At 42.5% G+C, this 57,671-nt stretch carries 47 protein-coding genes (1 of these 47 running past the window's edge); 33 read left to right on the plus strand and 14 right to left on the minus strand.

What is annotated here, in order from left to right:
• Positions 1-366: 366 nt before the first annotated feature.
• From AC04NP_RS24500 to cysC, 5 genes are all read right to left on the minus strand, one after another.
• Positions 367-804 carry a hypothetical protein gene (locus tag AC04NP_RS24500; protein WP_482862653.1) on the minus strand — a complete coding sequence of 146 codons (438 nt, stop codon included), beginning with the start codon at positions 802-804 and terminating at the stop codon, positions 367-369.
• A gap of 9 nt (positions 805-813) precedes the next feature.
• Entirely contained in the window at positions 814-1,845 is a 1,032-nt protein-coding gene (gene pheS, locus AC04NP_RS24505; protein WP_482862654.1) for a phenylalanine--tRNA ligase subunit alpha, read from the minus strand.
• A 91-nt stretch (positions 1,846-1,936) separates the two neighbouring features.
• Positions 1,937-3,214: a sulfate adenylyltransferase subunit CysN gene (gene cysN, locus AC04NP_RS24510; RefSeq protein WP_482862655.1), complete on the minus strand. Its 1,278-nt coding sequence runs from the start codon at positions 3,212-3,214 to the stop codon at positions 1,937-1,939.
• A 21-nt stretch (positions 3,215-3,235) separates the two neighbouring features.
• Positions 3,236-4,141 carry a sulfate adenylyltransferase subunit CysD gene (cysD, locus tag AC04NP_RS24515; RefSeq protein WP_482862656.1) on the minus strand — a complete coding sequence of 302 codons (906 nt, stop codon included), beginning with the start codon at positions 4,139-4,141 and terminating at the stop codon, positions 3,236-3,238.
• A 22-nt stretch (positions 4,142-4,163) separates the two neighbouring features.
• A complete protein-coding gene (gene cysC / locus AC04NP_RS24520; RefSeq protein WP_482862657.1) occupies positions 4,164-4,751 on the minus strand; it encodes an adenylyl-sulfate kinase in 588 nt (195 codons plus the stop codon).
• A 113-nt stretch (positions 4,752-4,864) separates the two neighbouring features.
• On the opposite strand from cysC, the gene cysQ reads away from it, so the two are divergent.
• A complete protein-coding gene (gene cysQ / locus AC04NP_RS24525; protein ID WP_482862658.1) occupies positions 4,865-5,629 on the plus strand; it encodes a 3'(2'),5'-bisphosphate nucleotidase CysQ in 765 nt (254 codons plus the stop codon).
• A 15-nt stretch (positions 5,630-5,644) separates the two neighbouring features.
• On the opposite strand, the gene AC04NP_RS24530 is transcribed toward cysQ, so the two are convergent.
• Entirely contained in the window at positions 5,645-7,066 is a 1,422-nt protein-coding gene (locus AC04NP_RS24530) for an undecaprenyl-phosphate glucose phosphotransferase (protein WP_482862659.1), read from the minus strand.
• A gap of 851 nt (positions 7,067-7,917) precedes the next feature.
• On the opposite strand from AC04NP_RS24530, the gene AC04NP_RS24535 reads away from it, so the two are divergent.
• The 6 genes from AC04NP_RS24535 (at position 7,918) to AC04NP_RS24560 (ending at position 18,626) form a co-directional block, all read left to right on the plus strand.
• A complete protein-coding gene (locus tag AC04NP_RS24535) occupies positions 7,918-9,558 on the plus strand; it encodes a glutamate synthase-related protein (protein ID WP_482862660.1) in 1,641 nt (546 codons plus the stop codon).
• A 42-nt stretch (positions 9,559-9,600) separates the two neighbouring features.
• On the plus strand, positions 9,601-11,556 hold the full coding sequence (locus AC04NP_RS24540) for a thiamine pyrophosphate-dependent enzyme (RefSeq protein ID WP_482862661.1): 1,956 nt from the start codon (positions 9,601-9,603) through the stop codon (positions 11,554-11,556).
• Between the two features lie 5 nt (positions 11,557-11,561).
• Positions 11,562-12,794, plus strand: a complete 1,233-nt coding sequence (locus tag AC04NP_RS24545; RefSeq protein ID WP_482862662.1) for a cation:proton antiporter — start codon at positions 11,562-11,564, stop codon at positions 12,792-12,794.
• Positions 12,795-12,805: 11 nt separating this feature from the next.
• Positions 12,806-13,693 (plus strand): DUF5996 family protein, encoded by an 888-nt coding sequence (locus AC04NP_RS24550; RefSeq protein ID WP_482862663.1) that lies wholly within the window; start codon positions 12,806-12,808, stop codon positions 13,691-13,693.
• A 395-nt stretch (positions 13,694-14,088) separates the two neighbouring features.
• Positions 14,089-16,869, plus strand: a complete 2,781-nt coding sequence (locus AC04NP_RS24555; RefSeq protein WP_482862664.1) for a S8 family serine peptidase — start codon at positions 14,089-14,091, stop codon at positions 16,867-16,869.
• A 137-nt stretch (positions 16,870-17,006) separates the two neighbouring features.
• Positions 17,007-18,626 (plus strand): sodium:solute symporter, encoded by a 1,620-nt coding sequence (locus AC04NP_RS24560; RefSeq protein WP_482862665.1) that lies wholly within the window; start codon positions 17,007-17,009, stop codon positions 18,624-18,626.
• A gap of 128 nt (positions 18,627-18,754) precedes the next feature.
• Here AC04NP_RS24560 and AC04NP_RS24565 read toward each other — a convergent pair whose 3' ends face one another.
• Positions 18,755-21,454, minus strand: a complete 2,700-nt coding sequence (locus AC04NP_RS24565) for a putative LPS assembly protein LptD (RefSeq protein WP_482862666.1) — start codon at positions 21,452-21,454, stop codon at positions 18,755-18,757.
• Between the two features lie 76 nt (positions 21,455-21,530).
• Here AC04NP_RS24565 and AC04NP_RS24570 point away from each other — a divergent pair, with 76 nt between their 5' ends.
• From AC04NP_RS24570 to AC04NP_RS24590, 5 genes are all read left to right on the plus strand, one after another.
• Entirely contained in the window at positions 21,531-22,325 is a 795-nt protein-coding gene (locus AC04NP_RS24570; RefSeq protein ID WP_482862667.1) for an N-acetylmuramoyl-L-alanine amidase family protein, read from the plus strand.
• A 62-nt stretch (positions 22,326-22,387) separates the two neighbouring features.
• Positions 22,388-23,299: an MlaD family protein gene (locus AC04NP_RS24575; protein ID WP_482862668.1), complete on the plus strand. Its 912-nt coding sequence runs from the start codon at positions 22,388-22,390 to the stop codon at positions 23,297-23,299.
• Between the two features lie 16 nt (positions 23,300-23,315).
• Positions 23,316-24,941 (plus strand): acyl-CoA carboxylase subunit beta, encoded by a 1,626-nt coding sequence (locus AC04NP_RS24580; RefSeq protein WP_482862720.1) that lies wholly within the window; start codon positions 23,316-23,318, stop codon positions 24,939-24,941.
• Positions 24,942-24,996: 55 nt separating this feature from the next.
• Positions 24,997-25,836 carry a transglutaminase-like domain-containing protein gene (locus tag AC04NP_RS24585; protein WP_482862669.1) on the plus strand — a complete coding sequence of 280 codons (840 nt, stop codon included), beginning with the start codon at positions 24,997-24,999 and terminating at the stop codon, positions 25,834-25,836.
• A gap of 550 nt (positions 25,837-26,386) precedes the next feature.
• Entirely contained in the window at positions 26,387-29,413 is a 3,027-nt protein-coding gene (locus AC04NP_RS24590; protein ID WP_482862671.1) for a sensor histidine kinase, read from the plus strand.
• 11 nt (positions 29,414-29,424) lie between these two features.
• Here AC04NP_RS24590 and AC04NP_RS24595 read toward each other — a convergent pair whose 3' ends face one another.
• Entirely contained in the window at positions 29,425-30,018 is a 594-nt protein-coding gene (locus AC04NP_RS24595; protein WP_482862672.1) for a thioredoxin family protein, read from the minus strand.
• Positions 30,019-30,118: 100 nt separating this feature from the next.
• Positions 30,119-30,757, minus strand: coding sequence for a 4'-phosphopantetheinyl transferase family protein (locus tag AC04NP_RS24600; RefSeq protein ID WP_482862673.1), 639 nt, complete (start codon positions 30,755-30,757; stop codon positions 30,119-30,121).
• A gap of 82 nt (positions 30,758-30,839) precedes the next feature.
• On the opposite strand from AC04NP_RS24600, the gene AC04NP_RS24605 reads away from it, so the two are divergent.
• Genes AC04NP_RS24605 through folB form a run of 3 tightly spaced genes read left to right on the plus strand, consistent with a single transcriptional unit; the run spans position 30,840 to position 32,842 of the window.
• The gene (locus AC04NP_RS24605; protein ID WP_482862674.1) at positions 30,840-31,757 is read left to right on the plus strand and encodes a WD40 repeat domain-containing protein; all 918 of its coding nucleotides are present in this window, start codon (positions 30,840-30,842) and stop codon (positions 31,755-31,757) included.
• A gap of 3 nt (positions 31,758-31,760) precedes the next feature.
• A complete protein-coding gene (locus AC04NP_RS24610; RefSeq protein ID WP_482862675.1) occupies positions 31,761-32,462 on the plus strand; it encodes a DivIVA domain-containing protein in 702 nt (233 codons plus the stop codon).
• A 5-nt stretch (positions 32,463-32,467) separates the two neighbouring features.
• Entirely contained in the window at positions 32,468-32,842 is a 375-nt protein-coding gene (gene folB, locus AC04NP_RS24615) for a dihydroneopterin aldolase (RefSeq protein WP_482862676.1), read from the plus strand.
• Between the two features lie 8 nt (positions 32,843-32,850).
• Here folB and AC04NP_RS24620 read toward each other — a convergent pair whose 3' ends face one another.
• Complete coding sequence (locus tag AC04NP_RS24620; protein WP_482862677.1) at positions 32,851-33,156, minus strand: HesB/IscA family protein; 306 nt, start codon at positions 33,154-33,156, stop codon at positions 32,851-32,853.
• Between the two features lie 100 nt (positions 33,157-33,256).
• Between AC04NP_RS24620 and AC04NP_RS24625 the strand changes: the two genes are divergently transcribed.
• The 6 genes from AC04NP_RS24625 to AC04NP_RS24650 all read left to right on the plus strand — a co-directional run bounded on the left by AC04NP_RS24625 (position 33,257) and on the right by AC04NP_RS24650 (position 36,712).
• Positions 33,257-33,778 (plus strand): DUF7935 family protein, encoded by a 522-nt coding sequence (locus tag AC04NP_RS24625; protein ID WP_482862678.1) that lies wholly within the window; start codon positions 33,257-33,259, stop codon positions 33,776-33,778.
• 179 nt (positions 33,779-33,957) lie between these two features.
• Entirely contained in the window at positions 33,958-34,359 is a 402-nt protein-coding gene (locus AC04NP_RS24630; RefSeq protein ID WP_482862679.1) for a YkvA family protein, read from the plus strand.
• A 73-nt stretch (positions 34,360-34,432) separates the two neighbouring features.
• The gene (locus AC04NP_RS24635) at positions 34,433-35,032 is read left to right on the plus strand and encodes a thioredoxin family protein (RefSeq protein WP_482862680.1); all 600 of its coding nucleotides are present in this window, start codon (positions 34,433-34,435) and stop codon (positions 35,030-35,032) included.
• Between the two features lie 25 nt (positions 35,033-35,057).
• Positions 35,058-35,771: an NAD-dependent epimerase/dehydratase family protein gene (locus tag AC04NP_RS24640; protein WP_482862681.1), complete on the plus strand. Its 714-nt coding sequence runs from the start codon at positions 35,058-35,060 to the stop codon at positions 35,769-35,771.
• Complete coding sequence (gene dtd / locus AC04NP_RS24645; RefSeq protein WP_482862682.1) at positions 35,772-36,224, plus strand: D-aminoacyl-tRNA deacylase; 453 nt, start codon at positions 35,772-35,774, stop codon at positions 36,222-36,224. It begins immediately after the preceding gene.
• Between the two features lie 143 nt (positions 36,225-36,367).
• The gene (locus AC04NP_RS24650; RefSeq protein WP_482862683.1) at positions 36,368-36,712 is read left to right on the plus strand and encodes a nucleotide pyrophosphohydrolase; all 345 of its coding nucleotides are present in this window, start codon (positions 36,368-36,370) and stop codon (positions 36,710-36,712) included.
• 117 nt (positions 36,713-36,829) lie between these two features.
• Here AC04NP_RS24650 and AC04NP_RS24655 read toward each other — a convergent pair whose 3' ends face one another.
• The gene (locus tag AC04NP_RS24655; protein WP_482862684.1) at positions 36,830-37,537 is read right to left on the minus strand and encodes a 2-phosphosulfolactate phosphatase; all 708 of its coding nucleotides are present in this window, start codon (positions 37,535-37,537) and stop codon (positions 36,830-36,832) included.
• A 336-nt stretch (positions 37,538-37,873) separates the two neighbouring features.
• Here AC04NP_RS24655 and AC04NP_RS24660 point away from each other — a divergent pair, with 336 nt between their 5' ends.
• Positions 37,874-38,890, plus strand: coding sequence for a DUF3500 domain-containing protein (locus AC04NP_RS24660; protein WP_482862685.1), 1,017 nt, complete (start codon positions 37,874-37,876; stop codon positions 38,888-38,890).
• Positions 38,891-39,451: 561 nt separating this feature from the next.
• Here the strand turns inward: AC04NP_RS24660 and gcvT are convergent.
• On the minus strand, positions 39,452-40,537 hold the full coding sequence (gcvT, locus tag AC04NP_RS24665; RefSeq protein WP_482862686.1) for a glycine cleavage system aminomethyltransferase GcvT: 1,086 nt from the start codon (positions 40,535-40,537) through the stop codon (positions 39,452-39,454).
• Positions 40,538-40,945: 408 nt separating this feature from the next.
• On the opposite strand from gcvT, the gene AC04NP_RS24670 reads away from it, so the two are divergent.
• Positions 40,946-41,221, plus strand: a complete 276-nt coding sequence (locus AC04NP_RS24670; protein ID WP_482862687.1) for a proline and serine-rich protein 1 family protein — start codon at positions 40,946-40,948, stop codon at positions 41,219-41,221.
• Positions 41,222-41,358: 137 nt separating this feature from the next.
• On the opposite strand, the gene AC04NP_RS24675 is transcribed toward AC04NP_RS24670, so the two are convergent.
• Positions 41,359-41,940 carry a ribonuclease HII gene (locus tag AC04NP_RS24675; RefSeq protein ID WP_482862688.1) on the minus strand — a complete coding sequence of 194 codons (582 nt, stop codon included), beginning with the start codon at positions 41,938-41,940 and terminating at the stop codon, positions 41,359-41,361.
• A 118-nt stretch (positions 41,941-42,058) separates the two neighbouring features.
• Between AC04NP_RS24675 and AC04NP_RS24680 the strand changes: the two genes are divergently transcribed.
• From AC04NP_RS24680 to AC04NP_RS24700, 5 genes are all read left to right on the plus strand, one after another.
• Positions 42,059-42,610 (plus strand): NUDIX domain-containing protein, encoded by a 552-nt coding sequence (locus AC04NP_RS24680; RefSeq protein WP_482862689.1) that lies wholly within the window; start codon positions 42,059-42,061, stop codon positions 42,608-42,610.
• Positions 42,611-42,640: 30 nt separating this feature from the next.
• Positions 42,641-43,987, plus strand: a complete 1,347-nt coding sequence (locus AC04NP_RS24685) for an MATE family efflux transporter (RefSeq protein WP_482862690.1) — start codon at positions 42,641-42,643, stop codon at positions 43,985-43,987.
• 66 nt (positions 43,988-44,053) lie between these two features.
• Positions 44,054-44,797, plus strand: coding sequence for a lysophospholipid acyltransferase family protein (locus AC04NP_RS24690; protein WP_482862691.1), 744 nt, complete (start codon positions 44,054-44,056; stop codon positions 44,795-44,797).
• A complete protein-coding gene (gene gatC, locus AC04NP_RS24695; RefSeq protein WP_482862692.1) occupies positions 44,784-45,071 on the plus strand; it encodes an Asp-tRNA(Asn)/Glu-tRNA(Gln) amidotransferase subunit GatC in 288 nt (95 codons plus the stop codon). The genes AC04NP_RS24690 and gatC overlap by 14 nt, the downstream gene beginning before the upstream one ends.
• A 67-nt stretch (positions 45,072-45,138) precedes the next feature.
• Positions 45,139-48,111 carry a hypothetical protein gene (locus AC04NP_RS24700; RefSeq protein ID WP_482862693.1) on the plus strand — a complete coding sequence of 991 codons (2,973 nt, stop codon included), beginning with the start codon at positions 45,139-45,141 and terminating at the stop codon, positions 48,109-48,111.
• Positions 48,112-48,303: 192 nt separating this feature from the next.
• Here the strand turns inward: AC04NP_RS24700 and AC04NP_RS24705 are convergent, their stop codons facing one another.
• Positions 48,304-48,471 carry a hypothetical protein gene (locus AC04NP_RS24705; RefSeq protein ID WP_482862694.1) on the minus strand — a complete coding sequence of 56 codons (168 nt, stop codon included), beginning with the start codon at positions 48,469-48,471 and terminating at the stop codon, positions 48,304-48,306.
• 729 nt (positions 48,472-49,200) lie between these two features.
• Between AC04NP_RS24705 and AC04NP_RS24710 the strand changes: the two genes are divergently transcribed.
• The 5 genes from AC04NP_RS24710 to AC04NP_RS24730 all read left to right on the plus strand — a co-directional run.
• On the plus strand, positions 49,201-52,374 hold the full coding sequence (locus tag AC04NP_RS24710) for a SusC/RagA family TonB-linked outer membrane protein (RefSeq protein WP_482862695.1): 3,174 nt from the start codon (positions 49,201-49,203) through the stop codon (positions 52,372-52,374).
• A gap of 17 nt (positions 52,375-52,391) precedes the next feature.
• Entirely contained in the window at positions 52,392-53,876 is a 1,485-nt protein-coding gene (locus AC04NP_RS24715; protein ID WP_482862696.1) for a SusD/RagB family nutrient-binding outer membrane lipoprotein, read from the plus strand.
• 126 nt (positions 53,877-54,002) lie between these two features.
• Positions 54,003-56,210: a TonB-dependent receptor gene (locus AC04NP_RS24720; protein WP_482862697.1), complete on the plus strand. Its 2,208-nt coding sequence runs from the start codon at positions 54,003-54,005 to the stop codon at positions 56,208-56,210.
• Positions 56,180-56,695 (plus strand): hypothetical protein, encoded by a 516-nt coding sequence (locus AC04NP_RS24725; RefSeq protein WP_482862698.1) that lies wholly within the window; start codon positions 56,180-56,182, stop codon positions 56,693-56,695. The genes AC04NP_RS24720 and AC04NP_RS24725 overlap by 31 nt, the downstream gene beginning before the upstream one ends.
• 2 nt (positions 56,696-56,697) lie before the next feature.
• Positions 56,698-57,671 carry the 5' portion of a DUF4249 domain-containing protein gene (locus AC04NP_RS24730; protein ID WP_482862699.1) on the plus strand. It continues 142 nt past the right edge of the window, so the window shows 974 of its 1,116 coding nt (coding positions 1-974); its start codon is at positions 56,698-56,700; its stop codon lies off the right edge, out of view.

A 57,671-nucleotide genomic window follows, 5' to 3' on the forward strand; every position in this document is an offset into this window, starting at 1 on the left:
TATTTTATAAACGAAAACCTCCGTATCTCTTTGTGTCTTAGTGCCGTGGTGAAAAATGGTGAACCGCGGAGGCACCAAGACACTAAGAAATTTGTACAAAGCCCACGAGCCGCTTGTGCCTTTCGACGCCAGAGGAGCTCAACCGAGCCACTTGCCCTATCCGATAGCCTTTATGATGAGAGGATGCGATGATTTCATAATCCAGGCCCCAAAGGTGTATCCCCCCAACTAATTGTCCATTTTCCATTGTCAACTGTCAATTACCAATTGCGTTTAGGTGTTAAAAAAATTGTACTTATCTGTTGCCATTTGTCTTAGAATACGGGCTGCAGTCTTACCAAACCTGAACAGACAGACAATCAGAAACTACAATCCATTACCAATCCTTAAAGTATTTCCTGATAAACTCGACTGATATTCGAGCAGAGGTCGTGTTGCAGGTCCTTTTATGGGAAAACCCTCGAAGTTAAACCTGGATGTGCAGCAGGGATCGACCAGAAACAACCCGGACTGATCTACCTCTACATCCGCACATGAGTTCCGGGGCTGGTATGAGCAGTTTCTTTCAAAAGCCCTGTAGACTGAATTGCTTTCCCGGTAGATAATGATTCCCCGAACCCCCGCATCGATGGTAACGAACCCGCCCAGTGTTTTTAAAGGTAGAAATTCAAAATTATTCAGATTAATAATTTCGTCTACAATAACAAAGGGAATTTGATTACTATCATCATCAGAGTCGTTACAACCGCCCGTGACTGTCGTCAGTAGCCCAAAAGTCAATAACCTGATCAGCCTGTTCATCATCGGGTGATCTTAAATCAGGTAAACATTAAATTGCCTCAAAAACCTGACATCATTTTCGAAAAATAACCGCAAATCGTTAATGCCGTACTTGAGCATGGTGATCCTTTCTATGCCCATACCAAAAGCATAACCTGTATATACTTCAGCGTCGATTCCGCAGTTTTCCAAAACGTTCGGATCCACCATGCCACATCCTAATATTTCTACCCAACCGGTTCCCTTGCAAACTTTGCATCCCTTTCCTTTACATATAAAACATGTAATATCCATTTCAGCGCTGGGCTCGGTGAATGGAAAATATGAGGGGCGAAACCTGATCTGTGTTTCTTTTCCAAACATTTCCCTGGCGAAGTGAAACAAGGTCTGTTTCAGATCCATGAACCCGACGTTGGTGTCGATATATAAAACTTCGACCTGATGAAAAAAACAATGAGCTCTTGCAGATATAGCTTCATTTCTGTATACCCGGCCAGGCATAATCGATCTGATGGGCGGTTTTTGCGATTCCATCAGTCTGATTTGCACATTGGAGGTGTGCGTTCTCAATACCTTGTCGGGATTTTTCTCAATGAAAAAAGTATCCTGCATGTCCCGGGCAGGGTGGTTTTCCTCAAAATTAAGGGCGGTAAAATTATGCCAGTCGTCTTCCACCTCAGGGCCGTCGACCACGTTGAAACCAATTCGCTCGAATATTTCAACGATTCTTTTGCGCACAATCGTCAACGGGTGTAAAGAACCCATGTGCGTTGTAGCCGGTGGCAGGGTTAAATCAAGATCAACTGCCTTGTTGTTGGAAGAGGTCGCCGTATTTACATCCGCAATTAAAGCCTGAAATTTTTGTTGGGCACTATTTTTAAGATCATTTAAAGCAACGCCCATGTGCTTTTTTTCTTCAACAGCCACATGCTTCAAATCAGCAAAAAGATCCCCTATCACGCTTTTCCGGCTGATATACTTCATTCGGAACTCCTCAAGTTCTTCCTGGGTTTTTGCTTCAAATTTTGCAATTTGTTCTTTTAGCTCCCGGACCTTTTCTATCATGCGTAATTCTGTCAATATTGTTAGCTGTACTAAGATACAAATTGATCGCTAATCACAACTAACATCACTGCGTTCATTAAAATAAATCCTCTTAAATAATCATGCCGGCACCTACAGTCTCATTCGTAAATTCGTCAATCAATACCAGGCTACCGGAGGCCCTGTTTTTTCGATAGCTGTCAAAAAACAGGGGACTGGTGGTTCTAACCAATATTCTGCCTATATCATTTAATCCTATTTCTTTATCATCTTCAATTTTGTGAAGCGTATTAATATCGACCTTGTATCGAACATCTTTAATGATACACCGCATTTCCTTACTGGTATGTTTCAACGCATATTTTCCGGTAGGGTTTAGGGGTTTTTCATTTAACCAGCAAAGCATCATATCGATATCCTGACCGACCTGCGATTGATTATTTGGTTTGACGATTATGTCGCCTCTGCTGATGTCCAAATCATCTTCCAGGGTTATTACCACCGACATCGGAGGGAAAGCCTCCTCCAGTTTTCCATCCATAGTTTCAATAGACTTGATTTTCGAAGTAAAACCTGATGGAAATGTCATTATGTCGTCACCGGGTTTGAAGATACCTCCTTCGATTCTTCCGGCATATCCCCTGAAATCATGATATTTGTCCGATTGGGGTCTGATGACACGTTGTACAGGAAATCTGCTGTCTACCAAATTGAAATCACTGGCAATATGCACATTCTCCATGACATACAATAGTGTGCCTCCCTTATACCAATCCATTTCTACAGATCTGTCTACCACATTATCGCCTTTTAAGGCACTTATAGGTATATAATGGATGTCCTTTATATCCAGCTTGGAGCTAAAAGCTTCAAAGTCATCTTTGATTTTGTTGAATACCTCTTCCTTATAATCTACCAGATCCATTTTGTTGACACACAATACCAGGTGTTTGATTTGTAATAAAGAGGCTATGAAGGCATGCCTGCAGGTTTGCTCGACAATACCATTTCTTGCATCTACCAATACAATGGCAAGGTTGGCTGTCGATGCGCCGGTGACCATGTTTCTTGTATATTGAATATGTCCCGGCGTATCGGCAATGATGAATTTTCTTTTTGGCGTGGCAAAATACCTGTAGGCAACGTCAATGGTTATGCCCTGCTCTCTTTCCGCCCTTAAGCCATCGGTTAACAATGCCAGATTCACATGTTCATCACCACTTTGGGCACTGGTTCTTTCGATGGCTTCCATCTGATCCTCAAAAATTGCCTTACTGTCATGTAACAACCGGCCGATTAAAGTGCTTTTGCCATCGTCCACGCTACCAGCCGTGGTGAATCGCAGCAGATCCATGTTTAAATATTCCTGAGATGTTTGAAAGGTGTTCATTCAATAATAAATTCAATATTTCTAAAAGTATCCCTGCTTTTTTCGATCTTCCATAGCCGCCTCTGACCTTCGGTCATCAGCCCTGGCACCCCTCTCTGTTATCCTGGCCGAAGCCACTTCCTGAATGATATCTTCCAGCGTGCCGGCATCAGATTCCACGGCCCCGGTACAGGTCATATCCCCAACCGTTCTGAAACGTACGGTTTTTTCTTCATAAACTTCCCCCTCCAGCAAGGTGATAAACGCAGACTGAGCCAGCAATACATCATTTCTATTGACGATGGTCCTTTTATGCGAAAAGTAAATAGAAGGAATACGCAACTTTTCCGAAGCAATATATTGCCAAACATCCATTTCTGTCCAGTTACTCAATGGAAACACCCTGAAGTGTTCGCCCATATGTTTTTTACCATTAAATATATTCCAAAGTTCCGGACGCTGGTTTTTGGGATCCCATTGCCCGAATTCATCACGATGAGAAAAAAAACGTTCTTTCGCCCTGGCCTTCTCCTCATCCCGCCTGGCTCCGCCAAAAGCGGCATCGAACCGGAACTCCTCTATGGCATCTAACAAGGTTATGGTTTGCAACCCGTTTCTGCTGGGATTGAGCCCCTTTTCTTCCACTGCCCTGCCGCTTTTAATAGAGTCCTCCACATACCGTACAATTAGTTTTGCGCCGACATCTTCCACTAGTTTATCCCTGAAAGTAATGGTTTCTTCAAAATTGTGACCGGTATCGATATGCATTAAAGGGAAAGGAATTTTAGCGGGCCAAAATGCCTTTTGTGCCAATCTTACCATCACTATTGAATCCTTGCCTCCGGAAAACAAAAGCACCGGCTTTTCAAACTGCGCAGCCACCTCCCGCATAATGAATATCGCCTCAGATTCTAACTGCTCTAAATGTGTTAAATTATACCTGCTCATTTATTCAAAATGATTATAAATTCTAAATTCTGGGAATGAAAAAGTCGATCATTTCCTGAAGACAATCTTCAAGATTTTTTAACTCGGTATTGATTGTCAGGGAAGGGGCAGCCGGGTTTTCAAAAGGGGCATCTATGCCAGTGAAATTTTTGATTTCACCTTTTCGCGCTTTTGCGTAAAGCCCCTTTACGTCCCTTGTTTCACAAACACCGATCGGGCACTCGACAAATACTTCATGGTAAATATCGTCTCCTATGATCCTTCTGGACATTGCTCTGATTGATTCGGTAGGGCTAATGAAAGAACAAATGGTAATCACACCACAGTTGGCAAATAACCTGGCTACTTCCGCTACCCGGCGAATGTTTTCCTCTCTGTCTTCCTCCGTAAAGCCAAGATCTGCATTCAGGCCCGTTCTCAAATTATCCCCGTCCAGTATTTGGGTTAGCTTGCCGTTCTCATGGAGGTACTTTTCAAACGATTTGGCGAGCGTACTCTTTCCAGACCCGGAAAGACCTACCATCCAGATTACTATTCCCTTTTGATCCAAAAGTTTTTCCTTGTCTTTTTTACCCAGGATCTGATCAAATATGGGATGAATGTTTTCCAAATCGTTAACAATTAGTGGATTTAATTTTAAGGCACAAAAATAGTATTAAAATAAATATATAATAAATCTTTCTTAATTTATTATAATTTTGACAATCATTAATGAAAGACTGAATGGCGCATAAAATCGATATGGAAGTAATCAGGCAAATTGCCTGGCAAGCCGGGAAAGAAATTCTTAGCATCTACAATGATGCGGATTTTTCGAAGGTAGTAGATTTCAAAAATGATAATTCCCCATTGACCCTGGCTGACAAGGCATCTCATGAAGTGATCGAGAAGGGTTTGAAGGAAACTTACCCCGAACTGCCGGTTATTTCGGAAGAAGGCCGTGAAATTACCTATGAGGAAAGAAAGGATTGGCCTTATTTCTGGTTGGTCGACCCTTTGGACGGAACCAAGGAATTTATGAATAGAAATGGTGAGTTTACCGTGAATATTGCCCTGATAAAAAACAGGAAACCTGTATTAGGGATTGTTTATGCTCCGGTTACCAATGCATTGTATGAGGGGCTGGTAGGTGAATATGCCAGGAAAATACAAAACGGCCAAATTCAGCATTTACATGTGAACAACAAAAATGACAATAGAACTGCGGTTCGTAGCAAATCCCACCCCTCGAAGGAGGAGGAAGAAGTACTCAAGCGTTATGGGGTAGTAGATAGCATTGCCGTAGGTAGTTCCCTGAAGTTTTGTATGGTAGCGGAAGGAAAAGCCGATATTTATTACCGTCATGGACCTACGATGGAATGGGATACAGCGGCCGGTCAGGCGGTGCTGGAAGCAGCCGGCGGCAGGGTCTGCAAGAATACAGGGGATGAGATTTTTACTTACAACAAAGAGTGTTTATTGAATGGCAGCTTTTTATGCCTGGGCTGAAAGCCTGGTTGTCATTCAATAGGCGTTTTCATCACCCCTGAAAAGCAATGAAATCGTCAGAAAAATGATTTTAAAATCGAAAACCAACGACCAGTTTTCAATGTAGAATCTGTCCAGCTTCACGCGGTTTTTCATCAGGTTGAGAGATTTTGTTTCACCACGGAATCCTTTGGCCTGAGCAAGCCCCGTGATACCTGGTTTTACAAAGTGACGAGCCATGAATTTTTCAATTACTTTGGAATATTCCTCTGTGTGCTTCAACATATGCGGCCGTGGCCCCACCACTGACATATGGCCTAACAGCACATTAAAAAACTGAGGAAGTTCATCGAGGCTTGTCTTCCTCAAAAAGGATCCGATCTTGGTAATTCGGTCATCGTTTTTTGTTGCCTGCCTGGCATCGGTACCATGGTTAACATACATGGTTCTGAATTTATAGCAATAGAAACTCCTGTTATCCTTACCGGTTCTTTTTTGTTTGAAAAATACAGGACCTTTTGAGTCCAGTCTTACCAGCAAAGCGAGTAGCGGAAACAACCAGCTAAATACCAGTATAATCACCAGTAACGAAAATATGATGTCAAACATTCGCTTGGTAACGATGTTTTTTCTATCATCCAGGGGTGTGTTGGAAACATTTAAAACCGGTATATAGTCGTACCTTTCGAGGCTGATTGACTTTGAGGAAAATCCTCTGAAATCGGTGAGCAACTTCACCTTTACCAGATGCTTGTCACCAAAATCGATCAGATCTTTAATCAGGGAGTATTGTACATAGGGCAGGCAGCAATAAATATCATCCACCTTGTTGGCCTTTACATATTCTTCAATGTCCCTGTATGTTCCAAGGATTCTGTCCCCTATCTTTTTGTTATCAAAAAATCCAAGAAATTTAAATCCGAATTCGGGATGTAGTCTGAAGAACCTGTGCAGCTCTTCTGCCAGTTCGCCGTGCCCTACAATGACCACCCTGCGGAAGTTGAACCCTTGCTTCCTGTACATTCTCAGCAAATAAAAGAATGCTGACTTCCAGAAAAACAGCGAAATACTGAAAATTAAATAAGTAGTAAAAAACTGTTCCCTGGAATAGAGCTCCTGTGCCTTGAAAATAAACCAAAATCCTGATACAACCAGTAAATGGAGGGTGATAAGCGTTAAATGGCTTCTTAGTATCGTAGCCATCCTGGAAATCCTGGAAATCTTGTAAGGTCTTGAAATAATGGCCAGTACAATCCAGATGACATTAAATAACAAGAGTGAATAAAAGTAGGGATCACTTAAGAGTCCGCCACTTTCATTAAACCTGCCATAACTTTGGGGCCCCGGATTAAATGACCCGAATTTGATAAGATATGAAAAGAGAAATGAAATATTTAAAATAAAAATATCCCCTAAGGCATGTATGTGTTTTATGTATTTCGAGTATCCTGTTGGCAAAGCTTTAAAAATTAACTGGTTTTAAAATTTTTGCAAATATATATGTTGTAAATATTAATTAATCAATAATGATTGCAAATTTGATCATGCAAAGTAAAAATTTTAAGTAAGTTTCTAATTTAATGTTACATAGGTTGTCAATTTGTCAATTCTATTGTTAGCATGGATTAACTTGGCTAACGGGTTTCCAAATTTCTTTGTGGTTATTTTCAATTTCATGGTAACTCTGACTTATTTATATCCTAAAGGTCAATGGGTAATCCGCTCAAACTTCCGGAATAAATCCATATTTATCATGTATATATGCAATCTTATATCGATTCCATGTCCACTACGACCTTGTTTTTCTTTTTGTTTCACAATGCTTTTTAGTTTTCAGAAGTACAGTTAGCAGCAACCTTTTGGGAATCAGTAAATTCTGTTTATTATCTTTTTTTATTTTACAATTGTTATAATTCTATCAAAAATATTACTTGGGCCTTTGAAAGAATAAAACATTGATTTCCTAACACGAATCATCCGTATAATTACTCTGGCTATCAAGTGCTTAAGTTTAGCAATGTTTTAGCCTTCCTGAAAAGACGCACTTAAAAAAAATTATCACAAAATTGTCAACTCTATTACAACCAGCCAGGTAGTTACCCTACCCCTTTGCCCAAGTTTTTTGATTTTTTTTGAAATTTTAATCAGAAAGCCGGTTAGTATCTTGATTTATGTTATTGAATGGTTATGTAAGCCTGCCTACATACTGGCCGGATAAAGTGTGATATATTTATCAGTAATTTGGAATTAAAGGAATAGTTTAGGAATTTAAATTCTCGATCGGGATCCCTAAAACTTGTCTTATCAATATGAAGAACAACGATAACTTTGAAGATTTAAAAGAACCGGTTGCTGTGGCTGACTATGATGCGCTTCAGGATAAAACACCGGCACACGCGCTTGTTGAAAATGTGGACCTTGTAATCATCAAATACGGAGGTGAATTCTCCGTTTTATATGGCAGGTGTTTGCACAGGGGGGCACTACTCAGCGATGGAAAGGTGGTTGGGCATAACTTAATCTGTGGTTTACATCAATGGGATTACCGGATCGATACCGGTATCTCGGAATACAATAATGATGAATTTCTGAATAAATTCAGGGCAGCGAAAAAAGGGCATCGAATCTATGTGGATGCCAGCGAGATAAGGGCTTATCAAGAAAAATATCCGCAACCCTTTAATAGATCTCAATATCTGGGCAACTATGCTGACACGCATCCTGAGTCTACAGAACCCTACACTTTATACATTAAAGCGCTTGCCCAAAACGGGTTAAAAAACTACGGTCACCACGGCCCTACGGCTGCCATGGGAGTTGACAGGGATACATTACCGAAATGGGAGAATATTCAGTTTTTACCGGCACAGTTGTCACGCCGGCCACTGCTGGATCATGAAGAAGTCAGCACACATGTGGTGATTGGTCCCCGGTCCAAAAAACCATTGGTACTGGATATACCGTTATTTGTCTCAGATATGTCTTTCGGTGCATTGTCAAGGGAAGCTAAAATTGCTCTTGCCCAAGGTGCGGAGATGGCTGGCACTGGCATTTGTTCGGGAGAGGGAGGGACGCTTCCTGATGAGCAGGTGAGTAACCCGAAGTATTTTTATGAACTCGCCTCAGCACAATTCGGCTATGGCATTGACAAAATAAAAAAAGTGCAGGCTTTTCATTTTAAAGGAGGGCAAGGAGCCAAAACAGGCACGGGAGGCCATCTGCCCGGGCACAAGGTATCAGAAGAAATAGCTCAGGTTCGTGGGTTGAAAAAAGGTGAACCAGCCATCAGTCCGGCTACTTTTCCCGATTTTCATGGGGTCGATGATTTTAGAAACTTTGCCAACGAGGTCAGGGAAGCTACCGGAGGGATTCCCGTTGGGTTTAAAATTGCTGCCAGCAGGATTGAGGAGGATATTCAATTTGCCCTTGACGTGGGAGTTGACTATATTATTTTGGATGGAAGAGGGGGTGGAACCGGTGCTGCGCCTACTGTTTTGAGAAATAATATTAATGTACCCACGATTCCAGCCCTGGCCAGGGCGAGAAAATTTCTGGATGAACAAAATAGTAAAGGTGTAACCTTGATTATAACCGGTGGTTTGCGGATTGCCGAAGATTTTGCGAAGGCTTTGATGCTGGGGGCCGATGCCATTGCCATATCTAACGCTGCCATACAGGCCATAGGCTGCCTGGGAATGCGTGCCTGTCATACCAACAATTGCCCGGTGGGTATTGCTACGCAGAAGGAGAGCCTCAGGGCAAGGCTGGAGATACAAAATTCAGCCAAACAGCTCTTTAATTTTTTTACGGCTACCAATGATCTGATTAAAGTTATCGCCAGGGCTTGTGGTCATGAAGATATTTCAGCGTTTAATGGCCAGGATTTATCTACTTTTGATTACGATATCCATAAGCTCACAGGTATTCGATATGCGGGTGTAAACCCTTGACAAATTCACCATATATTTTTACTTTCATTTAATTTGAACCTTATGAATGAACCAGATACAACCTTAAAATGGTATAAAGTACTGAACCATGTAGAGGAACTCCCCGAAGGCCGGGTGACTACGGTAACTGCCGGGCATCAGGGCATTTGTCTTACGCATTTTGAAGGCAAAATTTGTGCATTGGACAATAAGTGTCCCCACCAGGGAGGTCCGTTAGGAGAGGGGAGTATTGAAAATGGCTTGCTGAGATGTCCCTGGCATGGGTGGGATTATCACCCCTGTACCGGAAAGGCACCCGGTTATGATGATGGGGTCGCCACTTTTCCGGTTGAAGTAAAAGATGGAGCCATCTACGTAGGTATCCGGCAGGAATTGCCCCATGAGCCTACGGTATCGGATATCATGGTTGAAACGATGATTAACTGGGGCGTAAATACTGTTTTTGGTATGGTAGGGCACTCTAACCTCGGGTTAGCAGATGCTATGCGCAGACAGGAAGGAAAAGGTAAGCTGAGGTTTTTTGGTATCAGGCATGAGGGTGCAGGTGCTTTTGCCGCCTCGGCTTATGGCAAGTTGACCGGTAAACCCGCGGCGTGTTTTGCCATTGCCGGCCCGGGGTCTACCAATATGTTTACTGGTTTGTGGGATGCAAAAGTTGACAGGGCACCCATACTGGCACTTACCGGCCAGGTAGCTACTCAGGTGGTAGGCACCGGCAATTTCCAGGAGGTGGATCTGGTGAGGGCGTTCAATACCGTGGCCGAGTTTAACCATCGTGTGCTTAGTACCAGCAAGCATAGTGAATTAATGTCCCTGGCTGTGAAGCATGCTATTTTAAAGCGTGATGTTTCCCACATAACCTTTCCGGATGAAATCCAGGAAATGGCTCCCCCAAAAGGGGACACTGCTCAAACCCCTGAAAACCGTATTACCCCCTTACAAATTTCACCCCCCATAGAAAGTCTGGATAAGGCGGTGGCCATGTTAAAAAACGCCAAAAGGCCGGTTATTATAGTCGGTCATGGCGCCAGGTTTAGCATGGATGCAATCATTGCTTTTGCAGAAAGCATTAATTGCCCTGTGATGACTACCTTCAAGGGAAAGGGGCAGATTTCAGACCATCATCCCCTGGGTTGTGGTGTGCTGGGAAGGAGCGGCACACCGATAGCTTCCTGGTTTATGAATGAATCGGATCTGCTTGTGGTGTTTGGGGCCTCGTTTTCCAATCATACGGGTATTACTGATCATAAGCCAACCATACAGGTAGATTTCGACCCTTTGGCACTAAGTAAATTCCATAAAATCGACTGTCAGATTTGGGGTGAAATTTCGGTGACCGTTGAATTGATCTCAAAGCGTGTGGAAGGAGCCATGAATACCATTGATCAAAGGCCGGACATAGAAGAGCGATGGAAGATTTGGAAGGCTGAAAAACAAAGGAGATTGGAAGATGATCATGGCAAGGGGGTAAGCTCTATCGCTGTATTTGACGCTATGAATCAATTCATGCCGGAAAATGCTGTCATGTGTGTAGATGTCGGGAACAATGCCTATTCCTTCGGCAGATATTATGAAAGCAAGCAGAACACCTTTTTGATGTCAGGCTACCTGGGGTCGATCGGGTTTGCTTTTCCAGCCGCAATGGGTGCCTGGGCTGCGGCAGGTCATGAAAGACCCATAATCGCGGTGGCAGGCGATGGTGGGTTTTGCCAGTATCTGGGGGACCTGACTACCGCCGTAAAATATGAGATGGATATTAAAGTGATTCTTCTCAATAATTTTGAGCTGGGGAAAATTTCAAAAGAGCAGCGGGCCGGCGAACTTGACGTTTGGGCTACCAGTTTACATAACCCTAATTTTGCGCAGTATGCCGAGGGCTGTGGTGCCCTGGGTATCAGGGTCACGCATCAGGAATACCTGCCCGATGCTATGAAAAAAATTCTTGATCACAATGGTCCTGCGCTGTTGGAAGTCATTTCCGATGTTGACCTGATTTAAAAAATATGCTTGTCTCTTTAACCATCATTGTTGCTTTGGCAGCGTTATTCAGCTACCTGAATCATAAGTTTCTGAAGTTGCCGTTAACCATTGGATTATTGATTCTTTCTATCATCTTAGCCTTATTTTTCGCGGCGCTAAGGGAAGTGAGTCCCATAGTATTTGATCAGGCCTGTGAAGTGGTGCTTAACATCAATTTCAGGGATATTCTGATGAATATCATGTTAAGCTTTTTACTTTTCGCGGGAGCCATGCATGTTGACCTGAAGGCACTTGAAAAGGAAAAATGGGCTGTGATGCTTTTTGCGACATTGGGCGTGCTGATTTCCACGTTCATCGTCGGTGGCTTGGGTTTTCTGGTATTCCGGTTGTTAGGCTTGCATCTTCCTTTGATACATTGCTTATTGTTCGGTGCCTTAATTTCTCCCACCGACCCTATTGCCGTATTGGCCATCTTAAAAGAGGCCCACACCAGCAAAAGTCTTGAATTAAAAATCTCAGGAGAGTCGTTATTTAACGATGGTGTAGGTGTTGTTGTCTTTTTAAGCATCGCCATGGTAGCGACCATGGGTGTGGAACACTTTGAGGTTTCTGAAATTTTTCACCTGTTTGCCCTGGAGGCCCTTGGAGGAATAGCTTATGGGGTGGTGTTAGGTTATCTTGGTTACCTGTTGCTTAAATCTATTGACGATGCACCTAAAATTGAGGTTTTAATTACCATTTCAATTGCCATGGGTGGATACGCACTCGCCGATATATTAGGGGTTTCGGGGCCGCTGGCCATGGTAGCCGCAGGATTGCTCATCGGGCATCAATTGAGCTCCGGCAAATTTTCCAAAAACTCAAAAAAGCACATGGACCTCTTTTGGGAAATGCTCGATGATATATTGAATGCTGTCCTTTTCGTTTTAATTGGCCTGGAGATTATGATTCTTTCGTTTGAATTACGCTATTTTCTAGCCGGTCTTGCAGCAGTGATCATTGTCCTTGCAGCACGGTTTTCGTCGGTTGGTTTGTCCTATGCCTTGCTGAGAAATCATGATGCATCAAAAATCAAAACTATTGGCATTTTAACATGGGGTGGACTAAGGGGGGGGATCTCCGTCGCCCTGGCATTATCCCTGGAACCTTCTATGTCCAGGGAAATTATTGTTTTCATAACCTATATGGTGGTTGTTACTTCCGTCCTGGTCCAAGGGTTAACTATAAAATCGGTTGTTCGAAAGTTAAGCACTTAAAAAAAATGGCTATGTCAAATGAAGCATTTCAAAGTTGGGTACCGCATAAAAAGGCTAATCTTAAAACCAAAGCGTTACATACGGTCAGGATTGAACTGCACCGGGCTATACAAATAGTTGGTGCCACCGGTCGTTCCTATTCACCCCCCTCCATTGAAGATGCATATGGTAGCCTGCATTGGCATGGAGATTCCGGTATCATGATGAGCCAGGTAGTGGGAACGGATCAACGGATATACGCAGGACTGAGTTTCTCAAAATTTGTTCTGGGCATTTATCATGAAGATGGGTCGGAGATCGATAGCCTGCATTTGAATGGATACCGGTTTGCAGAAGCTGTAGCATGGTTTAGAAAAGTGTTAAACAATGCAGGACTCGATGGAAATGTACTTTCCCTGGACTTACCGTATGAAATTCCTGAATATGGTACCCAATCCGATCAGGAATTCAGGTTTAAGCATAAAAAGGTTTTTAGTGAATTCTCCAAATTGTATGAAAATGCAGCTTTAGTGCTGGGATATTATCAGCGTAACAACAGCAAAAACGCCACTGAAATGAAATGCTGGCCCCATCATTTTGATCTGGCAATCCAATTGATTTATGACGTGGACGGGGAACCTGGTCAAAAAAACTATATAGGTTTAGGATTTTCACCCGGGGATGACACTTACAAAAGACCGTATTATTATATCAATTTGTGGCCATATCCGGACATAAAAGAACAAGACTTACCATCATTCCAAGGGGGTAGCTGGAATACTAAGGGCTGGTTTGGCGCAGCGTTGGATATTAAATCTATTAAAAAGACAAACGAAACGGTCCGGCAAACACAACTGGTCAAAGATTTTTATGACATTACCCTCAAGGCAATCTTTAAACTCATCAATAAGGAAACATAGCCCTATAAAATTGTATTTATACAAGATTTTTAACTTTAAGATACAGCATTCAAAAAGAGACCTAATCCTATTTTTTTTCAATGAGGTTTTTTGCCTTGACGCGGAGCTGAAAATAACAGGTTGTCTGAACAAAATTCCTGTCATTAATATCGGGCTATTTAAACATCTAAATACCAGTGACTTAACGGCAAGTTAATCCTGTTTGGAAAGGAAGGTGGCCATCATTGGGTCTTCAGGAAGATGCTTCACTGCTATGAAGGAAACCTAACTATCTGAATTATTCGACGGATATTTTTTTCTTTTTATAAATTTTCTCTTATAATATATAATTATTTCTCTCTTTTATGAGAAGTAATTTGACTTTTTTGAAGAGTTACATCCAAAAAACCATTAGTATGATGCACCACTTTTACATCAGGACTATACTTGTCTTTTTTGTCGTGGGTTTTTTGAGTGTGAAAAATGTTTCCGGCCAGAAAATTTCAGATCAGTCAAAGGTGCACCAAAAAACCAATATGACAAGGCTCCATGCCCTGAAAGCAGCGTATGCGAAAAAAAGCCTTGAGAAAAGACAGCAGGCAGAGCAACTAGCGAAAAGGTATGGCTGGGAAATCAGAAAAACCGATATCCATGGCAATTTTATGGAATTGCAGGAGATCTCGGCGCTGGGAAAACCAAAATATTATATAACCCATGGTAGCAGGCCTTTCAACCTGGATGCTGCCAATACCACCGGGACAAGTTCTTTATGGACCGGAGGCGCCTTAGGCCTGGACTTAAACGGAGAGGGCATGCGCGTGGGAGCATGGGATGGTGGAGCGGTCCGGTTAACGCATCAGGAATTTGATTCAAATGATTTTCAGTCTGACAATGCCGTTACCATTTCCAATCATGCAACGCATGTGGCTGGTACTATGGTGGGGCTCGGCGCTAATTCACCGGCAAAAGGCATGGCCAGCAAGGCCTCATTGCTGGCTTATGATTGGAACAACGACGAAACTGAAATGGCAGCGGAAGCAGCCAATGGCTTGTTGGTCTCCAATCATTCTTACGGATGGAGTCCTTTGTTTTTGGCTGCCTGGGAATTTGGCTATTATGACACACAAGCAGCTTCCTGGGATGCTATACAATACAACGCACCTTATTATTTGGTGGTAAAATCCGCCGGTAATGATCGAAATGGCTATAATACTTCCAAACGGGGGTATGATTTAGTCAATGGTGCATCCGCTTCAAAAAATACCCTGGTCGTAGCCGCTGTAGAAAATGTTACCGGTTACCATCAACCCTCGGATGTGATCATGTCCGGATTTTCCTCGTGGGGGCCGACAGACGATGGAAGAATCAAACCCGACATATCCGCTAAAGGTGTCAGGGTGTTTTCCTCGTATGGAACAGGTGACAACCATTATTCCATCCTATCGGGCACTTCAATGGCTGCCCCGAATACGGCTGGCTCTTTGATACTTTTGCAACAACATTATAATAATCTGAATGGTATCTTTGTGAGGGCTTCGACTTTAAAAGCTGTGGTCATTAACACCGCCGAAGAAGCAGGCGATGCACCTGGCCCGGATTACAAATTCGGATGGGGCCTGTTAAACATCGAGAAAGCAGCATTGTTGATCTCCAATAAGAATACGTCTGCTATCATTGAAGAATCTGTGCTCCACAATGGCGATTCCCTGATCCTGACAGTTACCTCCGATGGCCTTGTCCCTTTAAAAGCCAGCCTCGTTTGGACCGACCCGGCAGGAACTCCCGGACCGGTTAACATCGTGGATAATCCATTGCCTATGCTTGTAAATGACCTCGACATGCGCATTACCAAAAATACTGACACATTTGAACCATGGGTACTCGAGCCGGCTGATCCCTCACATGGTGCCATTACCGGTGACAACAGGGTGGACAATGTCGAAGGAATAACCATAGATTCGCCCGATCCTGGTGCGTATACCATCATTGTAACACATAAAGGGTCATTAAAAAATGGAAGTCAGGAATTCTCCTTAGTGGTCAATGGCATCACTGCAGGCCCTCCACCAGTTTGTGAGGTAACTGTTCCGGGTGATTTGCTATCGGAAAATATGACCGACAGCACTGCCACAATTTCCTGGAATGATACAACCCCTGTTAATTCTTTTGATTATCGCTACCGGGTAACAGGTGATTCTACCTGGACAACTGCCAATACCACCGACACCAGGGCACAGCTCGGAGAACTGGGCGCTAATACCCATTACGAATTTCAGGTCCGGTCAAACTGTGACAGTGCCAGTTCCCAATATTCCACATCTTCTTATTTTACAACCCTTCAGCCTCTGGTCCCATGTCTTCCGGCCTCGTCAACAAGTGTCCCGGCCCCGGCCATTACCAATAGCGGTGCTATACTTACATGGACCGTAGTAAGTGAATCGACCGGCTACAATTACAGATTCCGACCTACCGGGACAACCCATTGGATTAACGGAAAAACCAAGGCCAATTCTGTCACACTTTCGGGATTAGTAGAAAATACCAGCTACGAATATCAGGTACAAACAACATGTGTTAACAGCAAATCAGTGTACACTGTATCTTCCTCTTTTACGACCACCGGATCAGCAAGAGTTGACCCCACCCGTTGCGATGCCGTACCTGCCAACCTTACCGCTTCAACCACCAGTAAAACTGCCGATGTAAGCTGGAATCCTGTAGAGGGCGTTATTGAGTACCAATACCGTTACCGGCCCGTTACCGGAGGGCGCTGGGTACGTGGAAATGTCTCGACCCATTCGGTATCATTAACTGGCTTGAAACCTGGCACCAGTTACAATTTTCATATAAGGGCACGTTGTGGAGATTTTAGCCCAATTACCAGGTTGGCTTTTTCTACTTTAAATAACGTAAATGATCAGGTTAACCACTTTACACCCATCAAAAGTGACCTCACATTTGGTGAGGAGGTTATGCTTTATCCCAACCCGGCATCTGACAGGCTACACATTGAAATACACGAATTCTTCGATGGGGCACAGGTGTTGATTTACGATGTGAAAGGCGTAAAGTCAATGGAAGGCAAAACAATTACCGGTGACGACGAAATAAACATCACCACCTTGTCACCTGGCATGTATTACGTCCGGATTATTACACAATATCAATCAATTGCCAGGCAGTTTATTAAAAAATAGGCATTTGGACATCAGAAATACACTTCTTGTCGAATTTTATAAAAAACCGGCGTATATTCAATCCATTTTCGTATTTTATCGGCTTAAATTTTTTGAATATTTAAAAGCTATCCCATATTTAATTTAAACTATTGATTATGAAAAGTCTCGATGTGCTGGATTGGATTGTGATAGGCGCTTATTTTTTGGTATTACTGGCAGTGGCGGTCTGGGTAATCATGCAAAAACAAAAAAATACGGAAGATTACTTTTTAGCGGGCAGGAACATCGGATGGTTCGTTGTCGGGGCGTCGATTTTCGCCTCGAACATTGGTTCAGAGCATGTGGTCGGACTTGCAGGCGCCGGCGCCGGAGATAAAATGCCTATGCTGATCTATGAATTACATGCCTGGCTGGTGTTAATGCTGGGTTGGGTATTCTTGCCATTTTATGCAAGAAGCGGTGTATTTACGATGCCGGAATTTCTTGAAAAGCGTTTTAATGCGAAGGCCAGATGGATACTTTCTGTGTTTTCGCTGGTTGCCTATATTTTGACAAAGGTTTCAGTAACCATTTACGCCGGTGGTGTGGTGGTCTCATCGTTGCTCGGTATTAACTTTTGGGTAGGGGCCTTGTCTACGGTTGTTTTGACCGGAATCTATACGGTGCTGGGTGGCATGAGAGCCGTGGTCTATACAGAAACCCTGCAAACCATCGTATTGGTGCTGGGTGCAGCTACCCTGACCTTCTTAGGTTTACAAGCCGTGGGTGGTTGGAGCGGACTGAAATCGACCCTGGGTGCCGAATACTTTAACATGTGGCGCCCCCCCTCAGATCCTGATTTTCCCTGGCCCAGCCTGTTTTTTACAAGTACTATAGTTGGCATATGGTATTGGTGTACCGACCAATACATTGTGCAACGCGTATTAACCGCCAAAAGTATCAAAGAGGGGCGCAGAGGAACTATTTGGGGTGCTTTTTTGAAACTTTTGCCTGTGTTTATATTCCTGATTCCAGGCGTAGTGGCGCTGGCTTTAAAACAGCGCGGCCAGTTGGAATGGGACTCACCTGATCAGGCTTTTCCGGTGTTGATGAGTAATCTGTTACCCTCAGGAATGAGGGGACTGGTGGCGGCGGGTTTGTTGGCCGCCTTAATGAGTTCACTGGCGTCGGTATTCAATTCCTGCTCCACACTATTTACAGTAGACATTTATAAAAAACTAAAACCACAAACGCCAGAAAAGGATTTATTGCGTATTGGCAGAATGGCTACTTTTGTAGTAGTAATTCTTGGCATTTTATGGATTCCTATCATGGCTAATATCTCGGGTGTTTTATATGAATACCTTCAAAAAGTGCAATCCTATATTTCTCCCCCTATCGCTGCGGTATTCCTATTAGGCATTTTTTACAAAAGGATCAACGCCAGAGGCGCGTTGGCAACGCTAATTGCCGGGTTTGCGATCGGGGCTTTGCGTATGATACTCGAGCTTGCCAAAGACAGGCTGCCTGAAGGAAGTTTGTTTTATCACCTGGGTGCTATGAATTTTCTAACATTCGGGGCTTACTTTTTTCTGATCTGCGTTATTATTGCCATTACGGTGAGTTTAACCGCCCCCGCCGAGCCCTCGGAAAAGCTACGTGGCCTGACTTTTGCCACCTTGACCCATGAACAAAAAAGCGCTAATAAAAACAGCTATAACTGGGTCGATATCATTACCTCTTTAGTGGTGCTGGCTATGGTTATTTACGTGATGGTATCCTTTAGTGGGCGGTAGTTGATTGACAATTAACAGTTGACAGTTGATAATTGGCAACTTGGAGGGGCTGGATGGTTGGGATGATGGGGGGGAATTGTTTGGTGGGGGCGATCGGAAGGATGGTGTATTGGGGTAAACCCCATCTCTTACTGATCAAAAAAGCTTTTGCGCTTGTAATATTTCAGATCGCTTAGTAAAGCGGACTTGATTCGGACGGTAAAGGCATAAGAGGTAAATCTGCCGAAGGGTGTCCAGTTGAAAACCATCATCCAGCAATTGAGGTCACGTGTGACGTCGAGCCTGGTTTGTGTAAACTCCCTGTTCTCCACATCATATCCTGAGGAAAAGCCAATGTCCCATTTGGGGGTTAGCTTCAGATTGCCGTTGAATCTGATACCCTGATTAACTACGGCATCCTGGAAGCCGGTTTTCCGGTAATTTAAAGTGTAGGTAATCCTTAAATCCCAGGGAACATCGAAATCCACATATAATCCGGGGTCACCATTGATATAACTGACATCTTCCGGCCTTGCCGACTCCAACTGGTCGTCCGGGTTTTCATTGGGATCGAGGCCACGATCATTGTCCCTGCCTGTACCATTGGATTTTGGGTTCAGACTGGTACCCAGGGATAAGCGTGCTGATGTTATTTGTCCCAGCCCCCGGCCATTTTTCCATGCAAATTCGTTTATCCTGCGCTGGCGGACGTTTGTCGAACCATCATTATTCACTGTTATTGGTTCGAGCAGTTGGTAAACATAGGGATCAATGGTCGCGTTGGTTGCGAGGTCTACTTTTTTATTGAATAATTTTGTTCTTAAGTTCAAATTAATATTCGAAAGGTTGAAAGAGTCGGCAACTATGTTGTAACTGGCCGATAGTCCAAAATTATCAATTAATGAAACTTTGGTAGGTTTTCCGGTGGTATCATTCTTAGGAATTGTCTTCATTTCCAGGTTATTGGCGATTGACAGGCTTATGGAGCCTGATTCACCGGCCTGAGGAGCACCGAAAACAAAACGGTCAAACCTTGAAATCAGCCTTTCCGTTCCCAAAGAGTCTACTTGTACGTTTTTGTAAAAATCAAATTTTTCATCCGAAAAATCAGGCCTGTAGCTAAAACTCAACGATGGCCTGACCGTATGCCGGATCGCCTGCACCCTTTTGCCTTCCTTAAATTGAAAGGTACCGTAAATATTGGTATTTAAGCTCATACCGCCACTATATGAATAAGCGCGGGAAAATCTGTCAATTGTGTCGACCCGTACAGTGTTTTCTCCCTCGATAAAAGTGTAATCCAACCTTCTGGGATACCACAACTCTTCGTAATTGAACGTAGGGCTCAAGGTGAAATGCTGAAATAGCTTGAAAGTAGTGGAAACGGGTATAATATGTCTGCCGCCTATTTGGGCCCTGTCCAGTAATAAATCGGCATTTTCAAAATTAAAACCGATGATGGAGTCATTCAGCGGATTTTCATTTGCGAGCTCAAAACCTGATGGATTTCCGATCCGGTTATTGGAAATCTGAACCGTGGAGTTAAACCGGTAGGAGAAGTTGATCTTTTCATACCATTTACCACCACTACTTCCTCTTTTTTTGAATGGGTTTATCCGGCTCATGTTCAGACTGAAATCAGGCAAGGTCATGTTTACCACTTCTGTCGAGGCATTTTGATTATGTCGGGCACTAAGGGCGATGTTTATTGGTGTCCCGGTGAAAGTTTTGGAATAAGTGATGTTAGACGAAAACTGGGCAGTTGTATTCCTTTCCACGGATTGCACCACATTGTCATTGTACGACGATGTACCGGCATTCACATTGGCAGAAAACCGGCTGTTTCCTCTAGGGGTTGGAGAATGACTCCAACGAATCCAGAAAGTGTTTAATGCCACCGAATCTTCCTCGTCACCACTGACAATTTTTTCATAAGAAAAATTAAAATTGCCGTTGTATCTGTATCTTTTTCTGTAAGTGGAAGTTACACTGGCCCCCAACCCACCTTTGCTGTAAATGGATCCTACCAGATTCAAGTCGATGTAATCGTTGATGGACCAGTAATACCCCCCATCCCTCAAAAAGAAACCCCTTCTTTGTTCCTCCCCGTAAGTTGGAATCTGGATGCCGGAGGCTTTTTCATTTGGAGAAGGAAACATGCCAAAAGGAATAAATAAAGGCGTGGGAACATTCCCGATATATAATTGCGCCGGGCCTGTCAGGATTTTTTTCTTGGGCACTACCTTGATTCTCTTGGATTTAATGTAAGTGCCTGCTACGGGTGTTTCACAGGGACAAAACCGCCCATCCTGGATAAACAAGTCATCATATTGGTTTTTTTTCACTTTATCCCCCAGTAGAAAACCTTCCCCCTGTTCTGTTATTACATTATAAATAATGGCTTTTTCTGATTTAAAATTGTATCTTATGCTATCGGTGGTATATTCGGCAGCTCCCTGCCTGAAAACCGGCCGGTTGATCAATTTGCCGGTTGAGTCGACACCTGGCTTAGCCAAAACAGACTCATTAATAAAATCTATGGCAATATAATCTCCGGACAATTCTATATCACCATACGTTATTTTAGCGTTTTTATATAGATGAATGGTTTGTGTGATAACATCCAGGCTGGTAGAATCGGAAGAAATATATTTGATTTTTGTGCTTAAATCACCGGTTTCTTCCTGTTGGTTTGTTAGGGAGTCACTTTGAACCGTAGTGGTATCTATTGTTTGTACGGGAGGTTGTATATTGACCGAATCGGCGGGTTTTTCCTGACCGCTCTGACTGTACGAAATATGGGCAATGAGCAAAAAAAGCCCAATAAATGCGTAATTTAATTTGTACAACAGTTTTTTCGGTTTTAGAGAAAATTTTAGAATTTTGTGTAAAGTTACCTGATAAAGATTTAACAAACGTAATATCGTGAGAAATAAAATTGTCGTACTTTCATTGGGAGCGTTGTTAATTTTTGGGTCATTTAATGTCTTTAACACGTTCGAATACAGGGTTAAAAAAATCGTGATAGATGCCGGCCACGGTGGCAAAAACTGGGGTACCACCGGCAAAGTCTCCAAGGAAAAGAACATTTCACTGGCTATATCCAAAAAACTGGGCAAAATACTTAGCGAAAAAATGAGTGGTGTGGAAATCATTTTAACCCGTAACAATGATACTTTTATTGGTTTGGACGAACGTGCTGAAATAGCAAACAAAAACAGTGCCGACCTTTTTGTATCCATACACTGTAATTCATCCGGCAAAAATAAATCCCCGCATGTAAAAGGAACCGAGACCTGGGTGATGGGTATGAACAAACTATCTTCCAACCTGGATGTGGCAAAAAGAGAGAATTCGGTCATCCTTCTGGAAGATAATTATGATGAAAAATATGAAGGCTATGACCCGGAATCTCCGGCATCCAACATCTTGTTTTCACTTTACCAGAACGCTTATCTTGAAAACAGTTTAAAACTGGCAGAAAAGATCGAATACCAGTTTGAAAACCGCGTAGGCAAAAACAGTCGGGGGGTAAAGCAGGGACCATTTTTGGTACTACATAAATCATATATGCCAAGCGTGCTGGTGGAAGTGGGATTTTTAACCAATCCTCAGGAGGAAAAGGAATTAAATGATGACTTAAAGCAAACCTACATCGCTTCGGCCATATACCGTGCCATCAGAGATTACAAGCAGGAGGTGGAATCCTTGAGCAAATAAATTTTTTTTGTGAAGTTAATAGTTTAATTTTCCGGAGGTTTAGTTAGCTAAAATACTTTTAAGTGAAAATATCAAGAGAATTCAAAGTTGGATTATTAGCTGTAGTTGCCGGTTCCATCTTATATATTGGATTTAATTTTTTAAAAGGAATAGATTTATTTTCAAATACCAATAAGTACTACGCTTACTACAGTAATATCGACGGACTGGCGGTATCGAATCCGGTTACATTCAATGGGGTGAATGTGGGAAGAGTAAGTGATATAAACATTATTCAGCAACAAAATAATATTGTAGAGGTTGAACTGGAAATTCAGCAAAAGCTGATCATCGGTGAGTCGACCCAGGCAGAATTGACCACAGATTTGCTGGGTAGTAAGTCCGTGGTGTTAAAAGTGAAAACCAATGATGTGCCCCTGGAGGCTGGTGGTACAATTGAAGGCGTCATAGAGCAAGGTCTCATGGAAACCATCCTTGATAGCACTGATCCTCTGAAATCAACCATGGTCAATGTAAACGAGGTATTAAGAAGCTTTTCAGAATCAAAAATAAAGCTTGATTCGGTACTCATAAGCTTTACCAGAACTTCGCAGAAAGTCAACGGCATGCTGGATCAAAATAGAAGGAATATTTTAAAAATAACCAGCGATTTGTCGGATTTAACCGAAATTTTGATTGATGAACAGGACGGGCTGAAACCATTGCTGGCCAATGTCAATACCATTACCGATTCGTTGAAAGTACTTGAATTATCCCGTACTGTGGATAGCCTGAGTAAAACTTTAAACGCGCTGGAAAGTACCATAGACAAGATGAGCAATGGTGATGGTTCCATGGCAAAATTCATCAATGATGATTCATTGTATACCAACCTGAATCACACCGCTGAGTCGCTGGATCAGTTATTGGTCGACCTGAAGGAAAACCCAAAAAGATATGTGAATTTCTCCTTATTCGGGAGAAAAGATAAATGAGCAAGATCAAATGGCCATAGATTTGGAATTTAACAAAAATGAAGATGCTTACAAACAGCTATGTTATCAATTAAAAACCAGACTTGACAAAGTAAAACTAGGCGGAGGGGAAAAAAAGATCGCGAAACATCACGAAAAAGGCAAGCTGACGGCACGGGAAAGAATTGCCTATTTAACCGATGAGGGTTCGGATTTTTTAGAAATAGGGGCATTTGCCGCAGATGGTATGTATGAGGGTTTTGGGGGCTGTCCATCGGCGGGCGTAGTGACTGGCATTGGATGGGTCGAAGGAAGGCAATGCGTAATTGTAGCCAATGATGCCACTGTAAAAGCCGGCGCATGGTTTCCCCTGACGGCTAAAAAGAATCTGAGGGCGCAGGAAATTTCCATAGAAAACAGGCTCCCTATTATTTATCTGGTGGATAGTGCCGGTGTGTTTTTACCTATGCAGGATGAGATATTTCCGGATAAAGAACATTTCGGCCGCCAGTTTAGAAATAATGCCAGGATGTCTTCAATGGGTATTATCCAGATGGCTGCCATTATGGGGAGCTGCGTGGCAGGAGGGGCATACCTGCCTATTATGTCTGATGAGGCCATGATAGTCGATAAGACCGGTTCCATCTTTTTGGCCGGCTCATACCTTGTAAGAGCAGCCATCGGAGAAAATATTGATAATGAAACACTTGGAGGTGCCACTACCCATTGTGAGATTTCAGGTGTCACAGATAACAAATATGACACTGATGAAGATTGTCTGGATGCCATCAGGGGCATTTTCGACAAAATAGGTGATTTTGAAAAAGCTGGTTTTAACCGTGCAGAGCCTGCACCCCCTAAAAAAGATGTCAACGAAATCTACGGAATTTTTCCCAAAGACAGGGTTAAACCTTACGATACCCTGGAAATAATTGAGCGGTTGGTGGACAACTCCGAATTTGATCAGTACAAGGCACGCTATGGCCAAACTATTGTGTGTGGCTCAGCCAGAATCGACGGCTGGGCTGTTGGCATTGTGGCCAATCAAAGAAAGATTGTTAAATCCGGGAAGGGAGAGATGCAGATGGGTGGGGTGATCTATTCTGATTCTGCCGACAAGGCCGCCAGGTTTATTATGAATTGTAACCAAAGAAAAATGCCTTTAGTATTTTTACAGGACGTAAGCGGTTTTATGGTAGGTAGTAAGGCAGAACACGGCGGAATCATTAAAGATGGTGCCAAAATGGTAAATGCCATGGCTAATTCAACGGTACCTAAATTTACGATCATCATGGGGAACTCCTACGGAGCCGGAAATTACGCAATGTGTGGCAAAGCTTATGACCCCAGGTTGATCTATGCCTGGCCTACTTCCCAGATAGCTGTCATGAGTGGGGCGGCAGCGGCCAATACACTGCTCCAAATCAAGGTGGCTGCCTCGAAGGCAAAAGGTGAACAACTTACCGACAAAGAAAAGCAGGAACATCTGAAAGAGATCACAGACAGGTACAATCAACAGCTAAGCCCCTATTATGCTGCCAGCCGGTTATGGGTAGATGGCATCATTGATCCCCTGGAAACCAGAAAGGTGATATCCACCGGAATTGCGGCGGCCAATCATGCTCCTGTCGATAAATTTAATGCAGGCATTATTCAAACCTAGCACCAGTGTTTTTTAATCAATATTAATAAGCAATTTATATGTAATTGGATAGGAAATGGATAAAAAGGAGTTCAAAGCGCTGGTTTCCCTGCTGGATGATGAAGATACTGAGATCGTTGCTCATGTAGAACAAAAGATCATCTCTTTAGGCGGTGAAATTATTCCTTATCTCGAGGAGGAATGGGAGAATAACTTTAATACAGATACACAAAGAAGAATTGAGGACCTCATTCATACGTTACAATTTGATTTGTTAAGGGCAAAGCTATCCGCCTGGAAGCATGCTAAAAACAGGGATTTGCTGGAGGGAATGGCCCTGGTAGCCTCCTTTCAGTATCCGGATATAGTTGTAAGTGAACTGAGAAAGGAACTGGAGCAGATCTATTATGAAGCATGGCTGCAATTCAAGCCTGAAGTGCACCCTTTTGACCAGATTAAAATTTTAAATAGCGTACTGTTCGGCAAGTTGAAATTCGGGGCGAATAACAAAAACTTTCATTCTCCGGGTAATTCGATGATCAATGTTGTTCTTCAAACCAAAAAAGGGAACCCCCTGACCTTGTGTGTTATTTACATGCTGGTTGCCCAAAAGCTCAAGTTGCCGGTTTATGGTGTTAATTTGCCAAACCTGTTTATTCTTACGTATAAAACCAAAGAGATGCAATTCTACATTAACGCATTTAACCGGGGCCTGATTTTTACGAGGGATGATATCGATAAGTACATTTCTGAACTTTACCTCACACAAAAAGACTCATATTACGAACCTTGCTCCGACCTGGATATTATCAGAAGGGTCTTAAAAAACCTGGCCTTTGCTTTTGAAAAAATCGGTGATCATTATAAAAGTGAAGAAATTAAAATTTTAATTACTGGCCTGGGTAATTCCGAATAACACTTATTTATCTTACAGGTACTCAAACAGTTATTTCAGCATTCCAAATGAGCCTTTATGCCTGATGATCATCGTCGACTGGCCTTGTCTATTACTTTCTGTGTATTTTTTTATTCGATTTCAGGAGCTGTATTAGTATAAAACCATAGCAGGCTGCCACTATCCCGGTTTTGCAATGCCGGGCCGATGATGGAATATCTTCAAAACGGTAAAATCCCTGCTATGGTGATTCATTCCTCCGTTATACAACACAAAGTGTCAATCCCTTGATTTTAAGTGTAATAACCTCCTGCTTTCATAATTGCCAATTAGTTATTGCATGTTAGAAAAGGCCTGTTTTTAAAGCGTTATTATGGCCTGGTTTTCGGATATTTGAAGAATTTTAGTATTTAACCTCTCTTATTTTTCGGTTAACTAGGATTTTTCGAATAGTTATAAAATGGTTTATAGGAATTGGGGAAAAATTTTTATTGGAGGATTGATATTGCTTTTGCATCAATTCAGTTTTACTGCGTTGGCACAAGTCAGGAAAAAAGGCGGCCTGGACCCAATGAAAGCGTTTTCTCAATACTCTTATGACTTTTGGAATATAGAGAACGGATTACCTGACAATGTGGTTAAGGATATTGTAAAGACCGGTAACGGCTATATCTGGATTGCCACATTTGATGGATTAGCGAGGTATGATGGCATCAAATATGATTATTTTGACAGGGACAATGTGCCTTTTTTGGCAAACAACCAGGAAACCCTGTCTCTCTTCGAAGATCGTCATAAAAACCTTTGGATAGGGACCAATGGCTCAGGATTTCTTAAATATGTGGATGGTCAATTCGATACCTTAGCGGTAACGGAGCCATTCAGGACAGCTTCTGTGACGGCTTTCGCCCAGACCGGTGATGGTACGGTTTGGGTGGGAAGTGACATCGGCCTGGGAAAAATAGTCAATAACGAGTTTTATACCATCGAAGACTTTCCCAGCCTCAAAAACCTAACTGTCAACGACTTATTTGTCGATTCCCGGGGTGATCTCTGGATTGCCACCAAAATGGCCGGCCTGATTAAGAAATCAGAAAATTACATCGAACACTTTACCACCAAACATGGATTGATCAGTAACGCCATCAGGACCATCTACGAAGATTCGAAGAACCATCTTTGGGTAGGTTCGGATATCGGGATAATGAAGATTTATGAACACGAATTTGTTAACCTTACCCAACGATACGGACTGCTTTCGGACAACACCAATCAATTTTTAGAGGATGGCCACGGCAATATTTTTATTGCCACAGACAATGGGTTGCTTCGGTTTTATGAGGGGGTTTTTTCCACATATGATGAACCTAAGGGACTTCCCAACAATATTGTCACTGCGTTGATGGATGATGGTGAGCAGGGAATATGGCTGGGCACCTTCAGGGGAGGAGTAGTCAGAATAAAAAATGGCAGCTTTTATAACTATGGTACTGAAGAGGGGCTGTGCTATAACGTTGTAAATACCATATTTCAGGATGGTGAAACTTATTGGATCGGTACTGAAAACGGGGTCTCAGCGTTTAGAGATGGAAAATTCCGCAATTATTTTTTTCCGGAAAATACCCTGCAGAATACAGTGAAGGATTTTTTGAAAGATTCGCAGGGAAATTTATGGGTTGCCACCTATGATGGATTATATCAATATGATGGCACATGGAATCAACGATATAACACACAAAACGGCCTCTCCGACAATGCTGCGAGATGTTTGTTGCTGGACCGGAAGGGCCGTCTCTGGGTTGGTACCTCTGACGGGATTAATATCATTAATGATGGTAAAATTGAAATTTTAAACAACGACAATGGTTTGCTGAATGCTCACATCCTGGCACTGATGCAGGAGCCAGGCGGAGATATATGGGTCGGAACTAACGGGGGTGGTCTGAGCTTGTATCAAAATGGCAAGATTACCAATTTTACGAAGGAGAACGGGCTGCTGGCCAATGTTGTATTTAATATTTATCAGGATCAAAAAGGAATCCTTTGGCTGGCAACGAGTAAAGGTATTTGCAGCTATGATGGCAAAGAATTCACCTTTTATCATGGAATAAATGAAATCATTAAAAAGTCGGTTTTCCAGGTTTTGGAAGATGACCGGCAAAAGATGTGGTTCACCACAGCCAAAGGGATTTTTGTCATTAATAAATTTGACCTGCTCAATGCCGGCCATAGCAAAGCTTCTATCATCGACAAAGTGAAATTATATGATAAATCATATGGTTTGAGAACCAATAGTATTACCGGTAGCTCGCGGGCTTTTGTCGATGACAAGGGAAAATTCTGGCTACCGACATTAAAAGGTGTTGCAGTGATTGATCCGAACAATATCCCTGTCAATGTCATTCCACCCAAGGTATCTATAGAGAAACTGGTAATCGATGGTCTGGAAACTTCGTTACAAAATGTTGTAACCATCGATCCCGGAGAAAGAAACATAGAGTTTCACTATACGGGGCTTAACTACACAGCTTCTGAAAAGATAAAATTTAAATACAAGCTCGAAAATCTGGACAAATACTGGGTGAATGCCGGTCAACGGCGTGTGGCTTATTATAACAATATTCCCCCCGGCTTCTATACATTCAAGGTAAAGGCTGCCAATGACGATGGCATTTGGAATGAAAAATATGCCAGTGTGGAAATTGTACAGGAGACCTATTTTTATAAAACCACTTGGTTTTATGGCGTGGTAGCCTTGTTGGTGCTGGCCCTGGGTGTTTTAGGGTATTCCCTCAAAATCCGCAATTTCCGGATCATGAATCAGGAGCTATCGAAGCAGGTAGAGGAACGTACCTCGGATTTAAAGAAGCAAAAAGAGGCGTTGCAAAAAATTAATTCAAGTAAGGATAAGCTGTTGTCAATTATTTCGCATGATTTGAAGGGACCGCTGAATTCAATTAAGCAGATGCTCAACCTGCTGAGTTCAGGTAACCTGTCAGCCGATGAGTTAAAATACCTGATCGGTAATATTACCCAGGATGTGGGTGTTTCGGTTAACCTCCTCGATAACCTGTTGAACTGGGCCAGGTCACAGATGCAGGGGATTAAAGTGACAACGGTTAAAGTCGATATCTGTGAAATTGCCTGTGAAACTTTCAAACTTTTTAATTATAATTTTAACAAGAAGGGAATAAAGCAAATAAATAATGTGCCACCCGGAGAGTTTGCCTACGCGGATTGTGACATGGTGAAGCTGGTCATCAGGAACCTCGTTGCCAATGCTTTGAAGTTTACCCCCGAGGGAGGCACCATATCAGTAACTTCGCAGCGTAACGGCCAGTTTGTCGAAGTGGCAGTAACTGACACGGGTATAGGCATCTCAGAAGATGAGATAGAAAATCTTTTCAAGGTCAAAGAGGCCTTTACCAAAATCGATAAATCCAAAGAGGTCGGCACCGGGCTCGGCTTGATTTTATCTAAGGAGTTCATTGAAAAGAACGGTGGAAAGATTTGGGCTGAGAGTAAAAAGGGTGAGGGGAGTGCTTTTAAGTTTACGTTGAGGGGTCAGGGGAGAGGTGTCAGGACACCTCTCCCCTGACCCCTGATCCCTCAATTCATCTTAATTACACAGCCCGTAGCCCTCGTCTTAGCGTTGCGAACAGCTTTGCCACCTAACGCAGCCACAATAGCATCACTGATATAAGCGTTGGTCACATCCTGGGGTACCTGGGGGTTATCGTCAATCGCACCATGATAAACTATCTGAAATGAATTTCCTTTTTTAGCAAGCAAAAAGGCCTCCGGGGTTTTTGTAGCGCCGAATTGTTTGCAGACTAGCTGGTTTTTATCTGCGAGATATGGAAAGGGAAACTTTTTATCCCTGGCCTTTTGAGCCATTTTTTCAATACTGTCGTCTTTGCTTTTTTCAGGATTGTTAGGATTGATCAGGAGGATTTGAAAACCCTGTCCCGCAAAACGTTTGTGGAGGTCGAGAATTCTTTGTTCGTATAACTTCGAATAAGGGCAATAGTTGCTGGTAAATATCACCGCAATCACCTTTTTGTTATTAAAATCGCTCAGTGACACCTCGTTTTTGTTGACCGCATTGATTAATTTAAAATCTTTAACCCCACCCTGCTGGGAAAATACCGGAAGATTGCAGCTAAAAAATAGCAATGTTATAATAATTACTTTGTTCTGCATATATATTTTTTTTTAAAGATAATGAATTATTTATCTAATATAATTCAGGGTGTAAGATATCAAAAGACATAAAATAAAACCAATCTGAAAATTGTATTATCTAATGATTGAATACCACATAGTGCCTGTCAATTTTTTGGAATTTTAACTGATAATTTTGAAACCTGTTTTCGTCAAATACGATGGAACAACTGATATTACCTTCATCATTTTTATCAAACGGTTCAATAAACAGGTGTTGCCTAAAGGTCAGCTTTTTTCTTCCGTGTATTTTGTAAAGCACCTCTTTTGCACTCCATAAAATACTTAACAGCTCGAGATCATTACTTGCAAATTCCCTTTCCGTGGCGTTTAAAAATTTCCCGGCCACTTTTAATATTTTGCCTCTTGGCTGTTCGATATCTATGCCTACCGGTTTTTCAGTATGTATAATTGCCGTGGCAAATGGAAAGGAATGGGAAATTGAAATGTGGGAAGAATGATTTTTGAGAAAAGGCTTATTGAATTGATCTTTCGTTATGCCGTTGAACATTAACTGCTGTCTTTGAAGCAAATACTTTACTGCTAACCGGCTTGAAAACCATTCCAGTTTTTTGCTGGCATGACTGATTAGCGCTAAGTCTTGCCTGTCATGTACATCCAACGATACCTGCCGCATAAAATCACCGATCGTTTCATCGGTTTTCCAAACTACCCAACTGGATTTGGCATTAATTTGCTCGTACTTGATTACCGGCATAAAGACAATCTATTTACCGTTGATAAATAGTAATTTGCTGAAATAGTTATAAATTTAGGGCAAATTAGGCCATATATGATTAATGTCAAAAATTAGCGTCTCCAAATTAAAAAACTTCACTGGCCACAGGGATTGCATCTACACACTGGAGCGGTCTTCCGACCCTTCCCTTTTTTTTTCAGGTGCAGGTGATGGTTTAGTGGCAAAATGGAACCTGCAGCAGGGTGAAGACGGCCAGTTGATAGCCCAACTGCCCAACTCAGTATATGCACTCCATTTTTATCGACCCGAAAATCAACTGATCATCGGTCAGAATTTTGAGGGCATACATCAGATTGATTTAAATGCCAACCAGGAAATCAGGTCTTTGAAGCTCAATGATAAAGCCATATTTGATATCCAATCGCATAAACAGTTACTGTTTGCAGGGACCGGTAATGGTACTATCTTCATTGTTGATGTGAAGTCATGGCAAATTGCCAAACAGGTACGTCATACGGAAAAAAGTGCCAGGTCCATTGCTGTCGCTCCACCGCTCGATGAGGTGGCCGTAGCGTTTAGTGATAATAAGATGAGGATTTATGATTTAAACACTTTTGCGCTGAAACATACCCTGGAGGCTCATAATAATTCCGTGTTTACTATAAAATATTCGCCCGATTTCCGTTATTTATTAAGTGGCAGTCGGGATGCACATCTCAAAATCTGGGATTCAAGTAAAAAATATGAGCTGGCCGATGACATTGTTGCCCATATGTACGCAATCAATAATATTGACTTTAGCCCGGACGAAAAATATTTCGTAACTTGTAGTATGGACAAATCCATCAAGGTATGGGACGCCAGGTCCTTTAAGCTGCTAAAGGTAATTGATAAGTCCCGACATGCCGGACATGGAACCTCGATAAACAAGCTGTTATGGTCAGATTACAACAATCTGCTGCTCGCTGCCAGTGACGATCGGTCCATTTCCGTTTGGGACATTAATATAAATCTGTAAAATATGAAAATTACTCCTTTAGAGATACGACAGAAAAGCTTTGAAAAGGGTTTCAGAGGTTATGATAAGGATGAAGTGAATGCCTATTTGCTTTCATTGTCGCAGGAATGGGAAAAGTTGCAGGATGAGTTGAGGGAGCTAAGACTGGCGCTTAAGAATGCTGAAAGGGAGGTAGAAAAACTAAGACAGGTAGAATCGTCTTTATACAAAACACTCAAAACAGCCGAAGATACGGGCGCAAATTTAATAGATCAGGCCAACAAGGCGGCGGAACTTCATCTCAAAGAATCTCAGATGAAAGCCGAAGGCATACTGAGTGACTCTAAAAATCAAGCTAAAAATATCATTGAGGAGGCAGAAATGAAAGCCAGAATGGTCGTGGAGGAAATGGAAAGTGAAGTGAAAAACCTCCAGCAATCATATAAAATTATGGAAAATCATTATGATAATCTGCTTAATGATTTAAAGAATCTGGCCAGTGGCACAATCGAAAGAGTAGAAAAAGGAAAAACACTGCAAAGTAAACATGGTGTGGATAGTATTGTCAAAAAGGCCTTCAAATATTCAAAAGAAACATTAGATCCTCCGGGCAAAAAGAAGTCCTGGGATGCCAGGAAAGAGGTGCCCGAGATCAAACTGGAGGTTCAGAACGAGAAACCTAAATCCACCGACAAACCTGCTTCCTTTTTTGACCAAATAGAATAATTTTCATGGACATAGTTTCATTGGAAGGCCTGGAGTTTTTCGCCTATCATGGTTATTATCGCGAAGAACAAAAGGTCGGAAACAAATATGCTGTCGATATAAAAGTAATCGCTGACTTTCATCAGGCAGCCAAAGACGATTCTCTTGCTGAAACCGTTAACTACGAATTATTATACAAAGTAATTGAGGCGGAAATGAAAATTCGTTCGCGGCTTTTGGAAAATATCGGAGAAAGAATCGCTCATGCCGTATTTGATACATTTGAACAGATAGAAAAAATTGAAGTGAGCGTATCCAAGTTTAACCCACCCATCGGAGGGGTTTGTACTCGTGCAAAAATCACTATCAAAAGAGATAGAATACGTGGAAAGGCCCATTAGGTACTACATTAGTTTGGCTGATTTTCAGGGTTGTGGAAATTAAACCCCTGTGCATCGGCCCCGGAGTAGTAATCCATCTCCAATCCTACCAGGTACATTACATGTTTTTTTTCGATGTAAACCATAATTCCATCGATTTCATAACTGTCATCACTGGGTTTTTGCTTGTCAAAACCCAACAAATAGGAGATTCCGCCACAGCCACCGCTGGCTTTGATGCCAATCCTAAGGCCGTATTCTCCGGGAATGTTTTTGTTTTTCATAATGGCTTTTATCTCTTTAAGCGCCTTCTCTGTAATGGTTAGCGGCAGCATACGTTATAATATTTGTACCAACACCAAAAATACTTAAATTAGATCACTCTAATCATTGGTTTAACTTTAATTTAGATTATTTGTTTCAACTTTAACTTATATGGATGCACTTATAGACTTTGGGAAAATTCTTTTACCCGCAGGTACGGTACTTTATGCTATGTTTTTGGTAGTAAAATCATTTCTTACCAAGGAACTGGAAAAAAAACTGATCGATATAAAAATCAAAAACACAGAAACCGTGCTCCCGATCCGGTTACAGGCGTATGAGAGAATTTGCCTGTTTCTGGAAAGGATTTCCCCGAATAACCTGGTTGTCAGGCTGAGCAATGCCTCACTATCTGCTGCCCAATTTCAACAGGTACTGATCGCCGAGATCAGACAGGAGTTCAATCACAACCTGTCACAGCAGGTATACCTGAGTGATGAGGCCTGGGAAATGGTAAAAAACGCTATGGAGGATATAGTTTCAGTAGTAAACGTCGCAGCTCAACAGGTAAAAAGTGATGACAAAAGCGTAGATCTTGCTAAAAGAGTTTTTGAATTGATGATGGAAAAAAATAACGATCCTATCGCTGTTGCGTTAAAAAAGGTAAAAGATGAAATAAGAACATCCTTTTGATTTTACCAGGCAGTTTGCCCTCCGGTGATGCGCCCTCGCATAGAAGTCACTTCTTAACATGAGAGATGTTATGGAAAGCTGACTTTGTTCAATAGCAGTTTTGATCAGGTGATGAGACTTTTGGGGTAAATTAATTGTTGTTAAATGAAATCGGATTATGGATAAATAATCAGGAAAGTATGACACAATATCAGCAGCATTCGAAGTTTAAAAGTGCTAAGGCAAGGGCAGAACGTATTTTGCGTAACCCTGAAAAGTTGAAAAATTTGATATCCATGACGTTGGAGAAGCTTAATAAAATGGATAAAAACAAATTGACCGTTGGGGATTTTTTCAGAAGGGTTAAGGTTTTCATCCGGATGATTAAGGCCTACGTGCGGGGAGAATACCGGGCAATTCCCTGGAAAATGGTGGTGATGCTGGTGGCAGGACTGGTTTACTTTGTGATGCCCCTGGATATTTTGCCGGATTTTATCCCGGTTACAGGTTTTCTGGACGACATTACTGTGATCATTTGGATTTTTAACAACTTTAAAAAGGAAATCGATGCCTTTGAAACCTGGGAGAAGAAGCCCATTTGATCTTCCGTATTGAACAAATACGGTCATGTACTTGTTATAGCCTCTTAATGAGGTTATTTTTTTGTGTTTAGTTATGATTATTGACAAGGAATTAATAGAAAAAGCGATGAGTTACGATGCCTACCTGGCATTGATAGACAAACTACTGCTGGAAGGTAAGTCAACCACAGGTGATCAGAATGAAAGCCTGGTGAGCTATACCCGGTTGAATCAGCAACGTGCTAAAAAATGGGACAAGATTGTCAGCATAGAAGCGCCTTTGTCCCTGGCCTTGAAAAAGGTGCCTTATGAGTTGATTTGGTTGGTTTTGACAGAAGGATGGTGTGGAGATGCTGCCCAGACCTTGCCGGTGATCAACAAGATGGCGAACCTTTCTGATAAAATTGAACTGAAACTGCTTTTGCGGGATCGACATCTCCGGCTTATGGATGCCTATTTGACAAACGGAGCCCGGGCCATCCCGAAACTGATATTTCTGAAAAAAGAAAACTTACAGGAACTGGCCGTTTGGGGCCCACGGCCTTCTCCGGCCCAACATATACTATCTGATTACAAAAATAATGGGTCCGACCCCAATATTGACATTTATCAGCAAATACATCTCTGGTATTCCAGAGATAAAGCCCAAACTTTGCAAACAGAGTTTTTATCTTTGGTAAAGGACTTGTCTTAGACAGCGATACTAAGGAGTACCTTGCGTGGATATACAACAATCTATATTTTTTTCAAAAGATTACCTGAAAGTGCAAAACAACAAAATAGCCTTAGTCGCGGGTGCCACTGGTTTAATAGGTAAACTTCTGTTAAAAAAACTGGCTTCAGATAGCTATTACCAGGAAATTATTACCGTCACCCGCAGGGAACTTACCGGAGATCAGCCTGAAAAGGTTCGCAATATAGTGGTTGACTTTGATAATCCCGGATCATTTTCCCTTCCAAAAGTCGATGATGTATTTTGTTGTTTGGGAACAACCATGAGGAAAGCAGGTTCCAGGGAGGCATTTTATAAGGTAGACTTTACATACCCAGTCACTTTGGCTGAATTAACCAAAAACCTCGGAGCCAGCAAGTATTTGATAGTAACTGCATTAGGGGCAGACAAGGATTCAAAAATATACTATAACCGGGTGAAAGGTGAGGTGGAAGATGCATTGGCAAAAATCGGTTTTACATCTTTGTTTATTCTCCGGCCTTCATTATTATTGGGGGCAAGAGTAGAAAAAAGGCCCGGCGAAAGGCTGGCCCAAATCTTGTCTGAAAAACTGGCATTTTTGTTTTTTGGACCATTTAAAGCCTATAAGGCCATTGAGGCTGAAAAAGTGGCGGGTGCTATGGTATCGTTAGCTAAAACCGACCAACAGGGAATAAATGTGATATCCTCAAGCGAAATTGCCAAAATTTCCATGTCATAAATGATTGCAGTAATCCAACGCGTTCAGGAAGCTCATGTGCAAATAAACAATCGGGCCCGGGGTAAAATAGGGCAGGGACTGGTGGTGCTACTGGGTATTGAAGCAGCAGACGGGAAAGAGGATATTGACTGGTTGGCTAAAAAGATTGTTAATCTTAGGATTTTTAATGATGATCAGGGGATGATGAATTTAAGCCTGGGTCAGGTTAACGGGAATATCTTGCTGATAAGCCAGTTTACCTTGCATGCGAGCACCAAAAAAGGCAACAGGCCTTCCTATCTCAAAGCTGCCAAGCCAGGGGTAGCTATCCCGATGTATGAGCGTTTTATTCAACATATAGAAACGTTGTTGGGTAATCGTATCCAAACGGGCGAGTTTGGAGCAGATATGAAAGTCAGTTTGGTCAACGATGGGCCGGTAACTATTGTAATCGATTCAAAAGACAAAAAATAGAGGGCTTTGATTTTTGGATCTTTAGGTGTGAAAGCTTTCTTCTTCAGTAGGCGTGTCAGGGTATGAGTCAGTGAATTCCTTTGGATGGGTGTTTCTTGTTTGATAATTTATATATTAGCAAAAATCATCAAAAATATCAGGTAATGACCATCAAAGAAGCACAGGCATTGGTTGACGAATGGATCAATACGACGGGGGTAAGGTATTTCGACGAATTGACCAATATGGCGATATTGACAGAAGAAGTTGGGGAAGTGGCAAGAATCATGGCCAGAAAATATGGGGAACAGTCTTTTAAAGAATCGGACAGACAAAAGGATCTGGCCGATGAAATGGCCGACGTTCTTTGGGTGTTGATCTGTCTGGCCAATCAAACCGGGGTGGATCTCACGGAGGCGTTGAAAAAAAATATGGAAAAGAAATCGATAAGGGATAAGGACCGGCATAAAAAGAATGAAAAGTTGGGGAAAAAGGGAACCGGGGGTTAGGAGTTGGGGTATGATTTAGTAGAATAGTAGTTTCCCAACAGCGTTGCTCCCATCCGCAGAAAATAACAGAACTTTAGTTATATGAGAGAATAGTAGGATGTTGGGGGGATGGGATAATTAGTTCAATTTGACAATTTCGCCGTCTTTTAATACCGGGACGCAATCGAGTTGATTTTCCTGCAAACAGTAGGTTATGTCCTTTTCGATATTCAGGCGTTTCAGCCTTTGTACGTGGGAAGAGTCGCTGAGATAGGCGCTCAGATCTTTTTTTGCCTCCAGGTAGAGGGTTCTGGCTGCTATGGGGGCGTCACAGGAAGGGTAGTATCTGCCTTGCAGTGCCTCTACCATAGCCCCGGCAAACAAGGTATCTTCAAGGTTGAATTTTCCTTTCCAGCCGGCGCAAAGAATCAGGGTATCCATATTTTTTTCCATTAAAAAATCAGCTAAGGCCTGTTTGTTTAAAAAGGCGCCGATGACCACCATTTTGGCATTTTTGGATTTTTCAATGGCCAGGGTGCCGTTGGTAGTGGTTACCGCAATATTTTTCCCAATTAAATGCTGCTGTTTGTAATCATAGGGGGAATTCCCCAGGTCGAAACCATCGACCTTTTGCCCGTTTCTTTCGCCGGCAATAAAATAACCACAGTGCTTCATAGCCCTGCACTTTTCTAAATCGGCAAATGGCCTGATACCCGCAACACCATGGGCAATTCCAGCGGTCATGCAGGAGGTAGCCCTCAGAATATCTGCAACCACCACAATTTTATCTGTCACCGGGTATAAATGCATCAAATCAGGGCTCAGACAAACATCAATTTTGTTCATTGACTGAAAACTAGTTGGCTGCAATATTACAAAAAGGTAAGATGAAAATTACTATTTCACTTATTTCCTTACCATCTGATCGACATGTGGTAACATGGCAAAAAGTTGGCTGTGAGCAACGCCGTGCTGATAGCAAGCGCCAAAATAGTGCATATTAAAATGAGTTGTTTCATGATTTTACTATTAGGTTTTAAGTCTTGAACTCAACTAAATTGATTTTGATATGCTCTTAATCGCTCCGGAGAATTAATTATGACCGGCAAGCGAGGAAATAAACCAAATAAATCCTATATTGACTATTCAGGTTGACTTATTGCACATCAAAATCTATTTTTCATGGAAAAGATGAAATATTTTGTTCCGCTTATGGTGGTTGTTTTCCTATCATTTGAGGCCATTTGTAAAACGGAACCCAGTGTGCTGGCAACCAGGTTCTTAAATTCCCTGGATGCTGCGCAAAAAGAGAAAGTGCTCATGTCCCTGGAGGATGAGAGCAGGTCAAAGTGGCATTTTTTGCCTCCGGCCTCGTGGCCACGCCCGGGTTTGCCCCTGAAAGTGTTGAATGATCGGCAAAAAGGGTTCATTCACGAACTGCTACAGGTCTATTTAAGTGACAAGGGGTATCAAAAAACGCTGGATATTATAGCATTGGAAGAAGTATTGGCAGTATTGGAAAATGATCCGGTTAAACGGGACTCTGAAATGTATTTCGTAGCCTTTTATGGGGATCCCGCTAATGATGAAACCTGGGGCTGGCGTTTTGAAGGGCATCATGTTTCGTTGAATTTTACGGTGGTCGGCAAGCAGGTGGCTTATGTGCCCCGCTTTTTTGGGGCCAACCCGGGCACTGTCAGGGAAGGGCCCAAGAAAGGCACCAGGGTGCTGAAAAACGAAGAAGATCTCGGGCTAAAGCTGGTGAATATGCTCAATGAAGCGCAAAAGAAAAAGGCCATTTTCAGACTGTCGGCATTTCAGGAGATAGTCACATCGAATGCTTCCGAGGTGGAGCCTTTGGATGAAGTGGGTATCCCGGTTAAGGACATGAACAAGGCGCAGCAGGAGGTGCTTTTCGAACTTTTGAAAGAATATCTTTCGGCCATGCCGCATGAAGTAGCGGAGAAAAGAATGTCAAATCTCAGGACGGAAGAAACAGATGCGATCAGATTCGGTTGGGCAGGTGCCACAGAAATAGGAAAACCCCATTATTACAGAATACAGGGAAAAACCTTTCTTGTTGAATTTGACAATACCCAGAATAATGCCAACCATATTCATACGGTTTGGAGGGATTTTGATGGGGATTTTGGCAGGGATTTAATTAGGGAACATTATCAGAGGTCGGGGCATCATTAAATTGGGTGTGAGTGTGAGTTTGGGTTTGGGTTTGGGTGTGATTTGGGGGAGGGGATAGGGTTTTGGTTTTGGAGGGGGGGTGTAATCTAGGATTAGGTTGGTTATGTTTTTGTAGTGGTAGTCTTTGGGGTCGATTTTTTTGATGATGGTAAAGGAGTCACTAAAGTAGATCTTTATTCTTTTGCCGGATCCGATTATCGGTAGGGATATGTGTAAACTGGGTTTCGGGGGTTCTTTTCAAATAAAGATTGGAGTCAAAATGCGGGACGTATTTGTAATCGGTGAACTCATGTTCGTATAAGGTTAAATACTCGCTTGGCCTTACTCTTAGAAAGTGTTTTTTACCATAATTCACTCTGGTGGTACCTGTAAAATTTTGCATTTGGCCAAATGGGACGCTTTGAAACATAGTTTCGCTCCGTTTATGGTAACTCTACACACTTGGTGGAGAGATGGTTTTTGGTTTGCTGTTTTGATGACTGCGCTTTGTCACTGCGGGTAGTTGGGGTTTTCATGCAACGCTCTTTGCTCTGGGAGCTTCAAATTAATCATGTAGTGGTTTTACGGGATCAACGGCAACTTTTTTACGACGGCTTTTAAAACTTTGTTCCTTATGGCAATATATATTGCTGTGTCTGGTTTGCTGTATTCTTTGGTTACATATCCCAGACCGATGCCTATATTCAAGCCAGGCGATAGGGAACCTGATGTGACCCGGCCTATGGTTTCACCGCCTTCATTTCTAATCTCATAATCCTGCCTGGGAATACCTTTATCCACCATAGTGAAGCCCACAAGCTTTCTTTTGATCCCCTCTTCTTTTTGCTTTTTCAGATTTTCCCAGTTGGTGAATTCCTTGGTATATTTGGTGATCCAGCCAAGGCCGGCCTCATGGGGGGAGGTGGTGTCGTCAATGTCATTTCCATACAGGCAAAAGCCCATTTCAAGCCTTAGGGTATCTCTTGCTCCAAGGCCGATAGGCTTTATGTTCAATGGCCGGCCGGCTTCCATGATCTTATCCCAAACCCGTGGGGCATGTTCGTTGTCTACATAGATCTCGAAGCCCCCGGCTCCTGTATATCCGGTAGCGGAAATGATAACGTCCGGTACGCCGGCAAATTCGTCTACGACGAAAGTATAAAACCTAATCTCATTTAAACTGACACCTGTAAGTGGTAGCAATACTTCGGTTGCTCTCGGCCCCTGTACCGCAAACAAACTCATGGAATCGGAAAGGTTTTCCATTTTCACCCCTTTGGTATTGTACTGCTTAATCCAGTTCCAGTCCTTCTCGATGTTCGAAGCATTCACTACCAGCATGTACTTTTCCTCTTCCATTTTATAAACCAGTAAATCGTCAACGATACCACCATGCTCATTCGGTAAACAGCTATATTGTGCCTGGCCTTTTACCAGTTTGGCGGCATCATTGGAGGTTACGCTTTGAATCAGATCCAGAGCATCCGGGCCTTCGAGAAAAAATTCACCCATATGTGAAACATCAAATACGCCTACATTATTCCTTACCGTCAGATGTTCTTCTTTGTCTGATGAATATCTTACCGGCATGTTATAACCGGCAAAGGGTACCATTTTAGCGCCTAGTTTTTCGTGAATATCGTTGAGTGCTACTTTTTTCAGGTCCATGTGTTTCGTTAAAAATTGTCGGATCGATAATAATGGCAGCAAATGTAATAAGATTTACCAATTTCTTTTTACACGCTTTACCCTATTACCGGAAAAATATTCCATTGACTGTTCAGGTTATTACTAATTCGCTTTCTGTCAACCATTTAACTATTTGATGATCAATATTTAACAATTTTTAACAAGTTGGAAACCGGTAAAAAAACCTTTTGGCACACACTTTGTCCTCTACTGATTGAAATTGATTTTCATGTAAACCAAGAAGCTATGAAAACAAGATTACTAATAATAGCGGGGTTGATGCTGGTGAGTTTTTAATTAAAGGCACGTCACGCAAACGCAGTTTTTTAAGACCAATAATGGTGCGACAATAAAAAATATTATACCATAGCGCACGATTTGGTGGATATGGAGCGATTTTTGTTCAGTTTAAATTTGAGAAGATTTGATAATGATAAAGTGTATTTCACCCGAAGGGTGCTGGCCAATAAGTCACTTTATGCGAAAGATCTGCTGGAGATATTAAATAACATCACTTTTGAGCATAACAAAGTCGTGGTAGCGGATTTGGCTTACGAAAGCGTTGTCGATAAAAGGAATTTTCATGTGGTTTATGATGCTTTCAGGTTTCAGACCAGCATCAGGCAACTTGAAAAAAGTAACAATGAAGATACATGGTTTTAGTTGGTAGTTTTGATTTTTTGACCCCGGTGGGCAACTCCTGTTGTCGCCGGGGTTTTTACTTAAATAAGCCTGGCTGCTTCGGCATGAGCGGCAACTGTGCAAGCAACCGTAAAAGTGTTTTTACTTAAATAGCTTATCTACCCTGGTAAAAGCCGAAAGGACTTGCGATGATAGGGTGTGGGGCCGAATTTTTTGATGGCTTCGCGATGGGCCCTGGTAGGGTAGCCCGCGTTATTTTCCCAACCATATTCCGGATGTTGGATCGCCAGCTTTTCCATCAATTGGTCACGGTAAGTTTTGGCCAGAACAGATGCGGCAGCGATGGATAAATATTTACCGTCGCCTTTAATAATGCACTGATGAGGGATTTCCGGGTAAGGTGTAAACCGGTTGCCATCAATCAGCAGTAATTCCGGTTTTTCATTGAGTTGTCCGATGGCCTCATGCATCGCTAAAAATGAAGCATTCAATATGTTGATTTCATCGATTTTTTGATTATCGACAAAAGACACCCCCCAGGCGAGCGCTTCTTTCTCGATTTCAACTTTCAGCCATTCCCTTTTGCTCCGCGTTAACTTTTTTGAGTCGTTGAGCGATTCGTTCTGATAGTCTTTTGGCAAAATTACCGCTGCCGCCACCACCGGTCCTGCCAAAGGCCCCCTCCCCGCCTCATCACACCCCGCCTCAACCAACCCCCTCTTAAAATAAGCTTTTAACATAACTTTAGTCTTAAAAAAATCCCTATATTCCTACATCCCCCTCCCCACACAAATCACACCCACACTCAAACTCAAACTCACACTTTTTTCTCACTTGATTAATTCCTTTCTTTGAAATATGGATAAAAATACAAACAACCCTTGGAAAAAGCTTTCGTATAAGAAAATTTATGACAATCCATGGATTACTGTCGAGGAGTACGGGGTGATTAACCCCAGTGGGGGGAATGGGATTTATGGTAAGGTCAAATTTAAAAACAAAGCCATTGGCATTATACCGGTAGACAATGCCGGCAATACATGGTTGGTAGGGCAATACCGGTTTACGCTGGATGAATACTCCTGGGAAATCCCTATGGGAGGTGGTCCGATAGGGGTGCCCCTATTAGCGTCTGCACAGAGGGAGTTGAAAGAGGAGACCGGCCTTACCGCATCGAAATGGACAGAGATAATGAGAATCCACACCTCCAATTCCGTAACAGATGAGGAAGGATTTGTTTTTTTGGCTGAAGAACTAACAGCCGGTGCCACTGATTTTGATGAGACTGAGGACCTGGAGATCGTAAAGCTGCCATTCAGTGAAGCTTATCAGATGGTGCTCGAAGGAAAGATTACCGACAGTCTCAGTATGGCAGGCATTCTGAAGGCCCATGTATTGATAAAACCATAAAATCGATTCTATTTGAAGATTTGCTGAAGTATGAGCTACAAGGAGCACATAAAGAAAAACATTTCATTGGCATTACCGGTTATGCTAAGTCAGATGGGCCAGGTATTGGTGGGTGTGGCCGATAGTGTTATGGTAGGCAGGGTCGGAGTGGAGCCACTTGCGGCTTCATCATTGGCAAACAGCCTTTTCTATTTTATCTTTATGTTCGGGGTAGGTGTTTCCTATGCCATCACACCATTGGTAGCTAAAGCCGATAGTATAGATGATCATCGTGAAAGTGGTGTTTTGTTAAGGCACGGGTTGCTTACCAATATGGTGGTTGCCCTGGTACTGTTTCTACTGTTGATGCTGGCTACCCGACTTATCCACCTGCTTAAACAACCTGAGACGGTTATTGTATTATCGGTTCCCTATTTAATCGTCATATCGGTTTCTCTTTTGCCTTTTATGTTGTTTCAGACTTTCAGGCAATTTTGTGAAGGCTTATCCCTGACCAAAGTTCCGATGTATTTTACGATAGCGGCCAATGTAATCAACATCATGCTGAATTACATTTTGATTTTTGGAAAGCTGGGTTTTGAGCCTATGGGATTGATGGGCGCCGGCTGGGCTACCTTGATAGCCAGGCTTTTGATGGGCGCTGGAATGGCCCTTTATGTGATATATGCAAAACGGTTTAAACATTATCGGGAAGGTTTTGCTACGATTAAAATCAAAGTTGAAAGACTAAAAAAATTGTTGGAGCTGGGTATTCCCACGGGTATGCAGTTTATTTTTGAAGTCGGGGCTTTTGCCGCTGCGGCCATCATGGCCGGGTGGTTGGGAACGGAACCCCTGGCGGCCCATCAGATAGCTATCAACCTGTCTTCACTCAGTTATATGATGGCCTCTGGCATTTCGGCAGCCGCTACCGTCAGGGTCGGAAATCAGATGGGGCGGAGGGATATACCTATGCTGATTAAAGCAGGCCGTTCTTCTTTCGTGCTGGCTGCCAGTTTCATGACAATTTGCGGGATTACATTCATTACCGGAAAAGAACTGTTGCCATCATTTTATGTCGATGAAGCGTCTGTGATTAACATTGCCGCCTCCCTGTTGGTAATCGCCGCCTTTTTTCAGGTTTCCGATGGCCTTCAGGTAGTAGGATTGGGGGCGTTGCGCGGTATGGAAGATGTCAAAATTCCCACTGTCATCACCTTGTTCGCTTATTGGGTTGTTGGCTTGCCCATGGGTTATCTGCTGGGATTTCACTGGCATCTTGGAATCGAAGGAATCTGGTACGGATTGCTAACAGGGCTTTCCCTGTCTGCGATCATGTTATTATTGCGTTTTCATTTTTTAACACAAAAAAAATTAAGCTATTTTAGCAAAGTTTGATTTTAATTTTGCAAGTTTTAGTGGCAACTTTGTGCCAGTTTACTAAATTCATTTCGAATTTAATCCATGAAGATTTGGGGAAAATTGTATACTTATTATGCCGGGTTAATTTTTGGAATTCTGTTTTTGATACTTTTTCCAGCCTTTTTTATTATCATTCAGAAAAAATCCTGGCATAAATTCGGGTATCACATCAACAAACTTTGGGCGAAGCTCTTTTTTGCCAGTATCGTGAAACCTATTGAAATAGAGGTTCACCCTGCGATCGATAAAAACAAAAACTATATATTCTGTGCCAATCATTTTTCATACCTGGATATCCCGGTGATGGGTTTTACCCCCAATAATTTTGTTTTTATAGGAAAAAGTTCTATCAAAAAGGCGCCGCTGTTCGGTTATATGTTCGATAAATTGCATATTGCTGTCAATCGCGAAAGCAAAGTAAAGAGTTATAATACTTACAGGAGGTCTTCTGACGTTGTTAAAAATGGAAGAAGTTTGGCCATGTTTCCCGAGGGGGGAATTTTAACCAAAAACCCTCCCCAAATGGCCCGGTTCAAAGACGGGGCTTTCAGGATTGCGATAGAACAACAAATTTCCATTATTCCTGTCACTATTCCATTTAATTGGATAGTTTTACCGGATAAAAATGAACTAAACCTGAGAAGAGGTAAGTTGAAAATCATTTTTCACAAACCTATCGAAACCAAAGGTATGCGACAGGATGATTTACAGTCATTGAAATGCAGTACCTTTCAAATTATTGATGATGAGTTAAAGAAATATAGCCACGTAAATGCAGGTAGATAAGGAAACACTTAGCAAAATTGCCCACCTGGCCCGGTTAGAATTTGAGGAGGGGGATGAAAAAGAAATGATCGAGAGCCTTACAGAGATTTTATCCTGGGTTGAACAACTGGAAGAGGTTGATACGGAAGGTGTTGAGCCATTAACCACCATGTCCAAAGAGGTAAACGTTTTAAGGGAAGATGAGGCCTCTAACCGGTTGGATCAACAAAACGCATTGAAAAACGCGCCTAAAAAGGACAGCGTTTACTTCCGGGTGCCCAAGGTACTGGATTAACTTTATCGGCAATCGTTATATGATTGGGCGTTTATTTTTTTGGAAACAGTGGAATAAAACCGACAGGATGTTTTACGCCATTTTCCTGATGATATTTATTTTAAGTATCATTTTTTATTTATCGGGTTATTACCTGGGAACCGACACTGTGATCAACTGGGTAGTGGTGAGCAAAAACCAGGCAATTAGTTTGTTACGCGAAGGGGTTAACCTGGGGGCGATTACACTGAACTACAAGGCTGACAACTATCTGATCAACGAAACTTTTGAAGGCAGTGATATCAAAATTAACTTCATCGCCTCCTACCTTTTTCTCATATCCCTGGCAGTTTCTTTGGTTTTTTATCTGACCCTTATCACCGGTCTTAGCCGGTTTTGGTTCATTGTGGGCGTGCTCCTGTTTATGGGATTAATGATCAATTTCAAATTGGATCAGTTGTTACTTTTCGGTAGCTATAAAAATATACCCCTTTATGTGATTTTGGCGCTTTATCTGCCGGTTTTGTATTATTTTCATGCATTTGCTGAAAATGTTTCATTTTTTCGCAAATGGTTAATGATAGCCCTTGTAACATTGGTCATAGGGGTACTGCTTATACAATTTGCCGGTGTCAGCAATCCTGTATTGTACCTGGTTAATTATGGCATTTTGTTTCCGGTGATAGTTGCCATACTTTTTATTTTTTCTGTGGCTATCGAGGTGATGGCAGGTATTTTATATGTTGTTACCAGCGGAAATACCAGCCAGAGCAAGAACAGTTTGTTGCATTTTACGATAGTTAGCCTGATATATTTAGTGAATGTGGCGCTGGTTTTTGCTAAAAACCGCCAATTTATTGACTGGGATCTTTATTACGTCGACGAATTTTATCTCCTCCTGTTTTCGGCAGTGGCAGGCATCTGGGGCTTCAGGCACCGGAGCATACTATTCGAAAATGTACTTCCTTTCCGTAGCACCGGCGCCTTACTTTACCTGGTTGCAGGCGTTATTTGTTTTGGCACGATAGCTTACCTGTTCTACACCGGAAACGACCCGCTGGTCGAAGCCATGGAAGATGCCATTGTTTTTAGTCATTTATCCTTCGGGTTCTTTTTTTTCCTTTATGTTATCTCTAACTTTTTGGGGCCCCTGTATGATAATCTGCAGGTGTATAAGGTACTTTACAAACCCAAGCATATGCCTTATTATGTCATGAGATTTATTGGCCTGGTTGGCGTCGGGGGATTGTTTTTCCAATCTGGCCAATTGGCCATGAATCAGGCAATAGCGGGCTATTACAACGGCATAGGCGATCTTTATATGGCTGTAGAAGACTATTATGTGGCAGAACAATACTACAAGCTGGGGAGTCAATTTGAATTTCAGAATCACCGGTCCAATTACGGCCTGGCTTCACTGGCCAACAAACAAAACGATCAGGCGAGCGCCCTGTATTATTACCAGCAGTCCATTTTGAAAAAACCGACACCCTATGCTTATGCAAATCTGGCTAATGTTTATCAATCTTCGGGGCTGTTTTTTGATGCATTATTTTCTTTGAAAGAAGGTGTCGAAAACTTTCCTGACAATGCTTATCTCAACAATAACCTCGGCCTGTTATATGCAAAGACCAACATTGCCGACTCTGCCTACATGTTCCTGGAAAGGGCCAGCCTCTCATCCCCTGAGGTAGCTTCTGCCAATATCCTATCACTTCTGGCAGATAAAAAACTGCAATTTGACCTGGATTCCATTAACAACCGATATCTGACCTCTTTTGGCTACTTGCCTGTCCGGAATAATTTAATGGTTCTCAACAACATCGATGGGCATTATCGACCGGATTTATTTACAGAAAGGTATTTGACCGACTCTATTCTAAACCCCAACACATTTGCCTACCTATATAATGCCTGTTACAATCAAAGCTTTGGTCGTGACTCGACCTTTAACAGTTTTGTGGACCAGTACCTGGCAGTTTCCCAAAATCAGGGTTACAGTGATCAGTTAGGTCTGGCAAAAGCTTTAAATTGTTATGGCAGCGGTGAATTGATCAAAGCTTTTATGATACTGGATCAACTTCAGCTTCAAAGTTCATTTCAAAGCGCCTATTACCATAACATCAATGGACTATGGGCGCTGGATCAGCGATCTCCGGCGTTGGCAGTGGATTTTTTCAGTCGTGCAATCCGCGATGGTTTTGAAGATGCCAGACTTAACAGAGGATTTGCGTTGATTGAGATGGATTCACTGGAAGAAGCAAAAGTAGTTTTTTCAGCGTTGCAGTCTGCAGACTCAAACCAGCAAAATGAGGTCATACCAGCAGTACTTAAACTGCTGAATGATGAAAATTGGCAGGTTGATAACCTGAGCGACAGGGAAAAATACTGGTTGATAAATATCTATAAATTCCGGAGGGAAGAAACAGAAATTTTCAATGTGATCCGCAAAATTGAAAATCCATATTATCAATGGCTGGCAAAGCTTGATTTCATGGAGCATCAATTAAGCATAAGGTCGATAGATGGCCTGGCTGAAGAATTTTCGGCAATGGATGGGCAAAACATTGATGAAAAACTGGCCTCCGGGTTTTTGCATTTAAAGGCAAAGTGGTTAGCGGCCAGGAATGACTGGCAACAACTGGAAGCTTTGCTGATCCAGTTAAATCCTGAGGATCATTTATTGAAAACATATCTGGAGGCAAAGATTGCAGAAGGTAAAGGTAACCGGGAGCAGGCATTTCAGGCTTATCGGCAAATAGCAGACAAAAACCCGTTTAAAACCCAGTATATCCTGGATGCCGCCGCATTCTTCGGGCAGCAGATGAAAGATGAGCACCTGGCCTATGAAACCATTTTAAATGCATCCGTGATCAATATATATTCAATACCTCTGTCAAAAGCTTTTATTTTGCAATGTGTAAAAATGGGATTATTTAATTATGCAGAAGATGAACTACAGCGTCTGCACACCCTGATTACCCCAACTGATTACCAACAGTTTTTAGATTTGTACCGACAACTGGTGGCCGAAAATGAACTGGCCGAAGATTGGGAGTAACCCATTCACTTCTTTTCTCACCCCCTAATCTTAGTGCCTCTTTGTGCCTTTGCGTCCTTGTGTTTAAAAATTAAACCACAGAACAGTGCAAAGTACCCAAAAAACACGCTATCCTATCCATAAAACAGGCACGGGCACAAGTGCGACTGTTCGATATCCGGTTGGAGGCTGCCCTTACTTTATTATGCTTGTTTACCGATAAAAGCCTATCGGGTCGCTGTTTCTTCCAATGATCCTAACTTTCTGATGTTCAGGCGCTGAAGATTTCAGGAGGTTTCCATCAGTGGGAAGGTTATCATAAAGCGTCACAATAAAGTATCCGGTATACAAAGCGTTGGTTATTAAAAGCTCATTTTTCACGACTTGTCAGGTCATCGAAATTCAACCTGCTTACACCGGGTACAGCCGGGAAAATAATTTAAAAATGTGATAAAAATCGATAAAAAATATAAAAACATTACCTGAAATGACCCTTATTCTTATTACATACTATGGGGATAAAATTGCCCCGCTTTTTCAGTTCCTTTTTTGTGGCAAGGAAAATCAAATATTTAAATTTTACAATTTTTTAAAAAAGAATAATTTTAATTCTGCGTATTATATTCTTATTAATAATTTCGAAGAATAATATAAATCCTGCAAAATCTCAATGATTTGATATGACTGTCTCATTCCTTAATTAACCTAAAATGTCTTTTTATGTATAATAAAGGATGTTTTACTCCAGATTTTTAAATTCCTGTGCCCATCCGTTTTTTCCGAAGACAAAAAAAATCTGATCAGTCCTGGGTACAAGCTGTCCAATTAAGGTGGCTGTTAAGAAGATTTCTACTGCCCTTGAATAACATGTTAGATTGGTATACTACAATAAAATCAATTTCCCTTTGACCTCGAATGAGATATGATAATGCAAAAATATTTTAAAAAATATGGCCCTGTTTACGTTACTTTTTCTTACATTAGGAAATTGTAACAATTATTGAGGTGTAAAAGTTTCAATATTGTTGAAAAAATGTATGATTTGTTTCTAAGTTTGGAAATCAGAACAATCGAAATCTTTAATTAACATTTCACTTTAAAAAGTAGTCTATGAAGAAGATTCTACTAATCTCATTTATGATGATGACGGCTTTTGTATTCGAAAGCCGGAGTCAGGAAAGGGTTATCAGCGGAACGATAACCTCGGAAGATGACGGTTCTCCATTACCGGGAGTAAACGTTATTGTAAAAGGAACGAACGTCGGAACCACTTCCGATATCAACGGCGCCTACAAATTAAGTGTAACGAGTGGCGATGCGGTGCTTATTTTCTCATTTATCGGTTTGGCCACCAAAGAAGTTGAAGTAGGGTCGCGAACTGTGGTTGATGTAAGCATGGCAACAGATGTTCAGACACTGGGTGAGGTGGTTGTGACTGCCCTGAATATACCCAGAGATAAAAAGTCCTTGGGCTATGCCACCCAACAGGTTACCCAGGAAAACCTGCGGGTAGCCCGGGAAACCAATCTCAACGCGGCGCTGGCTGGTAAAATTGCCGGTGTGCAGGTCATCGGTGGTTCAGGGGCCAAGTTTGGTGCGTCAAGGGTAAGGATCAGGGGCGTAAGGGGTTTGAACTCTGCCAATCCCTTGTATGTGGTCGATGGTATGGTGGTCAATGACCCTTCGACCATCAATATGGATGCAGTGGAGTCCATCAACGTGCTGAAAGGTGCCAATGCTGCTGCCCTTTACGGCAACAGGGCACGGGATGGTGTGGTCATTATTACCACCAAAACCGGTAAAAAAGGCAAGCTGAGTATTGATTTTAATAACACAACCACGTTTGAATCAGTGGCAGTGCTTCCCGGATACCAGAATGAATATGGTGGTGGCTATTCGCAGGAATGGGACATATTTGAGTTCGACCCTTCCAGAGATGACCCGGCCCTGGCGGCTTTGGATGGAGCGAGAATACCCGAATTTAATGCGGATGAAAGCTGGGGGCCCAGAATGGATGGCAGCCAGGTGGCACAATGGGATGCTTTTATTCCCGGAGCATCGGGTTATGGCCAAACCAGGCCCTGGTCGCCCAACCCTGATAATGTCAGGGATTTCTTTGAAACAGGCGTTTTTATGCAAAACAGTTTGTCTGTCAGCAAAGCGGATGATAACTATGCGATCAATGTTACTTTTACCAACTCCCAGAGAACAGGCGTATTGCCCAATTCCGAACAGGATAATACGTTTTTGAATTTAAATTCCAGTGTTAACCTGTCCGAGAAACTAAAATTGACAGGCATTGCCAATTACAGCAAAAGGGAAACCTTCGGAAACATTTTTGAAGGTTACAATTCACTGGGTTCCAACTTCAACCAGTGGTTCCAAAGACAGCTCGACATGGATTTATTAAAAAGATATCACCGTTTACCGGATGGTACATTTACTTCCTGGAACCTGAATTCTGCAAGAAATACCAGGCCGCTTTACTGGAACAACCCTTACACAGAGGTATACGCCAATACCCGGGCAAATACCAAAGAGGTATTTGTGGGTAGATTTGGTTTAGCCTATGAGGTCATTGACGGACTGGTGTTGACAGCCAACCTTTCCAGATCAACAGATCAAAGATGGGGTGAGACGATCATTGCTTCCGGTACTTTGGAATTGGACCAGTACACTACTTTCACCCGTAATATTATTGAGGATAACTACGAATTTATTGCCAGTTATAAAAAACAGTTGAACGACGACTTTTCTATTTCTGCCCTGGCTGGTGGTAACATACGTAAAGGGGAATGGTATCTGAGCGATCAGCGGACGGTCGGAGGGCTATCCGTACCCGGGCTCTATAATCTAAGTGCATCGAGAGACCGCCCTGTTTCGAGGAATGAGAAGCGATTCCAGGAGGTCAGAAGTTTGTTTGCTCAGGCATCCTTTGGTTACAAAGACATCCTGTATCTGGATGCTACCATCAGAAGCGATTGGGATTCGACACTTCCCGAATCTGACAACGCATACGTTTATCCCTCTGTTTCCGGATCATTTATTTTTTCCGAGCTGATCAATTCACAGGATATCCTGTCATTTGGTAAAGCGAGGGTGAGTTACGCAAGTGTCGGTGGTGAATTGAACCCTTACGACCTGTTTCCTGCTTATGAGCTGGGTAATCCGTATGGTGTTTTGCCTACCATGACCGCACCGAACGATATTGTCGCCCCGGATTTACGGGCGGCAGAAACCAGTGCCATCGAAGCCGGAATAGAGTTGAATTTCCTGAATAACAGGGTCAGGTTGGATTTCTCTTATTTCAACTATGACAATACCAACGAAATAGTCAGGGTAGGTATACCTGGTACTTCAGGAGCCAATGGATACAGGATCAACTCAGGTAAAACCACCACCAAAGGTTGGGACGCGTCCATTGGCGGTACCCCGATAAGAACTGCCAATTTCAACTGGGATGTGACCTTCAATTTTGCCAGAAGTGAAAACTTCCTGGATGAATTGTATCCGGGATTGGATGCTTTTGCTCTTCAAAATGGTTTTAGAGGCACCGGTACCACCGGTGCCTGGGGTGGTATTACTGCCAAAGCTGAAGTAGGCAAGCAGTGGGGAACCATTGTGGGCAGGAAATTCCAAAGGGACGAAGCCGGTAACATCATTGTCGACGCCGATGGAGAGCCTTTGTGGGATGAAAACCAGGACCTGGGCAACATTTTGCCTGAGTATACCGGCGGTATCTTTAACCGGTTTACCTACAAAGATTTTGAAATGAGCTTCACCATAGATTGGCAACTGGGTGGTGATTTCTACGCCATTACCAAAATGTTCAATGCCTACTCAGGGTTAGGAGAGGAAACAGTAGGTACCAATGACAAAGGTAATCCTATGAGGGATCCGGTAGCTGAAGGCGGAGGGCTGAGATTTGACGGTGTCTTCCAGGATGGATCAGTAAATAACAAGTACCTTGAAGTTGATGATTACTGGAAAAGTTTGTTCCCTCTCCATGAAGCCTGGATCTATGACGCCACTTTTGTGAAACTGAGAGAGGTAAGATTTGGCTACACTTTACCAAATTCTCTGCTTAACAACCTTTTTGTCAAAAGCGCCAGTGTATCATTTGTTGCCAACAACTTGTGGTTAATTTACACAGACGCCCAAGGTATCGATCCATCGGAAATTAGTGGTGATACTGAGGATGCCAGAAATAACGGTGCATGGGTTGAAAGTGGCAACCTGCCTCCTACCAGGACTTTAGGATTTGATATCAGGTTAGGTTTTTAATTTAAAAGATGATCAAAATGAAAAAATTGTATAAACATATATCAATAACATTGATAGCGGCTTGTATGGTTGCCTGTGATATAAGTGACTTTGACGACATCAATGTTAACCCTAATGCTACCAGCGAGCCTAACGCAGCTATTTTATTGACGAATGGTATTGTTTTTTCCAACAATGTGGATTTTAACATCGCTTCCACCGTGTATGCGACACAGGGTCAGCTTTATGTGCAGTACCTTGCCAATTCCCAGTATACTTCTGCGGATACCTACCAGAATGTTCAGTTTAGTTATAACACATTTTACAACGGACCTCTGACGGATTTGCAAAAGGTGATTGAGCTAAATACGGATGAAGAGACAAAAGTATTTGCCGATGACTATGGTTCCCACGCCAACCAGATTGCCGTTGCTAAGATCCTTCAGGCTTATTATTTTCTCCACATTACCGATCGTTGGGGTGATATTCCGTATTCGGAAGCACTGCAGGCGGAGCAAGGCATATTAACGCCAAAATTTGATCCGCAAAGAGAAGTTTATAACGGCATAATGACTACCTTAAAAGAAGCAACCGCTATGATAGACGGCGGAGCCGGTCCTACCGGTGACGCCTTATTTGCAGGAGATATGGATAGGTGGGAAAAATTTGCCAACACGATCAGATTGGTGGCAGCGCTTCGGTTATCAGAGGTGGATGAAGAGAGGGCCCGGTCTGAATTTGTTGCGGCAATGAATGATGGCGTAATCGCCTTGGATAACTCTGAAAACATTATGTTCAGGCACTTTGCAGAGCAAAATCATGACAACCGCTGGCAGGACCGCTTTGAAACCAGAAGGGATTATACCGTAGCCAATACGCTGGTAGATTACATGCAATCCACCGCAAACGGAGGAATGATGAACGTGATGATGGATCCGAGGCTTCCCGTATTTGCCGACCCGACTGAATCCACCGGCGGATTTGTAGGCATGGTGTACGGGGTGAACGAGGCCGAGGCTGGAGACATTTCGAATTCCGATGTTTCATTTTTAGGGAACGCGCTACGGGTACAGGATGCTCCAACTTACATTTATACTTCTGCACAGGTGTTATTCTCCATGGCAGAAGCGGCACAGCGGGACTGGATAGCAGGAGATACTGAGCAATTTTATAATGACGCCATCAAGGCTTCATTGGATCAATATGGCGTAGGTGACGAGTTTGATACTTTTATTACCAACGAGGAAGTTGCTTTCGACCCGGCACGGGCTTTTGAGCAGATTGGTAACCAAAAATGGGTGGCCTTGTTCCTAAATGGCTACGAAGCCTGGGCGGAATGGAGAAGAACAGGTTACCCTGACTTAGTGCCAGCCGTCGCCGCTCAAAATAAGAGTGGGGAGATTCCGGTCCGGCAGGCTTATCCGGTGACTGAACGTGACCTGAATGAAACCAACTACAATGAGGTAGTGAGCCGCCAGGGCGAGGACGGGTTAGACACGAAAGTTTGGTGGGATGTGGACTAATCTGAAGATGATTTGATTTTCATTAAAGATGCAAAGAGGTTGTTTGGTTGAAAGCAACCTCTTTGTATTCCTATAAAACAAAGTACCCGAAAACCAGATTACTTCTTTACTTTCGATAATGGCGGCATGGAAAAACTATTTTTTTGTTGGGGAATCTTTTTGTTTTCCCTTCATTCCGTTTTTGCTCAAAACCCTTCTAGAAGACTTGTTACGGCATCTTACCTGAACAGTCCGCTGCGTGATGTACTGGCAGAAATGCAGGCAAAACATGGGATGGATTTTTTTTATAAACAAGCCTGGATTACCGATATTGTTGTCACCGGTGACTTTAAAAATATATCCCTGTCCGACTTTTTGGAAAATATATTAAAACCACATGAAATCTCTTTTTTGGTATACGGCACCAACATTGTGTTGATTAAGGGGGAATCAACTATTCATTCCATTGCTTTCAGGGAATCTAAACTCGATGAGCAAGGCGATCTCAGGGAATACCTCAAAATCGGTAAGGTCATGGAAAATCCCGGACAGCAAGAGGTCACCATCAGTGGATTTATAAGAGAAGGGAGCAACGATGAGGCTTTAATCGGTGCAGGAGTTTATGTTAATGAGCTAAAGACTGGTGTTACTACCAATATCAATGGATTTTATTCACTCCGACTACCGGTTGGCAAATATACCCTGACCGCGGGTTTTATCGGGTACGATGAAAAGAGCCAGGCAGTAGAGGTACTTTCCAATGGCAATTTGAGTTTCAGCCTCTACAAAGAAACGGTTGAATTAGAGGAAGTAACTATTACCGCTGAGGCCAAGGACGAAAATATAAAGGGGGTTTTGGCAGGTAAGGAAAAACTAAGTATTGAGGCTATCAAAGGTATGCCTGCCTTTTTGGGAGAAATTGATGTGGTGAAAAGTATTATCACACTGCCAGGAGTGAGTACGGTGGGCGAAGGGGCCGCCGGCTTTAACGTAAGGGGTGGGAGTGTGGATCAGAATTTGTTGTTGCTGGATGATGCCATGGTTTTTAATGCTTCTCACCTATTTGGTTTTTTCTCAGCGTTTAACGCCGATTTTGTCCGGGATGTTACCCTGTATAAAGGTGGGGGGCCACCCAATTTCGGTGGCAGGGTTTCATCGATTCTCAACGTTAGCTTACGCAATGGCAACCGGCAGGAATTTCATGGACAGGGGGGGCTGGGTTTGGTTTCCAGCCGGTTGGTGGTAGAGGGGCCTATTGTGAAAGACAAAACGGCTTTTATTATTGGTGGCAGATCTTCTTACTCCGACTGGATTTTGGGAAGAATACAAAATGTCGATTTGCAGGAAAGTTCAGCACAGTTTTACGATGCTAACGCTAAGCTCACACATGATTTCAGCGATAAGGATAAACTGATCCTTTCATCCTACATCAGTAACGACAGGTTCAAATTCGCCGGTGATACCATTTATCAGTGGCGTACTATAAATACAAGCCTCAAATGGAACCATATTTTTAATGAAAAACTGCTGGCCAGTTTCGGTGCCATTTACGGAACTTTTAAAAATAAGACTTTTGACGATCAGGATTTTGATGCCTTTACACTTGACTCGGAAATAACAAGTGCCAATTTAAAACTCGACTTTAACTACATACCTGATCGAAAGCATAAAGTCGATTTTGGCGCGAGTATTATCAGGTATGAATTCAATCCCGGAGTATTTGTGCCCGGCGAGCAGAATACCAATGAGGTGCCGCTTACCTTGAAGCAGGAGCAGTCATATGAATCAGGCATTTATGTCAAAGATGAATTTACGGTTTCTCCGAGGTTGACAATCATGTATGGCTTAAGGTATTCGATGTTTCATAATGTCGGACCGGGAAATGTTTTTGTTTATGAGCCTGATTTGCCCAGGGAGGAAGAAACAATCACCGATACAATGACTTTTAACAACGGGGAACTCATCAGAAAATACGATGGCCTCGAACCCAGGCTTTCACTCAGGTATTCGCTGGATTGCCGGAGCTCATTAAAATTCAGTTACTACAGAACCAGGCAATACATTCATCTCATTTCCAATACCACAGCCATTGCACCGGTGGACTTCTGGCAAACCAGTAACTATCATCTGCAACCCCAAACCGGCGATCAGGTTTCGCTTGGATACTTCAGAAACTTTAAAGATGATGCTATAGAAACCTCTGTCGAGGTTTACTACAAAGAAGTAGATAATGTCCTTGATTACAAAGAAGGATCTAGTATTCTGCTTAATCCTATACTGGAGGCGATTTACTTTCAGGAAAGGGTAGGGCCTATGGGCTGGAGGTGTTACTGCAGAAAAACAAAGGCCGGATAACCGGGTGGATCGGTTATACTTACTCCAGAAGTGAGCTCCTGTTTCAGTCAGAAAACGAAGAAGAGCGGATAAATTTAGGTGAATACTATCCTGCCAATTTCGACAAGCCTCATGATGTAACCATAGTGGCAAATTTTAATGCCAGCCGCCGGTTCAAGATTTCAGCCAACTTTATCTACAGTACCGGCAGACCTATCACCGTACCTGTATCTAAATATAGTTATGGTAATATTCTGTCGGTATTAAATTATTCTGAAAGAAACCAATTCAGAATACCCGATTACCACCGTCTGGATCTGTCGTTTACGCTCAAACCAGGTCACAGAAAACAAAACAAATTAAAAGGGGAGTGGGTGTTTTCAGTGTATAATGTTTATGGCCGCAAAAATCCGTATTCGGTGTTTTTCAGGCAATCAGGCCAGGCATTCCGGCTGGCAGTGCTGGGAACGGTTTTTCCGTCGGTTACTTATAATTTTAAGTTTTAGCTATGGTAAGGCATTTAAAGTTAGGAATTATTGCAGGTTTGTTCGTTTTAACAACGTGCATCGACCCGGTAGAATTTGACACCAGCAGTGAGCCGTCCCGTCTGGTAGTACAGGGATACATCTCTGATGTTCCCGCTAAGAATCGGGAAACGGGTGGTGATGAATCACCTTATTTTAAAGTAAAGCTTAGTTTGAGCAGCCCGGTGTCTAATATCCGGGATCATCCGATAAAGGACGCTACTGTAATGCTTTTGGATGATCAGGAAAATCAACAGGAACTGACACCATCTTTCGATGGTGAATACTTTCTATATGATGAGGATTTCAAAGCGGTCGAGGGTCGTAGTTATTTTATCAGAATTTCTACCGCTGATGGTAATGTGTATGAATCACAGCCTCAAAGATTGCAGAAATCTCTTCCAACGGGTCCGGCTAAGTATCGAATCGATTCGAGGTTAAACCTTGTCGAAATCAGTGATCAGTCCGAGGTTGTGACGCTTGAAGGTATCTCAGTGTATGTCGATCTCCCGCAAAACAGTAGTCAGGAACCCGTATATTACCTTTGGGAGCTGGTACCGACCTGGATTTTCAAGGCCTCTTTGCTTCCTGATGGTCATCCCAACAAAACCTGCTGGGTCGCCAATATTTATTATCTGGATGAGGTAGTGATTCATCAGGACAAGTTTGGGCAAGGCAATTATCCGAAAGAGCTGTTTTTCCTGGAGGCTGAGACCAATACGCGCCTTCAGTATGATTTTTCCGTTTTAATCAGACAATTTTCCTTGAACAAGGAAACTTTTGAGTTTTGGGAAGATATTAAAAAACAGAATGAGCGTGTAGGCAGTATTTTTGATCCCCCTCCATTTTCTATCCGGGGTAATCTGTTTAATGTGAATGATCCTGATGATCGTGTACTGGGGTACTTTAGTGTGGTGGGGGAGTCAACGCAAAGATGGTTTACCAATATTCGGGAATT

This window comes from Agaribacillus sp. DX54 (assembly GCF_056858335.1).

Excerpts from the sequence above, each read along its gene's own strand:
- AC04NP_RS24500 (WP_482862653.1), bottom strand. The coding sequence starts at position 804 with ATGATGAACAGGCTGATCAGGTTATTGACTTTTGGGCTACTGACGACA.
- pheS (WP_482862654.1), bottom strand. The coding sequence starts at position 1,845 with ATGATAGAAAAGGTCCGGGAGCTAAAAGAACAAATTGCAAAATTTGAA.
- cysN (WP_482862655.1), bottom strand. The coding sequence starts at position 3,214 with ATGAACACCTTTCAAACATCTCAGGAATATTTAAACATGGATCTGCTG.
- cysD (WP_482862656.1), bottom strand. The coding sequence starts at position 4,141 with ATGAGCAGGTATAATTTAACACATTTAGAGCAGTTAGAATCTGAGGCG.
- cysQ (WP_482862658.1), top strand. The coding sequence starts at position 4,865 with ATGGCGCATAAAATCGATATGGAAGTAATCAGGCAAATTGCCTGGCAA.
- AC04NP_RS24535 (WP_482862660.1), top strand. The coding sequence starts at position 7,918 with ATGAAGAACAACGATAACTTTGAAGATTTAAAAGAACCGGTTGCTGTG.
- AC04NP_RS24540 (WP_482862661.1), top strand. The coding sequence starts at position 9,601 with ATGAATGAACCAGATACAACCTTAAAATGGTATAAAGTACTGAACCAT.
- AC04NP_RS24545 (WP_482862662.1), top strand. The coding sequence starts at position 11,562 with ATGCTTGTCTCTTTAACCATCATTGTTGCTTTGGCAGCGTTATTCAGC.
- AC04NP_RS24550 (WP_482862663.1), top strand. The coding sequence starts at position 12,806 with ATGTCAAATGAAGCATTTCAAAGTTGGGTACCGCATAAAAAGGCTAAT.
- AC04NP_RS24555 (WP_482862664.1), top strand. The coding sequence starts at position 14,089 with ATGATGCACCACTTTTACATCAGGACTATACTTGTCTTTTTTGTCGTG.
- AC04NP_RS24560 (WP_482862665.1), top strand. The coding sequence starts at position 17,007 with ATGAAAAGTCTCGATGTGCTGGATTGGATTGTGATAGGCGCTTATTTT.
- AC04NP_RS24585 (WP_482862669.1), top strand. The coding sequence starts at position 24,997 with ATGGATAAAAAGGAGTTCAAAGCGCTGGTTTCCCTGCTGGATGATGAA.
- AC04NP_RS24590 (WP_482862671.1), top strand. The coding sequence starts at position 26,387 with ATGAAAGCGTTTTCTCAATACTCTTATGACTTTTGGAATATAGAGAAC.
- AC04NP_RS24595 (WP_482862672.1), bottom strand. The coding sequence starts at position 30,018 with ATGCAGAACAAAGTAATTATTATAACATTGCTATTTTTTAGCTGCAAT.
- AC04NP_RS24600 (WP_482862673.1), bottom strand. The coding sequence starts at position 30,757 with ATGCCGGTAATCAAGTACGAGCAAATTAATGCCAAATCCAGTTGGGTA.
- AC04NP_RS24605 (WP_482862674.1), top strand. The coding sequence starts at position 30,840 with ATGTCAAAAATTAGCGTCTCCAAATTAAAAAACTTCACTGGCCACAGG.
- AC04NP_RS24610 (WP_482862675.1), top strand. The coding sequence starts at position 31,761 with ATGAAAATTACTCCTTTAGAGATACGACAGAAAAGCTTTGAAAAGGGT.
- folB (WP_482862676.1), top strand. The coding sequence starts at position 32,468 with ATGGACATAGTTTCATTGGAAGGCCTGGAGTTTTTCGCCTATCATGGT.
- AC04NP_RS24620 (WP_482862677.1), bottom strand. The coding sequence starts at position 33,156 with ATGCTGCCGCTAACCATTACAGAGAAGGCGCTTAAAGAGATAAAAGCC.
- AC04NP_RS24625 (WP_482862678.1), top strand. The coding sequence starts at position 33,257 with ATGGATGCACTTATAGACTTTGGGAAAATTCTTTTACCCGCAGGTACG.
- AC04NP_RS24630 (WP_482862679.1), top strand. The coding sequence starts at position 33,958 with ATGACACAATATCAGCAGCATTCGAAGTTTAAAAGTGCTAAGGCAAGG.
- AC04NP_RS24635 (WP_482862680.1), top strand. The coding sequence starts at position 34,433 with ATGATTATTGACAAGGAATTAATAGAAAAAGCGATGAGTTACGATGCC.
- dtd (WP_482862682.1), top strand. The coding sequence starts at position 35,772 with ATGATTGCAGTAATCCAACGCGTTCAGGAAGCTCATGTGCAAATAAAC.
- AC04NP_RS24650 (WP_482862683.1), top strand. The coding sequence starts at position 36,368 with ATGACCATCAAAGAAGCACAGGCATTGGTTGACGAATGGATCAATACG.
- AC04NP_RS24655 (WP_482862684.1), bottom strand. The coding sequence starts at position 37,537 with ATGAACAAAATTGATGTTTGTCTGAGCCCTGATTTGATGCATTTATAC.
- AC04NP_RS24660 (WP_482862685.1), top strand. The coding sequence starts at position 37,874 with ATGGAAAAGATGAAATATTTTGTTCCGCTTATGGTGGTTGTTTTCCTA.
- gcvT (WP_482862686.1), bottom strand. The coding sequence starts at position 40,537 with ATGGACCTGAAAAAAGTAGCACTCAACGATATTCACGAAAAACTAGGC.
- AC04NP_RS24670 (WP_482862687.1), top strand. The coding sequence starts at position 40,946 with ATGGAGCGATTTTTGTTCAGTTTAAATTTGAGAAGATTTGATAATGAT.
- AC04NP_RS24675 (WP_482862688.1), bottom strand. The coding sequence starts at position 41,940 with ATGTTAAAAGCTTATTTTAAGAGGGGGTTGGTTGAGGCGGGGTGTGAT.
- AC04NP_RS24680 (WP_482862689.1), top strand. The coding sequence starts at position 42,059 with ATGGATAAAAATACAAACAACCCTTGGAAAAAGCTTTCGTATAAGAAA.
- AC04NP_RS24685 (WP_482862690.1), top strand. The coding sequence starts at position 42,641 with ATGAGCTACAAGGAGCACATAAAGAAAAACATTTCATTGGCATTACCG.
- AC04NP_RS24690 (WP_482862691.1), top strand. The coding sequence starts at position 44,054 with ATGAAGATTTGGGGAAAATTGTATACTTATTATGCCGGGTTAATTTTT.
- gatC (WP_482862692.1), top strand. The coding sequence starts at position 44,784 with ATGCAGGTAGATAAGGAAACACTTAGCAAAATTGCCCACCTGGCCCGG.
- AC04NP_RS24700 (WP_482862693.1), top strand. The coding sequence starts at position 45,139 with ATGTTTTACGCCATTTTCCTGATGATATTTATTTTAAGTATCATTTTT.
- AC04NP_RS24710 (WP_482862695.1), top strand. The coding sequence starts at position 49,201 with ATGAAGAAGATTCTACTAATCTCATTTATGATGATGACGGCTTTTGTA.
- AC04NP_RS24715 (WP_482862696.1), top strand. The coding sequence starts at position 52,392 with ATGAAAAAATTGTATAAACATATATCAATAACATTGATAGCGGCTTGT.
- AC04NP_RS24720 (WP_482862697.1), top strand. The coding sequence starts at position 54,003 with ATGGAAAAACTATTTTTTTGTTGGGGAATCTTTTTGTTTTCCCTTCAT.